General features: G+C 67.8%; 56 protein-coding genes and 1 tRNA gene (2 of these 57 cut by a window edge). 34 read left to right on the top strand and 23 right to left on the bottom strand.

All coding sequences use genetic code 11. The annotated features are described in order from the left end of the window. The 8 genes from mdcA to acs form a co-directional block, all read left to right on the top strand. Positions 1–542, top strand: partial view of a malonate decarboxylase subunit alpha gene (mdcA, locus tag INR38_RS11775; protein ID WP_207443587.1) — the end only. Its footprint begins 1,141 nt before the window's first position; the window shows 542 of its 1,683 coding nt (coding positions 1,142–1,683); the start codon falls outside the window, past its left edge; it ends in the stop codon at positions 540–542. A gap of 10 nt (positions 543–552) precedes the next feature. After that, positions 553–885: a malonate decarboxylase acyl carrier protein gene (gene mdcC / locus INR38_RS11770; protein WP_207443588.1), complete on the top strand. Its 333-nt coding sequence runs from the start codon at positions 553–555 to the stop codon at positions 883–885. Further along, positions 882–1,799 carry a biotin-independent malonate decarboxylase subunit beta gene (locus tag INR38_RS11765; protein WP_207443589.1) on the top strand — a complete coding sequence of 306 codons (918 nt, stop codon included), beginning with the start codon at positions 882–884 and terminating at the stop codon, positions 1,797–1,799. The genes mdcC and INR38_RS11765 overlap by 4 nt, the downstream gene beginning before the upstream one ends. 5 nt (positions 1,800–1,804) lie before the next feature. Beyond that, on the top strand, positions 1,805–2,506 hold the full coding sequence (locus tag INR38_RS11760; RefSeq protein ID WP_097203377.1) for a biotin-independent malonate decarboxylase subunit gamma: 702 nt from the start codon (positions 1,805–1,807) through the stop codon (positions 2,504–2,506). A gap of 14 nt (positions 2,507–2,520) precedes the next feature. After that, complete coding sequence (mdcG, locus tag INR38_RS11755; protein ID WP_242699043.1) at positions 2,521–3,216, top strand: malonate decarboxylase holo-[acyl-carrier-protein] synthase; 696 nt, start codon at positions 2,521–2,523, stop codon at positions 3,214–3,216. Beyond that, positions 3,213–4,073 carry a triphosphoribosyl-dephospho-CoA synthase gene (locus INR38_RS11750; RefSeq protein WP_207443591.1) on the top strand — a complete coding sequence of 287 codons (861 nt, stop codon included), beginning with the start codon at positions 3,213–3,215 and terminating at the stop codon, positions 4,071–4,073. Before mdcG ends, INR38_RS11750 begins: the two co-directional genes overlap by 4 nt. Then, a complete protein-coding gene (locus INR38_RS11745) occupies positions 4,070–4,981 on the top strand; it encodes an acyltransferase domain-containing protein (RefSeq protein WP_207443592.1) in 912 nt (303 codons plus the stop codon). Before INR38_RS11750 ends, INR38_RS11745 begins: the two co-directional genes overlap by 4 nt. Positions 4,982–5,058: 77 nt before the next feature. Beyond that, the gene (acs, locus tag INR38_RS11740; RefSeq protein WP_207443593.1) at positions 5,059–7,029 is read left to right on the top strand and encodes an acetate--CoA ligase; all 1,971 of its coding nucleotides are present in this window, start codon (positions 5,059–5,061) and stop codon (positions 7,027–7,029) included. A gap of 35 nt (positions 7,030–7,064) precedes the next feature. Here the strand turns inward: acs and INR38_RS11735 are convergent, their stop codons facing one another. The 4 genes from INR38_RS11735 to INR38_RS11720 all read right to left on the bottom strand — a co-directional run bounded on the left by INR38_RS11735 (position 7,065) and on the right by INR38_RS11720 (position 12,383). Continuing rightward, on the bottom strand, positions 7,065–8,402 hold the full coding sequence (locus INR38_RS11735; protein WP_207443594.1) for an MmgE/PrpD family protein: 1,338 nt from the start codon (positions 8,400–8,402) through the stop codon (positions 7,065–7,067). 71 nt (positions 8,403–8,473) lie between these two features. Further along, entirely contained in the window at positions 8,474–10,576 is a 2,103-nt protein-coding gene (locus INR38_RS11730; protein WP_207443595.1) for an acetate--CoA ligase family protein, read from the bottom strand. Positions 10,577–10,580: 4 nt separating this feature from the next. Beyond that, positions 10,581–11,372: an enoyl-CoA hydratase/isomerase family protein gene (locus INR38_RS11725; protein ID WP_207443596.1), complete on the bottom strand. Its 792-nt coding sequence runs from the start codon at positions 11,370–11,372 to the stop codon at positions 10,581–10,583. 33 nt (positions 11,373–11,405) lie between these two features. Next, a complete protein-coding gene (locus INR38_RS11720) occupies positions 11,406–12,383 on the bottom strand; it encodes a tripartite tricarboxylate transporter substrate binding protein (protein WP_207443597.1) in 978 nt (325 codons plus the stop codon). 276 nt (positions 12,384–12,659) lie between these two features. On the opposite strand from INR38_RS11720, the gene INR38_RS11715 reads away from it, so the two are divergent. From INR38_RS11715 to INR38_RS11670, 10 genes are all read left to right on the top strand, one after another. Further along, entirely contained in the window at positions 12,660–13,448 is a 789-nt protein-coding gene (locus tag INR38_RS11715) for an IclR family transcriptional regulator (protein ID WP_034390686.1), read from the top strand. A gap of 186 nt (positions 13,449–13,634) precedes the next feature. After that, positions 13,635–14,579, top strand: coding sequence for an RNA polymerase sigma factor RpoH (rpoH, locus tag INR38_RS11710; protein WP_012203622.1), 945 nt, complete (start codon positions 13,635–13,637; stop codon positions 14,577–14,579). Between the two features lie 97 nt (positions 14,580–14,676). After that, a complete protein-coding gene (locus tag INR38_RS11705) occupies positions 14,677–15,669 on the top strand; it encodes a tripartite tricarboxylate transporter substrate binding protein (RefSeq protein WP_207443598.1) in 993 nt (330 codons plus the stop codon). A gap of 19 nt (positions 15,670–15,688) precedes the next feature. Next, a complete protein-coding gene (locus INR38_RS11700) occupies positions 15,689–16,435 on the top strand; it encodes a sterol desaturase family protein (RefSeq protein ID WP_012203620.1) in 747 nt (248 codons plus the stop codon). After that, positions 16,432–17,367: a fatty acid desaturase gene (locus tag INR38_RS11695; RefSeq protein ID WP_207443599.1), complete on the top strand. Its 936-nt coding sequence runs from the start codon at positions 16,432–16,434 to the stop codon at positions 17,365–17,367. Before INR38_RS11700 ends, INR38_RS11695 begins: the two co-directional genes overlap by 4 nt. A 15-nt stretch (positions 17,368–17,382) precedes the next feature. Continuing rightward, positions 17,383–19,335, top strand: coding sequence for a 3-oxoacyl-[acyl-carrier-protein] synthase III C-terminal domain-containing protein (locus INR38_RS11690; RefSeq protein ID WP_207443600.1), 1,953 nt, complete (start codon positions 17,383–17,385; stop codon positions 19,333–19,335). Further along, positions 19,335–20,312, top strand: a complete 978-nt coding sequence (locus tag INR38_RS11685; protein WP_043824665.1) for a hypothetical protein — start codon at positions 19,335–19,337, stop codon at positions 20,310–20,312. Before INR38_RS11690 ends, INR38_RS11685 begins: the two co-directional genes overlap by 1 nt. Positions 20,313–20,547: 235 nt before the next feature. Further along, on the top strand, positions 20,548–21,231 hold the full coding sequence (locus tag INR38_RS11680) for a Crp/Fnr family transcriptional regulator (RefSeq protein WP_207443601.1): 684 nt from the start codon (positions 20,548–20,550) through the stop codon (positions 21,229–21,231). A gap of 47 nt (positions 21,232–21,278) precedes the next feature. After that, complete coding sequence (locus tag INR38_RS11675; protein ID WP_192367136.1) at positions 21,279–21,575, top strand: type II toxin-antitoxin system RelE/ParE family toxin; 297 nt, start codon at positions 21,279–21,281, stop codon at positions 21,573–21,575. Further along, the gene (locus INR38_RS11670; protein WP_063327131.1) at positions 21,572–21,880 is read left to right on the top strand and encodes an addiction module antidote protein; all 309 of its coding nucleotides are present in this window, start codon (positions 21,572–21,574) and stop codon (positions 21,878–21,880) included. Before INR38_RS11675 ends, INR38_RS11670 begins: the two co-directional genes overlap by 4 nt. Before the next feature lie 16 nt (positions 21,881–21,896). Here the strand turns inward: INR38_RS11670 and INR38_RS11665 are convergent, their stop codons facing one another. The 5 genes from INR38_RS11665 to INR38_RS11645 form a co-directional block, all read right to left on the bottom strand. After that, on the bottom strand, positions 21,897–23,633 hold the full coding sequence (locus tag INR38_RS11665; RefSeq protein WP_242699042.1) for a GGDEF domain-containing phosphodiesterase: 1,737 nt from the start codon (positions 23,631–23,633) through the stop codon (positions 21,897–21,899). A 17-nt stretch (positions 23,634–23,650) separates the two neighbouring features. Further along, a complete protein-coding gene (locus INR38_RS11660; protein WP_207443603.1) occupies positions 23,651–25,228 on the bottom strand; it encodes a PAS domain-containing methyl-accepting chemotaxis protein in 1,578 nt (525 codons plus the stop codon). 161 nt (positions 25,229–25,389) lie between these two features. Continuing rightward, positions 25,390–26,004, bottom strand: coding sequence for an SCO family protein (locus INR38_RS11655; protein ID WP_034390671.1), 615 nt, complete (start codon positions 26,002–26,004; stop codon positions 25,390–25,392). 210 nt (positions 26,005–26,214) lie between these two features. Next, the gene (locus INR38_RS11650; RefSeq protein ID WP_207443604.1) at positions 26,215–26,904 is read right to left on the bottom strand and encodes a hypothetical protein; all 690 of its coding nucleotides are present in this window, start codon (positions 26,902–26,904) and stop codon (positions 26,215–26,217) included. After that, complete coding sequence (locus tag INR38_RS11645) at positions 26,891–27,664, bottom strand: SURF1 family protein (RefSeq protein ID WP_012203609.1); 774 nt, start codon at positions 27,662–27,664, stop codon at positions 26,891–26,893. The genes INR38_RS11650 and INR38_RS11645 overlap by 14 nt, the downstream gene beginning before the upstream one ends. Positions 27,665–27,693: 29 nt before the next feature. Between INR38_RS11645 and INR38_RS11640 the strand changes: the two genes are divergently transcribed. After that, positions 27,694–27,936: a twin transmembrane helix small protein gene (locus INR38_RS11640; RefSeq protein ID WP_012203608.1), complete on the top strand. Its 243-nt coding sequence runs from the start codon at positions 27,694–27,696 to the stop codon at positions 27,934–27,936. A 70-nt stretch (positions 27,937–28,006) separates the two neighbouring features. Here the strand turns inward: INR38_RS11640 and INR38_RS11635 are convergent, their stop codons facing one another. The 7 genes from INR38_RS11635 to INR38_RS11610 form a co-directional block, all read right to left on the bottom strand. Then, positions 28,007–28,888: a cytochrome c oxidase subunit 3 gene (locus tag INR38_RS11635; protein ID WP_012203607.1), complete on the bottom strand. Its 882-nt coding sequence runs from the start codon at positions 28,886–28,888 to the stop codon at positions 28,007–28,009. A gap of 70 nt (positions 28,889–28,958) precedes the next feature. Then, positions 28,959–29,171, bottom strand: a complete 213-nt coding sequence (locus tag INR38_RS11630; protein WP_013803984.1) for a DUF2970 domain-containing protein — start codon at positions 29,169–29,171, stop codon at positions 28,959–28,961. Beyond that, on the bottom strand, positions 29,168–29,788 hold the full coding sequence (locus INR38_RS11625) for a cytochrome c oxidase assembly protein (protein ID WP_013803985.1): 621 nt from the start codon (positions 29,786–29,788) through the stop codon (positions 29,168–29,170). Before INR38_RS11625 ends, INR38_RS11630 begins: the two co-directional genes overlap by 4 nt. Before the next feature lie 24 nt (positions 29,789–29,812). Continuing rightward, positions 29,813–29,920, bottom strand: a complete 108-nt coding sequence (locus tag INR38_RS28700; protein WP_012203604.1) for a cytochrome oxidase small assembly protein — start codon at positions 29,918–29,920, stop codon at positions 29,813–29,815. A gap of 23 nt (positions 29,921–29,943) precedes the next feature. Continuing rightward, positions 29,944–31,614 carry a cytochrome c oxidase subunit I gene (ctaD, locus tag INR38_RS11620; RefSeq protein ID WP_012203603.1) on the bottom strand — a complete coding sequence of 557 codons (1,671 nt, stop codon included), beginning with the start codon at positions 31,612–31,614 and terminating at the stop codon, positions 29,944–29,946. A gap of 35 nt (positions 31,615–31,649) precedes the next feature. Then, complete coding sequence (gene coxB / locus INR38_RS11615) at positions 31,650–32,831, bottom strand: cytochrome c oxidase subunit II (RefSeq protein WP_013803986.1); 1,182 nt, start codon at positions 32,829–32,831, stop codon at positions 31,650–31,652. Positions 32,832–33,495: 664 nt separating this feature from the next. Further along, a complete protein-coding gene (locus INR38_RS11610; RefSeq protein WP_012203600.1) occupies positions 33,496–34,398 on the bottom strand; it encodes a hypothetical protein in 903 nt (300 codons plus the stop codon). A gap of 89 nt (positions 34,399–34,487) precedes the next feature. Here INR38_RS11610 and INR38_RS11605 point away from each other — a divergent pair, with 89 nt between their 5' ends. The 3 genes from INR38_RS11605 to INR38_RS11595 all read left to right on the top strand — a co-directional run bounded on the left by INR38_RS11605 (position 34,488) and on the right by INR38_RS11595 (position 36,261). After that, complete coding sequence (locus tag INR38_RS11605) at positions 34,488–35,222, top strand: phosphoribosyltransferase family protein (RefSeq protein WP_207443605.1); 735 nt, start codon at positions 34,488–34,490, stop codon at positions 35,220–35,222. A 52-nt stretch (positions 35,223–35,274) separates the two neighbouring features. After that, complete coding sequence (trmL, locus tag INR38_RS11600; protein WP_207443606.1) at positions 35,275–35,772, top strand: tRNA (uridine(34)/cytosine(34)/5-carboxymethylaminomethyluridine(34)-2'-O)-methyltransferase TrmL; 498 nt, start codon at positions 35,275–35,277, stop codon at positions 35,770–35,772. Positions 35,773–35,955: 183 nt separating this feature from the next. Then, a complete protein-coding gene (locus INR38_RS11595) occupies positions 35,956–36,261 on the top strand; it encodes a DUF4148 domain-containing protein (protein ID WP_013803990.1) in 306 nt (101 codons plus the stop codon). A gap of 154 nt (positions 36,262–36,415) precedes the next feature. Here the strand turns inward: INR38_RS11595 and INR38_RS11590 are convergent, their stop codons facing one another. Together INR38_RS11590 and INR38_RS11585 are read right to left on the bottom strand one after the other, a co-directional pair. Further along, positions 36,416–36,880 carry a MaoC family dehydratase gene (locus tag INR38_RS11590; protein WP_034390662.1) on the bottom strand — a complete coding sequence of 155 codons (465 nt, stop codon included), beginning with the start codon at positions 36,878–36,880 and terminating at the stop codon, positions 36,416–36,418. 76 nt (positions 36,881–36,956) lie between these two features. Continuing rightward, a complete protein-coding gene (locus INR38_RS11585; RefSeq protein ID WP_012203595.1) occupies positions 36,957–37,586 on the bottom strand; it encodes a LysE family transporter in 630 nt (209 codons plus the stop codon). 297 nt (positions 37,587–37,883) lie between these two features. On the opposite strand from INR38_RS11585, the gene kefC reads away from it, so the two are divergent. After that, positions 37,884–39,767 carry a glutathione-regulated potassium-efflux system protein KefC gene (gene kefC / locus INR38_RS11580; RefSeq protein ID WP_043824431.1) on the top strand — a complete coding sequence of 628 codons (1,884 nt, stop codon included), beginning with the start codon at positions 37,884–37,886 and terminating at the stop codon, positions 39,765–39,767. Between the two features lie 10 nt (positions 39,768–39,777). Here the strand turns inward: kefC and INR38_RS11575 are convergent, their stop codons facing one another. Next, positions 39,778–40,668, bottom strand: coding sequence for a LysR family transcriptional regulator (locus INR38_RS11575; protein WP_099734568.1), 891 nt, complete (start codon positions 40,666–40,668; stop codon positions 39,778–39,780). 106 nt (positions 40,669–40,774) lie between these two features. On the opposite strand from INR38_RS11575, the gene INR38_RS11570 reads away from it, so the two are divergent. Beyond that, positions 40,775–41,374 (top strand): short chain dehydrogenase, encoded by a 600-nt coding sequence (locus INR38_RS11570; RefSeq protein WP_207443607.1) that lies wholly within the window; start codon positions 40,775–40,777, stop codon positions 41,372–41,374. A gap of 78 nt (positions 41,375–41,452) precedes the next feature. Continuing rightward, entirely contained in the window at positions 41,453–41,911 is a 459-nt protein-coding gene (locus tag INR38_RS11565) for a DUF1841 family protein (protein WP_012203591.1), read from the top strand. A 91-nt stretch (positions 41,912–42,002) separates the two neighbouring features. On the opposite strand, the gene INR38_RS11560 is transcribed toward INR38_RS11565, so the two are convergent. Beyond that, positions 42,003–42,677 carry a c-type cytochrome gene (locus INR38_RS11560; RefSeq protein WP_012203590.1) on the bottom strand — a complete coding sequence of 225 codons (675 nt, stop codon included), beginning with the start codon at positions 42,675–42,677 and terminating at the stop codon, positions 42,003–42,005. A gap of 116 nt (positions 42,678–42,793) precedes the next feature. Here INR38_RS11560 and INR38_RS11555 point away from each other — a divergent pair, with 116 nt between their 5' ends. From INR38_RS11555 to INR38_RS11530, 6 genes are all read left to right on the top strand, one after another. Next, positions 42,794–43,648: a MoxR family ATPase gene (locus INR38_RS11555; protein ID WP_012203589.1), complete on the top strand. Its 855-nt coding sequence runs from the start codon at positions 42,794–42,796 to the stop codon at positions 43,646–43,648. 11 nt (positions 43,649–43,659) lie between these two features. Beyond that, entirely contained in the window at positions 43,660–44,370 is a 711-nt protein-coding gene (locus INR38_RS11550; protein ID WP_013803995.1) for a GNAT family protein, read from the top strand. Between the two features lie 31 nt (positions 44,371–44,401). Then, entirely contained in the window at positions 44,402–45,589 is a 1,188-nt protein-coding gene (locus INR38_RS11545) for a VWA domain-containing protein (protein ID WP_012203587.1), read from the top strand. Positions 45,590–45,593: 4 nt separating this feature from the next. Further along, positions 45,594–47,516 carry a BamA/TamA family outer membrane protein gene (locus tag INR38_RS11540; RefSeq protein ID WP_202760167.1) on the top strand — a complete coding sequence of 641 codons (1,923 nt, stop codon included), beginning with the start codon at positions 45,594–45,596 and terminating at the stop codon, positions 47,514–47,516. A gap of 2 nt (positions 47,517–47,518) precedes the next feature. Continuing rightward, a complete protein-coding gene (locus INR38_RS11535) occupies positions 47,519–51,847 on the top strand; it encodes a translocation/assembly module TamB domain-containing protein (RefSeq protein ID WP_207443608.1) in 4,329 nt (1,442 codons plus the stop codon). 78 nt (positions 51,848–51,925) lie between these two features. Further along, positions 51,926–52,000 (top strand) — tRNA-Arg (locus INR38_RS11530). A gap of 290 nt (positions 52,001–52,290) precedes the next feature. On the opposite strand, the gene INR38_RS11525 is transcribed toward INR38_RS11530, so the two are convergent. From INR38_RS11525 to INR38_RS11515, 3 genes are all read right to left on the bottom strand, one after another. Then, positions 52,291–52,692, bottom strand: coding sequence for a type II toxin-antitoxin system VapC family toxin (locus INR38_RS11525; protein ID WP_207443609.1), 402 nt, complete (start codon positions 52,690–52,692; stop codon positions 52,291–52,293). Continuing rightward, positions 52,689–52,922: a type II toxin-antitoxin system VapB family antitoxin gene (gene vapB / locus INR38_RS11520; RefSeq protein ID WP_180318011.1), complete on the bottom strand. Its 234-nt coding sequence runs from the start codon at positions 52,920–52,922 to the stop codon at positions 52,689–52,691. Before vapB ends, INR38_RS11525 begins: the two co-directional genes overlap by 4 nt. A gap of 156 nt (positions 52,923–53,078) precedes the next feature. Further along, a complete protein-coding gene (locus INR38_RS11515; protein WP_207443610.1) occupies positions 53,079–53,621 on the bottom strand; it encodes a helix-turn-helix transcriptional regulator in 543 nt (180 codons plus the stop codon). A 132-nt stretch (positions 53,622–53,753) separates the two neighbouring features. Here INR38_RS11515 and INR38_RS11510 point away from each other — a divergent pair, with 132 nt between their 5' ends. The 3 genes from INR38_RS11510 to INR38_RS11500 all read left to right on the top strand — a co-directional run. Next, on the top strand, positions 53,754–54,434 hold the full coding sequence (locus INR38_RS11510) for a hypothetical protein (protein WP_207443611.1): 681 nt from the start codon (positions 53,754–53,756) through the stop codon (positions 54,432–54,434). 79 nt (positions 54,435–54,513) lie between these two features. After that, a complete protein-coding gene (gene yfcF / locus INR38_RS11505) occupies positions 54,514–55,137 on the top strand; it encodes a glutathione transferase (protein WP_013804002.1) in 624 nt (207 codons plus the stop codon). A gap of 21 nt (positions 55,138–55,158) precedes the next feature. Then, positions 55,159–55,338: the 5' portion of a hypothetical protein gene (locus INR38_RS11500; RefSeq protein WP_016453212.1), read on the top strand. 45 nt of this gene lie beyond the right edge of the window; 180 of the gene's 225 nt are visible here — the first part of the coding sequence; the start codon lies at positions 55,159–55,161; its stop codon lies off the right edge, out of view.

The raw sequence follows: 55,338 nt of genomic DNA, 5'->3' as shown, positions 1-55,338 counted from the left end.
GCGCCCCCAACATGGGCGCGGACGCGCGCGGACGGCGCCATGCCAGCGCCGCCTGGCTCAAGGCCGGGCGCGAGGCGCGGGCGGGCCGCAGCGGCGCGGCAGGCACGCCGCGCGGGCAAAAGCTGGTGGTGCAGATGGTGGAGACCTTCCGCGAGCACATGCAGCCCGCCTTCGTGGAGCGGCTCGATGCCTGGACGCTACAGGAGCAGGCCGGCATGGACCTGCCGCCCATCATGATCTACGGCGAGGACGTGACCCACATCCTGACGGAGGAAGGCATTGCCAACCTGCTGCTGTGCCGCTGCGACGAAGAGCGCGAGCAGGCCATCCGCGGCGTGGCCGGCTACACGGCCGTGGGCCTGGCGCGCGACCGTCGCATGGTGGAGAACCTGCGCGACCGCGGGGTGATCCGCCGTCCGCAGGACCTGGGCATCGACCCGCGCCAGGCCACGCGCAATCTGCTGGCCGCGCGCAGCATGCGCGATCTGGCCCAGGCCTCGGGCGGGCTGTACCAGCCTCCCCGCCGATTCAGGAACTGGTAGGAGAGACGATATGAGCGAGATACCCGCAGGGCTGGAGTCCCTGAGCTATTGCTTCGCAGGCGGCCGGCCGGCCGGCGCCTTTGCCCCCGTCCTGGTCGGCGTGGTCGGCTCGGGCAACCTGGAGGTGATGCTGGAGAGCACGGGCGGCGATGGCTGCGAAGTGCAGGTGCAGACCTCGGCACACGGCTTCGGCGCCATCTGGCAAGCCGTGGTGGAGGATTTCCGCGAGCGCCACCCCGTGGGCGGCGTGCGCGTGTCCATCAACGACATGGGGGCCACGCCGGCCGTGGTCAGCCTGCGGCTGGACCAGGCCCTGGCCGAACTGCAGGGAGGCCAGTCATGATCAGCTACGCGGAATGCACGGCGCGCGAGCGCCTGGCGAAGCTGCTGGATGCCGGCAGCTTCCATGAATGGCTGCCGCCCTCCGAGCGTCTGACCAGCCCCCATCTGGCACAGCTGGGCGTGCCCAGCGCCTTTGACGACGGCGTGGCCATCGGCCGGGGCCTGCTGGGCGGGCGCACGGTGTTCGTGGCCGCGCAGGAGGGCGAATTCATGGGAGGGGGCGTGGGCGAGGTGCATGGCGCCAAGCTCGTGGGCCTGCTGCGCCGCGCCCTGCTGGAGCGGCCCGCGGCCGTGCTGCTGCTGGCCGAGTCGGGCGGCGTTCGGCTGCATGAGGCCAATGCCGGGCTGATCGCGGTGTCGGAGGTCATGCGCGCCCTGCTGGACGTGCGCGCCTCGGGCATCCCTGTGGTGGTCCTCATCGGCGGGGCCAACGGCTGCTTCGGCGGCATGGGCATCGTGGCGCGCTGCGCCGACCAGGTGGTGATGAGCGACATCGGCCGCCTGGCCATGTCGGGACCGGAGGTGATCGAGGCCTCGCACGGCGTCGATGAATTCGATGCGCGCGACCGCGCCCTGGTCTGGCGCACCACGGGCGGCAAGCACCGCTGGCTGTGCGGCGACTGCGATGCGCTGGTGGCCGACGATGTCGAGGCCTTCCGCGCCGCCGCCATCGCCGCGCTGGACCACTCCCGTCCGGTGAGTCTTGAAGGGCTGCTGCAGGAGCATGCGCTGCTGCGCGCGCGGCTGGACACCCTGGATGCCCTCAAGGCGGACAGCGCCATCGGCCCGCAGGACGAGGCCATGCGCCTGTGGCAGGCCCTGGGCGTGCCCGACGCCTGGCGCGTGCCCGACCTGGACGCCGCCGCCGTGCGGGCCTTGCGCACGACGCCCGCCACGGGCATTTCACAGGAGTAGCTGCCATGCAATGGAACACACTTGCCGAGCACCTGTTCGGCCCGGGCCACCAGATTCACGCCAACGGCGATTTCCTCGAAGGCCACGCCGTGTTCGATGGCCAGCCCCTCACCATCGTCGGCACCACGGGCCACGCGCCCATCGGCGTGCGGCTGGCCCTGGCCCAAGCCCGCGTGGTGCTGGAGACGGTCGGCGCGCACCCTGGCCGCCCCATCGTGCTGCTGATCGACACGCAGGGCCAGCAGTTGCGCCGCCATGACGAGCTGCTGGGCATCAACCGTGCCATGGCCCACCTGGGCACCTGCATCGACCTGGCACGGCGCCGGGGCCACCGCGTCATCGGCCTGGTCTATGACCAGGCGCTGTCGGGCGGCTTCATCACCTCGGGCCTGATCGCCGATGCCTGCTACGCCCTGCCCGAGGCCGAGATCCGCGTGATGCGCATCCCCGCCATGTCGCGCATCACCAAGCTGCCCGAGTCCCTGCTCAATGCCTTGTCCGAGTCCAACCCGGTGTTCGCGCCCGGCGTGGGCAACTACGTGGCCATGGGCGGCGTGCGCGGCCTGTGGCAAGGCGATCTGCAGGCGGCGCTGCGCGACGCCCTGGCCCACAGCCCGCGCGAGGACATGCGCGCACTGGACGGCGCCGAGCGCGGTGGCCGCAAGCTGGCCGCCGAGGTGGTGCAGCGCGTCCTGGCCGCTGGATGAAGGCAGGCCGCAGCATGCTGGACACCCTGCACCGCCACCAGCTGGTGGACCTGGGCCCGCAGGCCTGGGCGGACCTGCTGGAACGCCCCTGGGATGCGCAGGCGCGCGAGATCCTCACGCACTGGCGCGACCATGCACTGCCACTGGTGGTCGCGCGGCAGTCGGCCGAGCATGCCGCCGCCGGCCTGATGGCGCTGGGCCTGCCTGCGCCCGGGCGCTGGCAGCGGCGGCGCATGGGCTTCGATGTGGCGCGCGGCGCGGCCATGGGCACCCGCGAATTTCCCTCGCTGGACGAGCTGATGGCCTCGCCCCTGGCGGTGTCCGGCGCCCTGCGCCAGGCGCTGGACTCCTTGCAGCAGCGATTGCACACGGCCGGGGCGACGGGCTTTGTCTTCGGCAGCCACGGGTGGCAGTGCATCACGGGCCTGCCCTATCTGCGGCCCGGCTCGGACATCGACCTCTGGGTGCCGGTCGATGGCGCCGAACAGGGCGATCGGCTGGCCAGCCTGCTGCAGGCCATGCCGCAGGAAGGCCCGCGCGTGGATGCCGAGCTGGTGTTTCCCGGCGGCTGGGCCGTGGCCTGGCGCGAATGGGCCGCCTGGCGTGCAGGCAGGGTGCGATCGGTCCTGGTCAAGGGCCTGCACGGGGTGGCACTGCGTGAAGACCATGAATGGTGTGCGTCGGCTGCGGCGCCTGGAGTTCCTGCATGAAACCTGCCCTTCTCCACCCGGCCCGGGCCTTGCCATCGACCGGGCATATCGGCCGCGCGGCCACGCTGGCCCTCTACGACGAGCTGTCGCTGACACCCAAGCCCGGCCTGGTGACCCTGGTGGACCGCGGCAGCCATGACGACATGGATGCCCACAGCTTCATGCGCAGCCTGTTCGCGCTGCGCAGCTACTTCCCCAAAATGGCCCAGGCAGGCAGCCAGGGCGCATCGTTTCCCGTGCTGGAGCGCCTGGGCATCGAGGCGGAGCGGCGCATGCTGGCCGCCACCGGCGACATCAACACCCACCGTGGCGCTGTCTTCATGCTGGGCCTGCTGTGCGCGGCCGGCGGCGCGGTGCTGGCCGAGCAGGCCTGCATTCCCGGCGCCGCATGGCTGCGCGAGGCCCTGTGCCGCCACTGGGGCGATGCGCTGCAGCAGCGCAGCCTGCGGACCTCCGCCCTGCCCGGCGGCATCGCCGCGCGCCGCCACGGCCTGCGGGGCGCATCGCAGGAGGCGGCCCTGGGTTTCCCCGTCCTGTTCGACACCGCCGTGCCGGCGCTGGCCAGAGCGCATGCCAGCGGGCTGCCCGCTCCCTTGGCGCGGCTGGAGGCCCTGTTCCACATCATGGCGGTGCTGGACGACTGCAACATGGCCCACCGCGCGGGCATGCAGGGGCTGCGCCATGGCCAGGATGCCGCGCGGCGCTTTCTCCAGGCGGGCGGATGCGCGCATCCCGACGGCCTGTCCAGGGCGCAGGCCATTTGCGACGATTTCGTGGCGCGCCGCCTTTCGCCGGGCGGCGCGGCCGATACCCTGGCGGCGGCCTGCTGGGTGCTGCGTGTCTGCGAGCGGCCATGAGCTTTGCACTGCTGTTTTCAGGCCAGGGTACGCAGCATCCCGCCATGCTCCCCTGGCTGGCGGACGATGCATGGACACAGGCAGTCTGTGAACAGCTGCAGGTTGCGCACTGGCGCGACAGGTTGGCCGATGCGCCGTGGGCCGAGTCCAACGCCGTGGCCCAGCCCCTGCTGGCGGGCCTGGCCATGGCCGCGTGGATGCAGCTGTCCCCGCAACTGCCCGCGCCTTCGGCCGTGGCGGGCTACAGCGTGGGGGAACTGCCCGCATTCGGTGCCGCGGGCGCGCTGGATGCCTGCGACATCGTCGCCCTGGCCGCGCGCCGCGCGGCGGCCATGGACCGCTGCGCCCAGCAGATGCCCGGCGGCGGGCTGCTGGCCGTCAGCGGCCTGCCGCCCGCACGCATGGCCGCCCTGCTGGAGACGACCGGGCTGGCCGTGGCCATACGCAACGGCCCAGAGAACCTCATCCTGGGCGCCCCCCATGCGGCGCTGGAGCAGGCGCAGGCGCTGGCAGTGCGCCAGGGCGCGCATGCCACCCGGCTGCGCGTGCAGGTGGCTTCCCACACCCCGTGGATGCGCCAGGCCGCCCAGGCCTTCGCACAGGACCTGGGCCAGGTGGCCGTGCACGCGCCCGCCGTGGCGCTGTTCAGCAACACGGCCCGGCGGGTGCGTGACGCCGCAGGCGCCCGTGCAGCCCTGTCCGAGCAGATAGCGGGCACGGTGCACTGGGACGACTGCATGGACAGCATTGCCGCACGCCAAGTGCGGTGCGTTCTGGAAATCGGCCCCGGCCAGGCACTGGCACGCCTGTGGAACCAGCGCCATCCGGACATTCCGGCCCGCTCCTGCGACGACTTCCGCAGCGCGGCGGCCATTGCCGGCTGGATAGGCCGGCACTGCGGGGACTGACGCCCCGGGGCCTTGCGCCTGAGCTTTTGCACCGGCTTCGTGACCCCCTTGATTTCTAGACCCTGGAGACAACCACCATGAGCCAAGACCTTGCACCGTCCTATCCCCCATCTGCAGAGCTGGCCCGCAATGCGCGCGTGAGCGGGCGCGCCGCCTATGACCGGCTCGTCGCGGAGGCGGACGCCGACCCCCAGGCGTTCTGGGGCCGGCTCGCACGCGAGTTCGTCGCGTGGAAGCGCCCGTTCACGCGAGTGCTCGATGAAAGCCGCGCCCCGTTCTACGAATGGTTCAATGACGGCACGCTCAACGCCAGCTGGAACTGCCTGGAGCGCAACATCCAGCGGGGGCTGGGCGAGCGCACGGCCCTCATCTTCGAAGCCGATGACGGCTCGGTGACGCAGGTGACCTATGCGCAGCTTCTTGTGCGGGTCAATCGCCTGGCCAACGCCCTGCGCAGCCTGGGCGTCGGCAAGGGCGACCGCGTCGTCATCTACATGGCCATGTCGATTGACGGCGTGGCCGCCATGCAGGCCTGTGCACGCATAGGCGCCATTCACTGCGTGGTGTTCGGCGGCTTCTCCGCCACGGCGCTGTGCGACCGCATCGCGGACACGGGGGCCTGCGCCGTCATCACGGCAGACCAGCAAGTGCGGGGAGGACGGCAATTGCCCCTCAAGAGCATCGTGGACGAGGCCCTGGCCCAGCCCGGCTGCGAGCAGGTCCGCCACGTGCTGGTGGCACGGCGCACGGGCGCCGCCATCGCCATGCACCAGCCCCGGGACCTGTGGCTTGAAGAAATCACCGCAGCCCAGAGCGATGTCTGCGAACCGGAATGGGTGCAGGCCGAGCATCCGCTGTTCCTGCTCTACACCTCGGGCTCCACCGGAACCCCCAAGGGCGTCCAGCACGCCACGGGAGGCTATCTGCTGCATGCCGCCGTGACCTGCGCCTGGACCTTCGACCTGCAGCCCTCCGATGTCTTCTGGTGTACGGCGGACATCGGATGGGTGACCGGCCATACCTATATCGCCTACGGCCCGCTGGCGCTGGGCGCCACGCAGGTGGTGTTCGAGGGCGTTCCCACCTACCCGGACGCGGGACGCTTCTGGAAAATGATCGAGGCCCACGGGGTGACGGTCTTCTACACGGCGCCCACGGCCATTCGCTCGCTGATCAAGGCCGCCGACGCCGATGCGCAGGTGCATCCCGCGCGCTACGACCTGGGCAGCCTGCGCATCCTGGGGTCCGTGGGCGAGCCGATCAATCCCGCCGCCTGGCACTGGTACCACGAGCAGGTGGGCGGGGGCCGCTGCCCCATCGTCGATACGTTCTGGCAGACGGAGACGGGCGGGCACATGATCACGCCGCTGCCCGGAGCCACGGACCTGGTGCCCGGCTCCTGCACGCTGGCCTTCCCGGGCATTGCCGCCGCCGTGGTGGACGAGGCCGGCAACGAGCTGCCCTGGGGCGACAGCGGCATCCTGGTGATCAAGCGCCCCTGGCCCTCCATGATCAGGAACATCTGGGGCCATCCCGAGCGGTTTGTCGCCAGCTACTTTCCCGAAGAATTCAAGGGCCGCTACTACCTGGCGGGAGACGGCGCGGTCCGCGATGCGCGCACCGGCTACTTCACCATCACCGGCCGCATCGACGATGTGCTCAACGTCAGCGGCCACCGCATGGGCACGATGGAGATCGAGTCCGCCCTGGTGGCCATGACCGACCTGGTGGCGGAGGCCGCCGTCGTGGGGCGGCCCGATGACACGACCGGAGAGGCCATATGTGCCTTCGTCGTCCTCAAGCGTTCGCGGCCCAGCGGCGCCGAGGCAGCCGACATCGCCCGGCTGCTGCGGGAGTGGGTGGCCAAGGAGATCGGGCCGATCGCCAAGCCCAGGGACATCCGGTTCGGCGACAACCTGCCCAAGACCCGCAGCGGCAAGATCATGCGGCGATTGCTGCGCAGCATTGCACGCGGCGAGCCCATCGTGCAGGACACCTCCACCCTGGAGAACCCGGCGATCCTGGAGCAGCTGTCACAGGCCTGCTGAAGGCCAGGCTGCAATCCACAAGCGATGCAGCCCTGTCAGGCCGCGAGGCCTGCAAGGCAGCCCGCCCGTTCAAGCTCCCAGATGTTGGAAAGCAGCTGCCGGGCACGTCCCTCGCCGGCAACGGGCGCGGCAAGCTCCATGAACTTGTCCTCCAGTTCCCCATCCGACAAAGGCAGCTCGGGATCGCCCTTGCGGTCCGGCTGGAACCAGCCATGGCAGCGGCCATCCCTGGTGACGATTTCCACGCGCGCCGATCTCTTGCCAGGGAAGGCCCGGTCGATTTGCGGGTCCACGGCCACCTGGACACGCCCAAGCATTGCGCGAACGGCGGGATCGGCCAGGCGCTCCGGGGTGTACGCCGAAAGCCGCACGCTGCCATGGACCAGGGCCGTGGCCACCACGAAACGAAGACTGAAGCGGGCTTCGTTTTCCGTCGCAGGATCGGTGTAGCAGGCGATATCCAGGGCCGGGCCATAGGTGGCCACGGCCACGCTGCAGATGTCGTCCGCCCGCAGGGCATGCTGGCTGCGCAAGGCCAGCGCGGCGTCGATGGCGGCGAACGTATGGCCGCAGCCGACGTGGTTCTTGAAGGTGAGCCGGGTGATGTGGAAGTCCCTGCCCAACGTCGCACCGATGTCTGACCAGTCGGGTCCGTCGCTGACTGCGCGGCCCAGGCCCAGCTCTCCATCCAGCACGTCCAGCGATCCCGTCACCCCCTGGTGCGCAAGCTGCGCGGCCAGCAGGCCAGCCTCCGCTGCGCGCCCGGCATGCAGGGGCTTGGACATCGAATCCATGCGAAATGCCTGCTGCAACCCGGCAGAGAAGGTGGCCGCCGTGGCCAGTGCATGGGCGAATTGCCCTGCATCCAGCCGCAGCGCATACCCTGCGGCTGCCGCTGCCCCGAAGACGCCCACGGTGCCGGTGTTGTGCCAGAAGCGGTAGTGGGCCCGACCCAGGGCCACGCCGATGCGGGTGGAGACCTCATAGCCCAGCACCACGGCACGCAGGAAGTCCAGGCCACTGGCCCCTGCCTGCTGGCTTGCCGCCAGCGCCGCCGCAATGGTTGCGGCCCCGGGGTGGTACATGGCATCGCGGAAGCTGTCGTCCACCTCGGCGGCATGGGCCGCCGAACCGTTGAACAGTGCCGCCGCCCGCGCCGTGGCCATGCGGCCGTTTCCAAGCCGGCAGGACCCGCGGTCCAGATCCTCGGCAAGCACCTGCTCCAACTGTGCAAGAGGGGCCGCGCCCAGCCCCGGGAACAAAGCGGCATACCAGTCGATCACGGCACGCTTGGCATGGTGGATGACGGCTTCGGGAAGCTCGGTACGGTGGTATTGAGCGGCAAACTGCCCGAACACTTCGGTCGCATGCATGCGTGGTCTCCTTGGATTGGCCCTCAATGAGGCCGTCTTTTTTTGGAAGAAATGTGCAGTACCTGGCGCCCTCAGGCCAGAACCAGCACACCATCGGCAGCGCACACGCCCTGGCCCTGCGGCAGCACGAACACCGGGTTGATCTCCGCTTCGATCACGCGGTCGCCCAGCCGGGCGGCCATTGCAGAGAACGCGACGATGGCATGGGCCAGCGCATCGACATCGGCCCTGGGCCGGCCGCGAAAGCCGTCCAGCAACGGCCAGGTCTTGAGCTCCCTGGCCATCTCCAGCGCGTCAGACAGGCTCAGTACCCCCAGCTGAGAGCCGTCGTCCGGCAGCAACCGCAGCGTGGTGTCCTGGAACAGCTCGGCCGTCACGCCTCCCATGCCCAGCATCACGGCGGTGCCCAGCGCATCCTTGTGCAGGCCAAGAATCAGCTCGGTGCCACCGGCCACCATCTGCTGCACCAGGAACCGGTCCGGGCGCACGCCCGCCCTGGCCTGCACGTCGGCCACCATCGCGCCCAACCGGGCACCTATGGTTTGCGCAGTCAGGCCGACGGCGACACCGCCGACATCGCTCTTGTGCGTGATCCGGGACGAAAGGATCTTGAGCACCACCTGGCCGCCCAGTTCGCGCGCTGCGGCTTCGGCCTCTTCGGCGGTGCGCACCACACGCTCGGCCGCGCACGGCACGCCGAAACGGCGGAAAACGGCCTTGGCCTGCGCTTCATCAAGGCAGCCAACGGGCAGGTCCTGGTCATGCACGGAGCCTTTTCCTACGACCGGCACGGAAGGCGCACCCTGGAAGCCGTTGACGCCCAGCATGCCCGCCAGCGCGGCCGTGCAGCTTTCCGCCGCAGCGAAGGCCGGCACGCCGCGTTGCGTGAGCAGCGCGCCGATCTCCGGCGCATGCGGGCTGACGTAGGCCAGCACCGGCTTGTCGGAGTGGGGCAGGCAGTCCTGGATGGCACCGGCCAGCAGCTCGGGCATGGCCAGGCTGGAGGAGCCGACGATGATCACCAGCGCGTCGTAGCTCGGGCTTGCCAGCAAGGCATGGATGGCGCCGCGCAGCAGGTCGGGACGCAGGCCCGCCAGGGTCACGTCGATGGGGTTGCGGTCCAGCACGGCCTCGCTGCCGGTCTGCAGCGCGCGCAGTGCGTCGGCTGTCGCCTGGTCAGGGGCCGGCGTGTCGAATCCGGCCACGCCCAGATCGTCCGACACCAGGGTGCCCGCACCGCCGGTGGACGTCAGGATGGCGATGCGCCTGCCGCGCAGCCTGCGGCCCGTGGCCAGCGCAGCGGGCACGTCCAGCAGGTCGGAAAAGCTTTGCGCACGAATCACGCCGACCTGCCGGAACAGCGCGTCGTACATGCGATCCGCACCGGCCATGGCGCCCGTGTGCGATACGGCGGCCTTGGCGCCGGCCTCGGAGCGGCCGATCTTGAAGGCCACCACGGGCTTGCCGGCACGCGCGGCCTTCAGGCAGGCGGCACGGAACCTGGCGGGATGGCGCACCGTCTCCACATACAGCGCGATCACCTTGGTGGCCGGGTCATCGGCCAGGTGGTCTATGAAGTCGGCCAGTTCCAGATCCACTTCGTTGCTGGTGGAGATGAGCTTGGACAGGCCGATGCCACGCGCGGCGGCACGCGACAGCAGCGAGCCCAGGATGCCGCCGCTTTGCGAGACGACGCCGATGCCTCCGACGGGGAACTCGTCCATCTCCAGCGCGCCCGAGGGCGACAGCACGATCCGGTCGGTCAGGTTGACCAGCCCGATGGTGTTGGGCCCCAGCAGGCGCATGCTGCCGGCCGCCTCGATCAGCTGCCGCTGGCGGTGCGCCCCGTCCTCGCCCGTTTCCGTATAGCCGCTGGCCAGCACGATGGCTGCCGCGCAGCCCAGCGCCGACAGCTCCCTGACGGCCTGGTGCGCACGCTCGGCGCCCAGCAGCACGACGGCCACATCGGGCACTTCAGGCAACGAGGCCACATCGGGATAGCAGGCCAGATCGCCGATGCGCTCCACGCGCGGATTGACGGGAAGAATGCGGCCGGCAAACCCGTGCTTTTGCAGGTAAGCCACCGGGCGGCCCGTGGTCTTTTTCAGGTCGGCAGAGGCGCCTATGACGGCGACACTGCGCGGCGACAGCAGCTTGGCAATGGCTTCGCTCATGGCATCACTCCTTGCCGGCCGTCTTGGCCAGGAAGGCCTCCACCGATGCACGGTGTTCACTGCTGGTGTAGCAGATGCCCTGGGCCTGGCTGCCCTGGGCGAAGACATCGTGCGAAGACAGCTCGAAGCTCTGGTTCAGGATGGTCTTGGTCAAGGCCAGCGCGGTGGAAGAAGCCGAGGAAAGCTCGCGCGCCCAGACCTGGGCGTCTGCCACCAAGGTCTCGGCACTGGCCTGGCGGTCCACGATGCCCAGGGCCAGGGCTTCCGGCAGCTTGACCTGGCGGCCCGTGAAGATCAGCTCCTTGGCCTTGGCCAGGCCCACACGGCGCGGCAGGAAGTACATGCCCCCGCCGTCCGGGATGATGCCGCGCAGCACATAGCTCCACGCGAAGCTGGCCCATTCGCTGGCGATCACGAAGTCGCAGGCCAGCGCCGTGTCTGCCCCCAGGCCCGACGCTGCGCCGTTGACGGCGGCGATCACGGGCTTGGGCATGGTGTGCAGCAGGGCCTGGACATGGTGCACGCGCTGCTGGCGTTGCCAGCCGTTGAAGCCCACCTCGCCCGCGGGAGCATTCATGCGCCTTTGCATTCCGGCGATGTCCCCGCCTGCGCAAAATCCCTTGCCCGCGCCTGTCAGCACCAGGGCCTTGATGGCCTTGTCTGCCGCCACGCGCTCCAGGGCATCGATGAACTCGGTGCGCATGTCGTCACTCATGGCGTTGCGCTTGTCGGGGCGGTTCAGGGTCAGGGTTGCCACCGCGTCGGCGACATTCAGTTGGATCAGTTCGTAGTTCATGGCGTGCTTTGAAAGCGATCGCAGCCAGTGCGATCAATCGGGATGGATGTTGTTTTGCTTGACGATCTGCGCCCAGCGCTTTTCCTCGGCCTGCACATAGGTGTCCAGTTCCGCCGCAGGTCCGGCATTGACCATCAGGCCCTCGTGCTCCAGCTTGCGAACGAAGTCCGGCGAGCGGGCCGCCTTGCGGGCCGCGGCGTTCAGGCGATCGATCACGGCGGCAGGTGTGGCTGCCGGCGCGTACAGGCCGTACCAGCTCTCGACGCGGTAGCCCGGGACGGTGACGGCGATGGGTGGCACGTTCTTGAAGGCCGCAGACGGCTCGACCGTGGTGACACCCAGCACGCGCAGCTTGCCGTTGTCGATGAAGGTGGATACCGCCGCCGCCGTGGCAAACATCATGTCCACCTGCCCGCCCATGAGATCGGTGAGCGCCGGGCCTGCGCCGCGGTAGGGCACATGGGTGAGCCTGACCTTGGCAAGGTTGGCAAACAGCTCCCCGGCCAGATGCGCCGACGTCCCGGCGCCCTGCGAGGCATAGGTCAGCTTGTCGGGACTGGCCTTGGCGGCGGCCATCACGTCCGCCACCGTCTTGTACGGGCTGGCGGCGGGCACCACCAGCACGTTGGGGCCGCGGCCGATCAGGATCACCGGAGCAAAGGCCTTGTTGCTCCCGTACGGCAGCTTGGCCTGCAACGCCGGATTGACAGCGTGCGCGAACGAAGCCACGACCACGGAATATCCGTCCGGCGCACTCTTGGCAACGTTGTCGGTGCCGATGATCGTGCCGGCACCGGGCTTGTTGTCCACGATGACGGGCTGGCCCAGGTCCTTGGCCATCTCGGCCCCCAGCGTGCGGGCGATCAGGTCCGTTCCACCGCCTGGCGCAAAGGGCACGACGAGGCGCACTGGCTTTTCCGGGAATGCTGCAGATGCTGCGCTGCAGACAGTCGCGAGCACGGCAATGAACGCAATGGCCCTTGCACAACGGCGGGCGGCGAAACTGGGCATGGTGTGTCTCCTGGTTCTATGGACAGAGGTCCGGTCACTGCGCCAGCGTTGCGATGACGCTGGCGACTGGCTTGTGAAAGCTTAGGGAAACGCACCGCACTTGTGACCCCCCATATTCCAACCAGTGAAATTCCAAACCGGGCGCGCCAGAGCCTGCGGCTGCATTTCCCTTGCATTCGGTGGAATACTTGGCTTCCATCAGGCGCCCGTACCCGGGCAGGAAGAACACAGCTTTCGACATCGGGGCAAGCGCGCCCTCCCACCAGCGGCAGCAGCATGACGAACAGGCGATCCCCCATCCTCCATGACAAGCCGGGACAGTCCCCGAGCAACCGCTCCCTGGAAAGAGGCGTCGAAATACTCCGTGCGTTCAGGCCCGGCTCGGAGCTGCTGGGCAACAGCGACCTGGCGGAACGCACCGGCCTGTCCAAGGCCACGGTCACCCGGCTGACGCAGACCCTGGTGGGCTGCGGCATGCTGCAGGCCGACCACCCAAGCCGGGCCTTTCGCCTGGCCCCGGCGGTCCTGAGCCTGGCGCACGCCATGCGCACGGGCTCGACGGTGCTCTCGATTGCGGCGCCCCTGATGCGCACCCTCGCCGAGACACGCCGGATCAACGTGGGCCTGGCATGTCCCGACCGGGACGAGATGGTCTACCTGGAATCCATCCGCTACAACCGCCGGATCGTGCTCAGGCATGTGGTCTCGGGCCAGCGCGTTCCCATGGAACTGACATCACTGGGGCGTGCCTACCTGGCAGCGGCGCCATCGGCCAGGCGCAAGGCCTTGCTCGACAGCTTCAGGCTCAAGAGGGGCGCCCAATGGCCTGCGCTGGAGCAGCAGATCCAGGCGGCGATCAAGTCCGTGAAAAGCCAAGGCTTCTGCGCCGCATCGTGGCAGCCGGAAGTGGTTGCGCTGGCCACGCCGCTGGTGACACCCGATGCCATCTATGTCCTGAACTGCAGCGTCTCCACCACGGAGCCTTTGCCGGCCATCGTGCAGGAGCTGCACCCGGCCTTGCTGCAACTGGGCCGGCAGATTGAAAGCCTGCTGGAAAAACTGTAATGCTCTCCCAGCAATATGCGCCCACCGCTGGCAAGCAGGGTTTCCAAAAATCGCTCAGACTAGGCACAAACGACTTTTGGCACTCCAAAAATGAGTGCAACCGTCTGAAAAACCCACGGAACTTTGGCTTTAGCACTCGGTCATAACGAGTGCTAATATGAAGGAATGGAAGAAAGGAACTCTGCAATGACAAACGCCTCCGGCTCCATTGCGACCACCTTGGCACCCGCTAACCCCTGGGCCCTGGTGCCGCCTCTGGGCAATTTGGATGCCTACATTTCCGCGGTCAACCGCCTGCCCATGCTCACCCTTGAGGAAGAGCAGGACTACGCCCGCAAGCTCAAAGAACACAGCGATCTGGATGCCGCAGGGCGTCTGGTGATGTCCCACCTGCGCCTGGTGGTGTCCATCTCGCGCCAGTACCTGGGCTACGGCCTGCCCCACGGTGACCTGATCCAGGAAGGCAACGTGGGCCTGATGAAGGCCGTCAAGCGCTTCGACCCCGATCAGAACGTGCGCCTGGTGAGCTACGCCATGCACTGGATCAAGGCCGAGATCCACGAGTACATCCTCAAGAACTGGCGCATGGTCAAGGTCGCCACGACCAAGGCCCAGCGCAAGCTGTTCTTCAACCTGCGTTCCATGAAGCAGGGCCTGAAGTCCGACGCCGCCATGGCCGAGGATGGCGCCATGCTGCGTGACACGCTGACCTCGGGCGAGATCGACGCCGTGGCCGAGAAGCTCAACGTCAAGCGCGAAGAAGTCATGGAGATGGAAACGCGCCTGGCCGGTGGCGACGTGCTGCTGGACCCCTCGCCCAGCGACGATGGCGAGCAGGCCTTCGGCCCCATCGCCTACCTGGCCGATGGCGCCCACGAACCCACGGCCATGATCGAGTCGCGCCAGCGCGACCACCTGGCCACCGACGGCATTGCCATGGCGCTGGATTCGCTGGACGACCGCAGCCGCCGCATCGTCGAGGAGCGCTGGCTCAAGGTCAACGACGACGGCTCGGGCGGCATGACGCTGCATGAGCTGGCCGCCGTGTACGGTGTCAGCGCCGAGCGCATCCGCCAGATCGAGGTGGCTGCCATGAAGAAGATGAAGAAGGCCCTGGCCGAGTTCGCCTGATGGCCTGACGGCCTGGGCTGACAGGCCGCTTCACGACAAACCCGGATAATCTCCGGGTTTTTTATTGCCCGCAGCCTTTGCGGCCCCTACGCACCCCATGCCCGCCAGCGCCATCTCGCCACTACGCCGCCTCTTCGCCAATGCCTTGGCCACCGCCCTGGCCTCGGCCCTGCTGCCTTGCGCTGCCGTGGCGGGCGACAGCTGGCCCAGCAAGCCGCTGCACCTGATTGTCGGCTTTCCCGCAGGATCTTCCCCGGACCTCACGGCGCGCGCACTGGCCGAGCCGCTGGAAAAGCGCCTGGGCCAGCCCGTGATCGTCGAGAACAAGGTGGGCGCAGGCGGCAACATCGCAGGCGAGCAGGTGGCCCGTGCGCGCGACGGCCATACCTTCAGCGTAATGATCAACGGCAATCTGACGATTGCCCGCCTGCTCAACCCTGCCGTGCGCTACGACCCCGTCAAGGACCTGCAGCCCGTCAGCCTGATCGGCGTGGCGCCCCTGGTGCTGGTGGCGCCGGCCGGCGCGCCCGAGGGCCGGGCCTTCCTGGAGGCCGCTGCCCAGGCCGGCAGCCGCTGGAGCTACGGCTCCCCTGGCGTGGGCACGGTGGGCCACCTGGGCATGGAGCTGCTCAAGAGCCGCTCCGCGCTCAGGCCCGAACACATTCCCTACCCCGGCTATCCGCAGGTGTTCAACGCCATCCAGGGCGGCGACCTGCAGCTGTCCATGCTGCCGCCCGCACTGGCGATGGCCCAGGTGCAGGCCGGCAAGCTGCGCGGCGTGGCCGTGACCTCGGCCGCGCGCAGCCCGCTGGCGCCGGGACTGCCCAGCCTCAAGGAGCTGGGCGTGGGGGATTTCGATCTGGAGATCTGGAACGCCGTGGCCGCGCCCAAGGCCATGCCCGCCGCCCATGTGCAGAAGCTGGCCGAAGCGGTCAGCGAGATCGTGCGCTCGCCCGAGATGCGTGCACGCCTGGCCGCCCAGGGCTGGCAGGCTGTCGGCAGCTCGCCCGAGGGCCTGGCCCTGCGCATACGCCAGGACGTGACGGCACTGGGCCGCATCATCCGCGAACAGGGAATCCACGCGCAATGACGTGCTCGATCACACTGCCATGACCGCTGCCCAAGCCTTCACCGAACTCAACGCCTGGCAGGTCATGGCCTGGGGCCTGCTCTTCTTCGGCGTGCTGTACACGGCCGGCGGCTGGGGCATGACGGCGCTCACGCGCTGGCTGCAGCGGCGCGGCGTGGGCCGCGTGCTGGACACGCGCCCGCTCAAGCCCGACCAGTTGCGCCGCGAATGGCGCCAGTCGCTGCATTCGGTGCTGATCTTCGGCATCGGCATGATCGTGCCCTGGGGCCTTCTGCAATTGGGTTGGGCGCGGCTGGAGCCCGATGCAGGCCCCTGGCGCATTGCCATCGAAATCGTGGTGCTGCTGATCTGGAACGATGTGCACTTCTGGATCAACCACCGCCTGCTGCATACGCGGCTGCTGGGGCGCTTTCATGGTGACCACCACCGCTCCATCGTCACCACGCCGTGGTCCACCTACAGCTTCCATCCCATCGAGGCGCTGATGCTGGGCAACGTCATCCTGCTGCCCATGGTGGTGCATGACTTCAGCTTTTGGTCGCTGGCCTCGGTGCCGGTACTCAGCCTGCTGCTGAACGTCATAGGCCACTCCAACTACGACTTCTTTCCCGGGGTGTCCGACACACATGCGCTGGCCGCCAGCCGGCGCCACCATCTGCACCATGCCCGGCCCAATGGCAACTACGGCTTTGCGCTGGCCTTCATGGACCGGCTGATGCGCACGCGCGTGGCACTGCCCGCCACGGCCCGGCCCAGGACGGAATGAGCCGACCGCCTGCTCGCCACGTCCAGCCACGGCTGCCCCGGCTGCGCCACTGGCGCGACCTGCAGTCGCTGGCCTATCTGGTGGCGCTGCCGCTGATCGTGTGGTGGCAGTGGCAGCACGGCTGGAACCTGTGGCTCTACGGGATCGAGCTGTTCCTCACGCTGGGCGTGGGCGTCATCCACCACAACCACACGCATTTGCGCATGTGGCGCGGGCGCTGGGCCAACCGCATCACCGACTACTGGCTGACCCTGCTGCAGGGCCACCCGACCTTTGTGTTCTGGCCCGCCCATGTGGCCAACCACCACCGCTTCCGCCACGGCCCGCGCGACATGGCACGCACCTACCGCTTCGGCGGCGACCACAACCATCTGCTGGGCTACCTGCTGCACCCGCTGCAGGCCGGCTGGGTGCTGTACCCGCTGTTCCTGCGCTGGCTGGGCCAGCTGCGGCGGCATTGGCCCGGCGCCTTTCGCTACTGCATGGGCCAGTACCTGCTGTGGCTGGGCAGCTGGGCACTGCTGCTGTCGCTGGATTGGCAAAAGGCCTTGCTGCTGGTGATCGTTCCCCAATTGCATGGCCTGCACTGGCTGCTGGCCACCAACTACCTGCAGCACGCCCATGCCGATGGCCGGCCGCTGACGCGCAGCCAGCGGATGGACAGCGCCACGCCACTGAACTACGCGCGCAATTTCGAGGGCTGGGTCAATCCGCTGCTGTTCAACATCGGCCTGCACACGGCCCACCACGAGCGGCCCCAGGCCCACTGGTCCGAGCTCACGCGCCTGCACAGCGAACACTACCGCCAGCGCGTGGCCCCTGCGCTCAACGAAGGCGGACTGCTACCCTACATGGCCCGCGTCTTCGTGCTCGGCACGGTCTGGCCGCCGGCGCGCACGCGTGCGCAAATGCCTCCCGGAACATACGACTGATACGACCCTGAACCCATGCCCGTCGCCTATTCCAACGTCTATCTGCATGCCGCAGGCATGTTCCTGCCCGGTGAACCCGTGGACAACGCAGGCATGGATGCCTACGTGGCGCCGCTCAACCGCCTGTCCGAGCGCCTCAAGCGCCGCATCCTGGCCGAGAACGGCATTGTCCAGCGCCACTACGCCATAGACGCCGAAGGCCGCACCGTCCACAGCAACACGGCCATGGCCGCCCAGGCCATCCATGACTGCCTGGCACAGGCCGGGCGTGCGCTGGGCGATGTCGGCTTCCTGGCCAGCGGCTCGTCGGGCGGCGATGCGCTCATGCCCGGCTTTGCCAACATGATCCAGGGCGAGATGGCCGCGCCGCCCATGGAGACCCTGTCCGTGCACGGCGTCTGCGCCGCCAGCGTGGGCGCGCTGCAGGCGGCGGCCCAGGCCGTGGACCGCGCGCCCGACTCGCTGGCCCTGGCCGTGGCCAGTGAAATGCCCTCGCGCCTGTTCAAGCGCTCGCGATTCGCGGCCCAGGGATACAACACGGATTTCGATGCCCACTTCCTGCGCTGGATGCTGTCCGATGGCGCAGGCGCCGTGCTGCTGGGCGGCCCTCAGGCCCTGCCCCAGGCGCCCGGCCTGCGGCTGAAGCTGCGCTGGACGCACCTGCGCAGCTTTGCGGGCGACTACCCGGTCTGCATGCAGCTGGGCCTGACGCCCGACCGCGCCACCAGCCACCTGGACTTTGCCGCCTGGGGCGATGCCGAGGCCGCAGGCGCGCTGTCGCTGCGCCAGGACATCCGCCTGCTGCCGCACCTGTTCGATGTCTGCATCCACGAATACGCCCACCTGGCGCACACGGGCTGGGTGCCCGAGCGCGGCATCGACCATTTCCTGTGCCACTACTCGTCCGAGCGCTTCATCCCCGTGGTCGATGAGCTGCTGGGCAAGGCCCAGCTCGGTATCCCGCGCGAGCGCTGGTGGAGCAACCTGGCCTGGCGTGGCAACACGGGCGCGGCCTCCATCTTCGTGATGCTGTCCGAGTTCCTGCGCACGCAATCGGCACGCCTGAAGCACGGCGACACCGTGCTGTGCTTCATTCCCGAATCGGGCCGCTTCACGGCCGGCTACATGCTGCTGGAAGTGGAGGATGCGGCCCAGGCTCCCACCGCCACCCCGGCCACGGCCGCAGCGCGCAGTGCCACCGCCGAAGCTCCCGCTGCCCCGGACCTGCTGCCCGATGTCTCCACCATCGCCCCGCCCCACGACCCGAACCAGGCCCCGGCCACGCTGGCGCCGCTGCTGACCGAACTGGCCAGCCTCTGGCAGGACTACCGCTCGCGCGTGTGGCGCACGCCGCTGCTGCAGCGCATACGCACAGGCAGGCTGCAGACCGCCGACTACGTGCGCTGGATGAGCCACTGGGTTCCCCAGGTGCGCGAGGGCAGCCTGTGGATGCGCGAGGGCGCTGCCTCGCTGACCGGAGAACACGCGGCGCTGGCCGCGCTGATCGACGTGCATGCGGGCGAGGAGCAGAACGACTTCCGCATCCTGCACGAGGACTACCTCAAGGCCGGCGGCACCGAGACCGACCTCACCCGCCTGCGCCGCAACCCCGGCGGCGAGGCGCTCAACGCCTACCTGCACGGCCTGGCCGCCACGCCCAATCCGATCGGCCTGCTGGGCGCCATCTACATCATCGAAGGCACGGGCCAGCGCATCGTGCCCAGCCTGCTGCCGCTGCTGCGCGCCAGCCTGCCGCTGCCGCCCGATGCCTTCCGCTTCCTGGAATACCACGGCGCCAACGACGAACACCACCTGGAGCGCTGGCTCATTGCCGTGCAGATGGTGATGGCGCTGGACGACACAGACGGCAGCGGGGGCACGGCGGCGCAGGCCATCGTGCGCACCGCGCGCCACACGGCGGCGCTGTACCTGATGCAGTTCGAGCATGTCCTGCCCGAGGAGCACTGATGCAACCACCAGACTTCATCGAACCGCCCCACGACGAGCGCGACCCCAGCCCCTGGCGCGCGCTGTACCTGGACCAGAGCACGCCGCTGCCCGACGACGTCAAGGCCGCCTGGCTGCGTGACTGCAGCAGCGGCTCGCGCCAGTACCTGCTGCCCTTCCTGCGGCCGCTGGCACGCACCAGCATCGTGCTCATCCAGATCCTCAAGGTGCTGCTGCCGCGCAACTGGGCGCACTCCAGGCTGCTGCACCGGCTGCTGGCCTTCAGCATGAACCGCTTCGTCTCGCCCGAGGCCAACTGGCTCATCCTGCGCCATTTCCACCTGGGCTCGCAGATCCTGGCCTTTGTCGCGGCCAACGCGCCCACGCCCGTGTCCACCACACCGCTGGAGCCGGACAGCATCGACGACATCAAGGACGACCTGTTCCTCAGGCACGACCTGAACCTGTTCAACTTCGTCATCCGCCTGAACAACGCGCTGCGCGCCGCAGGCCAGGAACTGCAGCCCGTGGCCGAGCCCGACTTCGCCATGCTGCGCAACCCGCCCCTGCGCCTGGAGGACATGCCGCGCGGCCGCCTGAACCTGCTGGACCTGCAAAGCGCCATCGAGGTCTACACGCCCGTCTACCAGCTGCTGCTGACCGACAACGACTTCTGGCGCGCCAGCAACTCGCTGCAGCTGGACGAGACCGTGGCCATCTATGCGGCCAAGATCCTCGCCTCGCCCGAGCACCTGGTCATGCTCAACAACAAGCACCCGCTGGTGCCCCTGTCCACCCTGCGCGCAGGCCACCGCCTGGTGCTGCACGGCCTGTCCACCGAAATGCTGCACTGCCTGCTGATGAAGGTCGCCAGCGGGGACATCCCGCTGCCCGCACGCGAGCTGGCACGCATGCGCGAGGCGGCCCGCGCCCACGGCAGTGGCAGCAGTGACAGCAGTGGGAGCGCCAACAACGCCGACAGCACCGCCGCCGTCTGACCCAGGTCAAGAAACAGCGGCAGATGGCCGCCATCCCGCGCGAAACGCGTTACATCGCGTTGCATTCAACGGCATAGCCCGCTAGCCTGCACGGCTTCTCCCGGGGCGCGCCGCCCGGGTCCACTGCCGGTGCCCTGGGTGGCTGTCTGCCCGCCCAGGCTGCGGCGCATCCTAGCCTGCGTGCCCCATGCCATCGTCGTCCTCCACGCCTTCAGCGGTTCGCTGCAGCGAATGCATGCGTTCGTCCCATTGCCTGCTGGGCCAATTGCCCGCGCCCGCATTCCAGCAATGGCTGCCGCACATCCGCGAACGCGGCCTGGCCAAGGGCCAGAAGCTCCAGGCGCAGGGCAGCGTCGCCCATGAATTCCAGGTGATCAAGATCGGCTTCGTCCTGGCCATCCGCCGTGGCGGCGACGGCGTGCAGCGGCCCGTGGCGCTGTTCGGCAACGGCCACGCGCTGGGCAGCCCGGGTTGGCTGCAGCAGCCCTCGGCCATGCACTTCGAGGCACTGGGCCCGGGGCGCATCTGCTGCGTGGACATCGCCACCATCACGCGCCGCGGCCTGGTCGATGCCGCCTTCGTGCGCGCGCTGGCCGCCAGCTACACCCGCAACAACGCCCTGCTGGCGGAATGGGCCCACATCGTCCGCATCCCCGGCGTGCTGCGCCAGCTGGCCGCAACCCTGATGCAACTGGCAGCTCTGCAGTCAAGCCTGCTCGTGCGCCTGCCCAGCCAGGGCGCATTGGCCGCCCTGCTGGCCACCACGCGCGAAACCATCGCGCGCAGCCTTGTGCGCCTGGTGCAACTGGGCGCGCTGGAGCGGCCCGACCGATGGCACTGCGTGCTGCAGCCTGCGGTGTTGTCGAGGATCAGTGGGGGTGGGGTGAGGGATTTGGAGTACCAGAGCATGGGAGGCTGAACACCCATACCAGGCTTCTTTTGTAGCCAACTGGCTACAATCCAACCATGTACAGCGTCATCGAAACCGAGGCGTTTGCTGATTGGGTAGACAGCATTCGTGACATGCCAACTCGTATCCGCCTGCGTCGTCGCCTGGGCAAAGCCATGCGCGGAAACCTGGGAGACGTGAAATCCGTTGGCGAGGGCCTATGGGAGATGCGCGAGTTTTTCGGGCCAGGTTGGCGCATGTACTACATCCAACGCGATCATGTTCTGATCGTGATGCTTGGCGGCGGAGACAAGTCCAGCCAGGCGCAGGACATTGCTGCGGCCAGGGCGATGGCCAGGGAGATCAAGCTATGAGCAACATCAAGATGCGGCCATTCGACATGGCCAACTACCTCGGCACCGAAGAGGAAATCGTGGAGTACCTGCGCCAGGCGCTGGAAGACAACGATCCGGCCGAACTGGCTGCGGCGCTGGGCGACATAGCACGCGCGCGCGGCATGACTCAGCTCGCTCGCGACACCGGACTTTCTCGGGAAAGCCTCTACAAAAGCCTGTCTGGCGAACGGGCGCCCAGTTCCGAGACGCTGTTCAAGGTGATTCAGGCCATGGGCTTCAGGCTCACCATCGCTCCTGCCGCATCGCAGCAGCCAGCAGCCTGACACTCGGACCACCCGCTTACTGCACCAACACCGCCTCTGCAGGCCTTTGCAACAGAGGCGGAATCTGCTCTGCCGGCATGGCGCGGGCGAAGAGCCAGCCCTGGTAGGCGTCGCAGTCCAGGATGCGCAGCAGGCGCAGCTGCTCGGCGGTTTCCACGCCTTCGGCAACCACCTGCAGGCCCAGGGTGCGGGCCAGCGCGATCACGGCCTTGACGATCTTGGCGTCGGCCGGGCTGTCGAGCATGGGGCCGATGAAGGTGCGGTCTATCTTCACGCGCGAGACGGGCAGATCGCGCAGGTGGGCCAGCGAGGAGTAGCCGGTGCCGAAGTCGTCCAGCACCACGCAGACGCCGGCCGCCAGCAGGCTGCCCAGCAGCTCGCGCGCCTGCAGCGGGTCGGTCATGGCGGCGGACTCGGTGACTTCCAGCTCCAGCAGGTGCGGCGGCACGCCATGCCGGGCCAGGCTGGCCATGAGGCGCTGCTGCAGGTCGGCCTGGCGCAGTTGCTGGGCCGAGAGGTTGACCGCCACGCGCAGCGGCATGCCTGCGCGCAGCCAGTCGCCGGCCTGCCGGCAGGCAGCATCGATCACCCATTCCCCCAGGGCCAGGATCAGGCCCGTGGATTCGGCCACGGGCACGAAGCGTTCGGGCGAGACCCAGCCCATCTGCTCGTCGTTCCAGCGCAGCAGGGCTTCCACGCCCTGGACCTGGCCGCCCAGCACCTGCACCTGGGGCTGGAAGTGCAGGCTCAGCAGACCCCGGTCCAGGGCACGCTTGAGGCGTTCGTGCAGCAGCACTTTCTCGGCCATGGCCTCGCCCATGGCGCTGGCATAGCGCGCATAGGAGGAGCGGCTGCGCTGCTTGGCGTCGTACATGGCCATGTCGGCATAGCGCATGAGGGTGGCCGCATCGCCCGCGTCCTGCGGATAGAAGGCTGCGCCCACGCTGGCACCGAAGTTCAGCGCGTAGTGGCCTATGGTGCAGGGCCGGCACAGCTCGTGCAGCAGCGCGTCGATGCGCTGGCGCAGATCGGTCTCGTTGCAGGGCTGCAGCAGGGCGGTGAACTCGTCACCGCCCATGCGCGCCAGCGTGGCCGAGCCGCCCAGCGCGACCTGCAGGCGGCGCGCCACCTCCTTGAGGACCTGGTCGCCCACGTCGTGGCCGTAACCGTCGTTGATGGCCTTGAAGTTGTCGAGGTCGAGCAGCAGCAGCGCAAAGGACGCGGGGCCGGCGCCCGATTCAGACTGCGCCCGCGCCTGCGAGATCGCCTGTTCCACCTGCAGCCCGAACTGCCAGCGGTTGAGCAGGCCCGTCAGCGTGTCGTGGGTGGCGTGGTAGTGCATGCAGGCTTCCATCTGGCGCAGCTGCGACAGGTCGCGCACAAAGGCCACGGCCACGCCGCTGCCGTGCGGCGAGTGGCCCAGGGCGATGTCCACCGACAGGCGCTTGCCGTCCTTGCGCAGCAGCCACAGGTCCCGCCCCTGGCCCATGGGCCGGCGCGCGGGCTGGGCGAAGTAGGACTGCAGTTGCGGCCCGTGGGCCGCCTGCGCCTCGGCCGGCAGCAGCATGTGCAGCGAGTGGCCCAACAATTCAGCGGCGCCATAGCCGCTCATGGCCTGCATGGCGGGATTGGCCAGCAGGATGCGGCCGCTGCGGTCCACAAGCAGGATACCGTCGGGCGCGGCCTCCATGGCCACGCGCTTGAGGTCTTCGTCCAGCGCCTCGCCCGGTGCGGCGGGATCACAGGCAACCATGCCCCAGCCCGGCGCCATCATGCGGACGCCCCGTTGCCGTGAAAGACCGATGCCGCCGCCTCCAGCGCCTGCGCCTGTCCGGCCAGCAGCTGTGCGTGCCCGATGGTGTCGCGCGCCAGGGCGGCATTGTGCTGGGTCATCTGTTCGAGCTGCTGCACGGCGGCCTGCACCTGCTGCACGCCGCCGGCCTGGGCCTGGCTGGCGGCCTGCATGCCTTCGGCCAGCACCAGTTGCTCGCGCATATCGGCCTGCACGGCCAGCATGGCCTCGCCCACTTCACGCGCCATGGCGCAGCTTTGCGCCACCTGCTGCTGCGATGCCTCGATCAACGCCTTGATCTGGCGCGCGGCGTGGGCGCTGCGCTGGGACAGGCCCCGCACCTCGTCGGCCACCACGGCAAAGCCCTTGCCGTGGTCCCCCGCGCGTGCCGCCTCCACGGCGGCGTTGAGCGCCAGCAGGTTGGTCTGGAAGGCGATGCCGTCGATGAGCGAGCTGATCTGCCCCACCTGGTCGCTGGTCTGGGCCACGCCGCGCATGCCCTGGTCCAGTTGCACGACCATGCGGCTGCTCTGCCCTGCCATGTCCACGCCGTGCCGCGCGCGGGCGGCGGCCTCGCCGGCCTGGGCGCTGCTGCGCTCGATGGCGCTGGCCAGGGCCTGCATGGCCTGGGCCGATTGCTCCAGGCTGGCGGCCGCGGCTTCGGTGCGGTCGCTCAGTTCGGTGCTGCCCTGCTGCACGGCCAGCGCGCAGCGGCGCACCTGGTCGCTCTTGCCCTGGATGTCGCCGACCAGGGAGACCAGGTTGAGCCCGGTCTGCCGCACGGCGCTGCCGATGGCACCGATCTCGTCCGTGCGCTGCAGGAACCGTGCATCGGTCTGCTGCCCGCTGGCCACGGCCTGTGCCTGGCCGCGCAGCGCCGCCAGGGGCATGAGCAGCCGGCGGCGCAGCCACTGCCCGGACGCCGCGCAGGCCAGGCTCCAGATCAGCCAGGCCGGCCAGACCTGGGCCAGCGGCACGGCCGATGCCTGCAGCGCGGGTGACCACAGTCCGGCCGACCCCAGCAGCCACAGGCCGGCCACCACGGCCTGCACGCGCCAGGCCAGTGGCCGAAAGCGCCACCACCGCTGCAGCGCGCCCACGGCGCCGCGCCCCACGGGAAAGCCCCGGTGCAGGCCAAGCGAGCGCACGCCGGCATTGATCTGTTCATAGAGCGCCGCATGCTGCTGCACCTCGCGCGGCTCGGGCCGGGTGCGCACGGACAGGTAGCCGACCACGGCGCCCGCATGGCGTATGGGACTGGCGTTGGCGCGCACCCAGTAGTGGTCGCCGTTCTTGCGCCGGTTCTTGACCAGGGCGCTCCAGGGCAGCCCGCGCTGGATGGTGGACCACATGTCGGCAAAGGCGGCGGCCGGCATGTCGGGATGGCGCACGATGCTGTGGGCCTTGCCGTAGAGCTCGGCGGCCTCGAAGCCGCTGACGCGGATGAAGGCATCGTTGGCATAGACGATGCGCCCCTTCAGGTCGGTGACGGAAAGAAGCGTCTCTCCTTCGCTCAGAGGGTACTCACGCTGGGTGACGTACACGTTTCGCCGCATGGATCAGGTCTCTCGGAGATGGGCGGGGCGTCGGCATGACACCCCCAGGCGGGGCCCACTCTAAGCAGTCCTGAGGCGATGCACATCAGGGATGGTGTGCTGCAGCGCACCTAAACGCAGTCAATGTGACGGGGGTCACATTGGCTGCGGCGCGCGCAGGATCAGGAACGCTTTTCCTGCAGCAGGGCCTTGACGTCGGCGCCCAGCACCTGCGGGCCGCCGCCGTATCGCTCATACACGCGCAGGCGGCCGGCCGTGTCATAGACATAGCTGCCGGCCGAATGGTCCAGCGTGTAGGTGCCTTCGGTCTTGCCGGGCACTTTCTTGTAGAAGAGCTTGAAGTCCTTGGCCACGGCCGCCGTCTCGTCCGGCGTGCCGTGCAGGCCGACGAAGCCGGGGTCGAAATTGCCCAGGTAGGCCTTGAGCACCTCGGGCGTGTCGCGCTCGGGATCCAGGGTGACGAAGACGCCCTGCAGCCTGTCGCCATCGGCGCCCAGTTGCTGCTTGACCTCGACCAGCTCCTGCAGGGTGGTGGGGCAGACATCGGGGCATTGCGTGTAGCCGAAGAAGACCACGACGACCTTGCCCGCAAAGTCCTTGATGCTGCGCTGCTTGCCGTCCACATCGCGCAGGGGAATGTCCTTGGCGTACTCGGCGCCCGTGACATCGACACCCTGGAAACTGGTCTTTGCCTCGCGCGAGCATCCGCTCAGCGCCAGGGCGCCCCATGCCATGGCAGTCAAGCCCAGAACGCGCAGCGCTGTCCGTTTGTTCATGCTTCCTCAACAAGGTAGTTGCCGCAGGCTGCGTGGCCGCAAAGGCTGCGCGCCGGCCCGGGCTGGAAAGGGAAAAGGCGAAAGCGTCCGCTGAAGGCGCTTTCGCACAGCCGCAAACCATAACCCATAACCGCAAGACCCCGGCGCCGCGGGGCCTGCCTGCCGGCCTACCGGGGCCTGCCAGGACCTACCAAGACCTACTGGCCAGCCTTACTCGCCGTCGCCCGGACGCCCTGCCGTGTCCCAGGAAGCCGATGCACGCAGCAGCCGGTCCAGGTCGCGCTTGGCCTTGCCGGCATCGGCCATGCCCAGGCCTGCGGGCATGCGCATCATCCAGTGGCCCTGCGGGTCCACCACGTACAGGTGGTCCTGCAGCGCATGGCCGGGCGCGGGCTGCAGCCAGCCGCGCAGCACGGCCTCAGGCACGCGCAGCACCGTGGCCTGGGCCAGCGCGGGGCGCAGGTACGCGGGCACGGGTGCGTCGTCGGAGATGAGCCAGACCCGGTCCAGCCGGTCCTTTTCGCGGCCCAGTGTCTCGCGCAGCTGGCGCTGCAGATAGAGATGGCTTTCGCAGGCGCTGCCGCAGGCACCGCCCGCCACGCTGAGCAGCAGCCACTGGCCCTTGAGCGACTGCAGCGGCAGCGGCGTGCCGTCCAGCGTGGTGGCCGTGGCCGAAGGCAGGGCCGGCTGGGCCGCGATCAGCTCGCCAAAGCTGCGCTGCTGGCCAGGCCGCAGCACGTAGTAGGTGAAATAGGAGGCCACCACGGGCGCGGCACAGACCGCGAACACGGCCAGCATCTTCCAGCGGCCGCTGCGCGTGCGCTGCGCGCCGGCAAGGCCCGGCTGCAAGGGTGGCAGGCCATGGACGGTCATCTCCAGGGGAGTCTCAGGAGCGGGCATGGCGCGGGCGGACAAAGCGTCGGACGATTTGGAACCAGACATACAAAAGCGTGATCAGGGCCGCAAGTCCAAACCATTGGAACGCATAGCCATGGTGTTTCTCGACACCGGCCGTCACAACGGGCCAGTCGCGCCGCAGGCCTTCGCTGGCTTCGCCGGTCTGCAGCAGGCTCCATTCGCGCAGCGGCAGCCCGGAGGCCACGGCCCATTCGGCAATGTCCACATTCTGTCGGATGCGCGACTTTTGCCCATCAGGGTCTGCCCCTGCACGGCCGAATTCGTAGAGCCGGGACGGCGCGGCCTCCATGCGCCCCTCAACGGTCACCAGGCCTTCGGGCGTCTGCACCTCGGGCAAGGCCGTGCGGTCCAGGAAGTTGCGCGGCACCCAGCCGCGCTGCACGGCAATCACCACATCCTCATGCGGCGCGGCCAGCCGCAGCGGCGTGAGCACAAAGAAGCCCGGCTGGCCCTGCATCTGGCGGTTGTCCAGGTACAGCGATTGCCCGGCAATCCAGTGGCCCTGCAGTCGCACGGGCCGGTGCAGCCAGGGCGCCGCCTCGGTGTTCAGGGCAGCACCGGGCTGCATGGGCGCCAGCTGCGCGTTGTCCAACGGCGGCAGGCCCTGCTGGCGCTGCACGGCATCGAACAATTGCTGCTTGTAGGCCGCGCGCTGCAGTTGCCAGCGGCCCAGGGACAGTGTGATGGCCACGCCGATCAGCGCGGCCAAGGTGATCAGTACAAACCGCCAGCGGTCTGGCATTCTGGAAACACGCACCGGATAATCCACCCATGAAATTCGTGATCGTTCTCGCCCTGCTGGCCATTGTCGCCAGTCTGGGCAGCGCCTTGTTCTTCATGATGCGCCGCAATCCCGAAGACCAGGAGGGTGCGGGCGACGACAGGCGCCGCAGCCGCGCCATGTTCCGCGCACTGGCGCTGCGCGTGGGCCTGTCCATCACGCTGTTCCTGTGCGTGCTGCTGGCGGCCAAGCTGGGCTACATCCATCCCACCGGCTGGACCGCCGGGCAATAGACAAGCCCCCTGCCCCCGCAAACAAAAAGAAGCGCCCAGGCGCTTCTTTTTGCATGGGGCGGGCAGACCCTCACATCCAGTACACAAGAACGTAGAGGAACAGCCAGACCACGTCCACGAAGTGCCAGTACCAGGCCGCGCCCTCGAAGCCGAAATGCCGCTCGGACGTGAAGTGCCCGGCATGCAGGCGCATGGTGATGAAGAACAGCATCAGCATGCCCACGAAGACGTGGAAGCCGTGGAATCCCGTGAGAAGGAAGAAAGTCGAGCCGAACACGCCCGAGGACAGCTTGAGGTTCAGCTCGGTGTACAGGTGGTAGTACTCGTAGCCCTGCACGCACAGGAAGACGAAGCCCAGGACCACCGTCATCCACATGAAGGCGATGGTGCGGGCGCGGTGGCCGGCCTGCAGCGCATGGTGTGCGATGGTCAGCGTCACGCCCGAGGTCAGCAGCAGCGCCGTGTTGATGGTGGGCAGCCAGAACGGACCCACGGTCTGGAAGGGCTCGACGCTGTTGGCCGGCGAGGCCGTGGCACCGGCCGCCATGCTGGGCCAGACGGCCTTGAAGTCGGGCCAGAGCAAAGCGTTGTCCAGGCTGCCCAGCGCGGGCACCGAATGCGAGCGCGCCCACCACAGGGCGGTGAAGAAGGCGCCGAAGAACATCACCTCGGAGAAGATGAACCAGCTCATGCTCCAGCGGAAGGACAGGTCGATCTTGCGCCCGTACTTGCCCGACTCGCTCTCGTGCGCGGCTTCCCGGAACCAGAAAAAGAGCACGGCCAGCCACCAGACCAGGCCAAGGCCCAGGCTGTACATGCCCCATTCATGCCCATTGATCCAGTTGCCCGCGCCCAGGATCACGAAGAACAGCCCCGCCGCCGCCATGACGGGGTGGCTGGACTCGGCCGGCACGTAGTAGTAAGGCGTTTTGCCGTGGGTGGTTGCACTCATTGCTCAGCTCCTGAAATTCTTGGTTCTCGGTTTCCCGTCTATCACTCTCTGTCCCCGATGGCCGCGCCGCTCAGACCACGAGCTTGACCAGCGCGATCAATCCCAGCACCAGCACGAAGATGGCCGCCAGCCCCACCGCAATCACATGCAGCGGCGTGATGCGCTCCCCGTCCTGCTGGTACTCGCTTCCCCTGCGCACGCCGAAGAGCGACCAGGCCACGGCGCGCACCGTGCGCCACACGCTGGGCGGGCGGCGCGGCTCCCGTGGCTGCGGCGCATTCATGAGGCGGGCTCCTGCTTCGGCCCTGCCGCCACCGGCGCCTCGCCTGTGGGTGCGGCCGGCGTCCTGCCACCCACCTCGAAGAAGGTATAGGACAGCGTGATCGTGGTCACATCCTTGGAGATGCGCGGATCGATCACGAAGGCCACCGGCCATTCGCGCTTTTCCCCGGGCTCCAGCGTGTACTGCGAAAAGCAAAAGCACTCCAGCTTGTTGAAATGCGCGGCCGCCTGGCGTGGCGCATAGCTCGGTATCGCCTGGGCCGCCATGCGGCGGTCCTGCACATTCTGGAACTCGTACATGACCGTGGCCAGCTCGCCCGGATGGACCTGGATGGAGCGCTGCGCCGGCTTGAAGTCCCAGGGCCCGCGCGCATTGGCGTCGAACTCCACGGTGATGGTGCGGCTCTTGTCCACCTGCGAGTTGGCGGGCAGCTTCACATCGCGCCCGGCCGTGCCGTTGCCCGGCACCTGGCGCTCGGACAGCGACAGGATGTTGATGCCCGTGAGCTCGCAGATGTGCTTGTAGATGGGAATCAGCACGTAGCCGAAGGCAAACATGCCCAGCGCCACCACGGCCAGCTTGCCCACCATCTTCGCGTTTTCACTGCGCACGCTCACGGACGTCCCTCCTGTTGCCTGCCCTCAATGGAGCACGGTGATCTTGATCACGAAGCCGGCCAGAAAGACCAGCGCCACCGATACCAGGATCAGCGCCAGCCGCAGGTTGGCTTTTCGTTGCTGTGCGTCCATGTGCATCTCCCTTGGGGCTTGCATCAACCGATGATGCGGGTGGCGGTGGCATCGAGCTTGGGCGGCGTCTCGAAGGTATGGAACGGCGCCGGCGAAGGCACTTCCCACTCCAGGCCTTCGGCGGCCTCCCAGGGCTTTTGCGGCGCTTTCTCGCCCTTGCCGCGCATGGCGGGCACGACGACGAAGAGGAAGAAATACACCTGCATCAGGCCGAAGCCCAGCGCGCCCAGCGAGGCCACCATGTTGAAGTCGGCGAACTGCATGGGGTAGTCGGCATAGCGGCGCGGCATGCCGGCCAGGCCCAGGAAGTGCATGGGGAAGAAGGTGACGTTGAAGAAGATCAGCGAGCCCCAGAAGTGGATCTGGCCGCGCGTCTCCGAATACATCACGCCGGTCCACTTGGGGGCCCAGTAGTAGTAGGCCGCGAACATGGAGAACAGCGATCCGGCCACCAGCACGTAGTGGAAGTGGGCCACCACGTAGTAGGTGTCCTGCAGCTGGATGTCGATGGGCGCCATCGACAGGATCAGGCCCGTGAAGCCGCCCATGGTGAACACGAAGATGAAGCCCACCGAGAACAGCATGGGCGTCTCGAAGGTCATGGAGCCGCGCCACATGGTGGCCACCCAGTTGAAGATCTTCACGGCCGTGGGCACCGAGATCAGCATAGTGGCGTACATGAAGAACAGCTGGCCCGTGACGGGCATGCCGGTCGTGAACATGTGGTGCGCCCACACGATGAAGGACAGGATGGCGATGGACGAGGTCGCATACACCATGGAGGCATAGCCGAACAGCTTCTTGCGGCTGAAGGCCGGCACGATCTGGCTGATGATGCCGAAGGCCGGCAAGATCATGATGTAGACCTCGGGGTGGCCGAAGAACCAGAAGATGTGCTGGTACATCACCGGGTCGCCGCCGCCTGCGGGGTTGAAGAAGCTGGTGCCGAAATGGCGGTCCGTCAGCGTCATGGTGATGGCGCCGGCCAGCACGGGCATGACGGCGATCAGCAGGTAGGCGGTGATCAGCCAGGTCCAGGCGAACATGGGCATCTTCATCAGCGTCATGCCGGGCGCGCGCATGTTGAGCACGGTGACGATGATGTTGATGGCGCCCATGATGGAGCTGGCGCCCATGATGTGCATGGCCAGGATGGAGGTGTCCATGGACGGGCCCATCTGCAGCGTCAGCGGCGCATACAGCGTCCAGCCTGCGGCGGGGGCGCCGCCGGGCATGAAGAACGAGCCCACCAGCATCAGGCCGGCCGGGATCAGCAGCCAGAAGCTGAAGTTGTTCATGCGCGCGAAGGCCATGTCGGAGGCGCCGATCTGCAGCGGCAGCATCCAGTTCGCAAAGCCCACGAAGGCCGGCATGATGGCGCCGAACACCATGATCAGGCCGTGCATGGTGGTCAGCTGGTTGAACAGCTCGGGGTTGACGATCTGCAGCCCGGGCTGGAACAGCTCGGCGCGGATCAGCAGCGCCAGCACCCCGCCCACCATCAGCATGGTGAACGAGAACAGCAGGTACAGCGTGCCGATGTCCTTGTGGTTGGTGGCGAACATCCAGCGGCGCCAGCCCGTGGGCGTGGCGTGGTGGTGATGGTCGTCATGCCCGTGTCCATGCTCGTGCTCATGCGCATGTTCGTGGCCCTCGCCCGCAGGGCTGTGGATGGGGGGAAGTACGGCGCTCATGCTGTTATCTCCAATCGCTCATCTGTCTTGCGGGCTCACTGGCCGGGAAACTTGCCGGTGCGGGCGGCCACGAACTCGGCCGGCTGCACCAGCTGGCCGGTCTTGTTGGACCAGTGGTTCTTGGCAAAGGTGACCACGGCGGCCAGCTCGGTATCGCTCAGCTGTTTCCAGGCGGGCATGGCGCCGTTGGCACGGCCTTCCAGCACCACATGCATCATCTCGGCCGTGGGACCCAGGACGATGGGGCTGCCGTCCAGCGGCTTGATGGGACCGGCGCCCTTGCCGTTGGCCTGGTGGCAGGCCGCGCAGTTGGCGGCATAGACCTTCTCGCCGCGTGCCATCAGGTCGGGCAGGCTCCAGACCTTGCTGGGGTCGTCCTTCTTGGCGGCGGCGATCTTCTTTTGCTCGTCCACCCAGGCCTTGTAGCCGTCGCTCGACAGCACCTTCACGTGGATGGGCATGTAGGCATGCTCCTTGCCGCACAGCTCGGCACACTGGCCGTAGTAGTCGCCGGTCTTTTCGGCACGGAACCAGGTGTCGCGCACAAAGCCCGGGATCGCATCCTGCTTGATGCCGAAGGAAGGCACCATGAAGGAGTGGATCACGTCATTGGCCGTGGTGATGATGCGCACCTTGCGGTCCACGGGCACGACCAGCGGGTTGTCCACCTTGAGCAGGTAGTCGTTGGGTGCCTTGGAGACATCGCCGCTGTCGGACAGCGCGCGGTGGCTGCTGTCCAGCGTGGAGATGAAGCTCAGGCCCTCGCCTTCGCCGTTGATGTAGTCGTAGCCCCATTTCCACTGGTAGCCCGTGGCCTTGATGGTGACATCGGCATTGGTGGTGTCCTTCTGCGCCACCAGCACCTTGGTGGCCGGCAGCGCCATGAGCACGACGATGATGAAGGGCACGATGGTCCATACCACCTCGACCGTGGCCGATTCGTGGAAGTTCGCCGCCTTGGCGCCGCGCGATTTGCGGTGCTTCCAGATCGAATAGAACATCACGGCGAACACGCCGATGAAGATCACCGTGCAGATGATCAGCATCATCCAGTGCAGGTAATGCTGCTCATGCGCGATGCGCGTGACCGCCGGATGAAGGTTGAGCTGATTGACGGCCGGGCCGCCTGGCAGATCTGTCGTCGCATGCGCAAGGGAGCCTCCCCCTGCCACACTCATCAAGCCCCAGAGAACCAGCTTGGTGGAAATGCTTTTCATAGTTTTCACTTACATCTAAGCCTCGGGTTATCCACTCGCTCCGCTGCGCCGGCGTGGGGGCCGCGCAGCCAGACCGTTCAACGCCTGCCCAAAGGGCAACTCCCGGCCTCAACTGTCCGAGCATGCATGAAAGCGCCGCAGATGTGCCTGCGCGCAATCACCAATAGCGTGCCAGCCGGCATCAACGGCAGCTCGGACGTGGGACCAGGATTCGGGCGTACAGCCATCCCCGCCTGCGCCTGCAGGCGCATGAATTCGGAGGACAGCAGCAAGGTGGACGGAAGAATGCGCGCACGCCGGCCATTCAGGGCATGTGTGCCATGGGGGCCGGGAGCGGATTGGAAAAGGGGGCGCATGCGGCCCGGCATGCGGCACAGAAGAGGGGACAGCAGGGACAGAAAGACCAGTGCCCGCTCCCAGAGGAACAGGCACTGCTGCAGCCGGTGATGATCAAACTCGTGGGCAGGCCGCTCCTGGATGGGTCGGCCCGTTCTCGTTCCCGTGGCAAAACGAAACACCAAATCGTCTCCCCTTTCGGCCTGCGGACCGCTGGTCTTTTCCCGGCCCGGGAAAGCGAGCCCAGGGAAAAGCTGTTGTCTCTGTCAGCTCGGGAAAAGTGTAGACGTTTTTGTTTTCGATCAATGACCGGAAAGCGACATTGGGGCTATCGCAAACCCGTGTTGCGCGGCTGGCGCAGCATGCTGCGCATGTCCTCCAGCGATACGGCGCTGCTGGACTCCAGGCGCACGCGCGGCTGCGGCTTGTAGGCGTGGCCGTAGACGATCTCGAAGGTCAGCGCCAGCTGCCCGTCGGGGCCGGCCAGGCGCTCGCGCAGGGCATCGTGCAGGCGCTGCTGCCAGCGGCGGCCGCGCAGGGCGGCAAAGCGCTGCGGATGGAAGTTGCGGCCCAGCTCGCGCAGCTCCTGCAGCAGCCGCTCGGGCGTGGCAAAGGTCAGCGTGATGTGCTCCATGTCCATCACCGGCTCGCTGAAGCCTGCGTGCACCAGCATGTCGCCCCAGTCATGCATGTCGGTGAAGGCCTGGCCGGCGGGCGGCCAGCCGAGCTGGGCGTAGATGGCGTGCAGCTCGCGCAACGTATCGGGCCCCAGGCAGGAGAACATCACATAGCCGTCCACGGACAGCGCCTGGTGCCAGCGCGTGATCAGCGCCTGCGGGTCGGCCTGCTGGTGCAGGGCCATGTTGGCCCACAGCATGTCCACGCCGGCAGGCTCGGGTTCGCCGAAGCGCGTGGCGCCCCCGGTCCAGCGCGCGGGCTGCCACCAGCGCGCGCCCAGCTGCTCGCGGGCTGCGGCCTCATGCAGCGGCGAGGCTTCATAGACCAGGCATTCGGACTGCGCATAGCGCTGGCGCAGCAGCGCATGGGCCTGCAGGCCGCCGCGCACGGGCTGCCAGTGGCACCAGCGCTGGGGCGGCTTGACGATCCAGTCCAGCCGCTCCTGCATGCGGCGCGCCACCTCCTCATGCAGCCACGGCGAGGCCGCAGGCGCGGCCTGCTGCCAGCGCAATGCGGCGGCCGGATCGATGGTGGGGGGCAATTCGTGGGACATGGCTGGGCGGGGAATCCGGGCTCCTCGAAAGACAGGCGCCCGGCCCCGGAGCAAAGGGGTGGCGGACGCGGCGCGAGTATATTGACTCCATGCCCAACCTGCCTGCGTCATGGCTTTCGCACTGGCATGCCGGCCTGCCCAGCCAGTGCGCCGTCTGCCGCCGCTGGCCGGCGCAGCGCCTGTGCCAGGACTGCCGCTTGCGCTGGGCCAGGCCGCTGCTGCGCTGCGGGCTTTGTGCCATGCCGCTGCCAGCGGGGCACGGCGCCAGCGGCGGCCAGCAGGTCTGCGGCGCCTGCTTGGTCAAGCCTCCGCCACTGACGCACTGCCTTGCCGCGCTGGACTACGCCTATCCCTGGCACACGGTGATCGGCGACTTCAAATTCCGGGGAGACACCGGCCTGGCACGCAGCCTGGCCGCCCTGCTGCTGGAGCAGCACGGGGCGCGCGAGCAGCTGGAGCAATGCGATCTGCTGCTGCCCATGCCCCTGTCTGCCCAGCGCCTGCGCGAACGCGGCTTTCACCAGGCCCTGGTGCTGGCCCGTGCGCTGTCCGGCCCATCCACCCGCGGCAAGCTGCGGCACCAGGCCGTGCAGCGCGCCCACACGGCACAGGCCCAGCATGACCTGCCGCGCGCCCTGCGCCTGCGCCAGCTGCGCGGGGTCTTCGCGGTGCCGCCGGCGCAACTGCCCCATGTGCGCGGCCGCAGGGTCCTGCTGATCGACGATGTGATGACCACAGGTGCCAGCCTGCATGCGCTGGCCACCTGCCTGCGGCGTGCAGGCGCGGCCGAGGTCAGCGCCCTGGTGCTGGCGCGCACGCCCTGATCGTGGGGGTTCGGAGCCCGGGGGCATAGGCCGCCGCGAGACAATACGGGCCATGTTCCATATCGTTCTCGTCGCGCCGGAGATCCCGCCCAATACCGGCAATGTGATCCGTCTGGCCGCCAACACCGGCTGCAGCCTGCACCTGATCGAGCCGCTGGGCTTTTCCATGGAAGACCGCCTGATGCGCCGCGCCGGCCTCGACTACCACGAGTACGCGCCCGTGCGCCGCCATGCCGACTGGCAGGCCTTCCTGCAGGACTGCCAGCCGGACCGCCAGCGCATGTTCGCCATGACCACGCACAGCAGCAGCCCCGCCCACGCCATCGGTTTCCAGCCCGGCGACTGGCTGGTGTTCGGTTCCGAAAGCAAGGGCCTGCCCGCCGAGGTGCGCGAGCAGTTCCCGCCGCAGCAGCGCCTGCGCCTGCCCATGCTGCCGCAGCAGCGCAGCCTGAACCTGTCCAATGCCGTGGCCGTGACCGTGTTCGAAGCCTGGCGCCAGCAGCAATTCGTAGGCGCTGCCCTGGCCGAGAGAGCAGCCGGCGCGGCCTGAGCGATCGGTCGGATCGGGCGGAAAGTTCCCGGCCGATTGTTTCAACAGCTGAAAAAGCGCATTGCCAATCCAAGGGTTTTTCCCGATTCCAAGCCGTCCTACATTTGAGTCATGGGCTCTACGTTACCAAGCGATTTCCGCGAAGAACGCCCTGTCCCAGAAACAAAACAAAGGACTTGAATCATGAAGAACACCCGCCGTTTTGCCGTCCTGGCCGCCCTCTCCATCTCCGCCATCGCCGCCCAGGCTGCCGGCTTCGACTATGCCGACAACAGCAGCTACCCGCCCGAAGTGAAGACCCAAAGCACGCTGACACGTGCCCAGGTCATGGCCGACCTCAAGGCCGCCCAGGCCAATGGCACCATGCCCTCCGTCGCAGAAGGCTACCTGCCCATCCAGAACACTGCCACCGCCACCGTGAGCCGCGATGAAGTGCGCCGCGAAGCCGCCGCCGCCGAGCGTTCGGGCCAGCTGAACTTCGGTGCCTGAGCCTCAGCCCCCCGCAACCGCTGCCACCACGCAGCCAGCCCGCAGGTGCCCCCTGCGGGCTTTTTTCATCGCCGGGCCGCCCCAAGATGAAAAGCGCCCCCTTGGGGGGCAGCGGACCTTGCGTAGCAAGGGTAGCGTGGGGGTCAGTTTTGATTCAGGCCTTGGCGCCGTAGTTGCGGGCCACGGACTCGGCCACGCAGGCGGGCTTGTCGGCGCCTTCGCGCTCCACGGTCACCAGCCAGGTCATCTGCAGGCCACCGGGCTCGATGGGCTCGGCGGCCTGCAGCGTCAGGCGCGCACGCAGGCGGCTGCCCACGGGCACGGGAGAGGTGAAGCGCACGCGGTTGAGGCCGTAGTTCACGCCCATTTGCGCGCCTTCGATGTGAAAGCAGTTCTGGAAAAACTGGGGGATCAGCGACAGCGTCAGAAAGCCGTGCGCAATCGGCGCGCCGAAGGGGCCCTTGGACGCGCGCTCGGGGTCCACATGGATCCATTGCTGGTCGCCCGTGGCATCGGCGAACAGCTGCACCTGCTGCTGGGTGATGGTGATCCAGTCGCTGACGGCGACTTCCTGCCCCACGCAGGCACGCACTTCGGAATAGGAATGGAAGGTTTTCATGCCCCAAATGGTAGGGGCCGGTGCCGCGCGCTCCATGTCGGGCGCGCGACAGGCTAGGGTTAGTCCAGGGTGGATGTCACCTGGACGCGCGCTGAACAAAGAACAGGCCTGTGCCCACGGCCATCAGCAGTGCGCCGAAGACCCGGTTCTGGCTGCGCACCGCACGCGCGCTGCGCATGAAGCCGCGCAGGGCGCTGGCGCTGGCCGCATAGCCGTGCATGACCATGGTGTCCACGGCCAGCATGGTGGCGGCCAGGATCAGCAACTGCAGCCACAGCGGGCGGCTGGTGGTCATGAACTGGGGCAGCACGGCCACCATGAAGATGATGCCCTTGGGATTGGTGGCGTTGGTCAGGAAGCCCGTGAGCACGCGGCGGCGCACACTGAGCTCGGGCATGGATTCCTGGGTGGCCAGGGGTGCGGCACCCGAGCGCCATTGGCTGATGCCCAGGTAGATCAGATAGCAGGCGCCGACGATCTTCACGGCGTTGAACGCCCATTCGGAGGCCAGCAGCAGCGAGCCCACGCCCGCACCGGCGATCAGCAAGATGGTCAGCAGCCCCAGCTGCAGCCCGAAGATGGTGGCGCTGCTCTTGCGCACGCCATACGACAGTCCATGGCTCATGGACAGCACGGCGCCCGAGCCCGGGGAGACCGCAATGATCCAGCAGGCCACAAAGTAAGCGATCCAAGTGTGCCAATCCATGCCAAACACCTTAAAAATACGGAGCAGGCCGGCATCTTAAAACCGTGCAGCCGATGTGGCGCACTGCCGCAGCAAAGCCGGATGGGGCGGTGAAGCATTCGGTGGCATTTTTCATCGCCGGGCCGCCCCAAGATGAAAACGGCCCCCTCGGGGGGCGCCCGGCCAGGGGCAGCGGACCTTGCGCAGCAAGGGGAGCGTGGGGGGCATTTTCAACCCTGTCAGGAAGCTGACCCGGCTGTGAGAGTGACACAATCAATTGCCCCAGGGTAAACACCAACTCCAAGATCCCGAGCTCCCATGGAACACAGCGCCCCCATCTGGCTGACCTACGGCTTTCTCTATCTCACCGCCGCCGTGCTGGCCGTGCCCATTGCGCGTGCCCTGGGCCTGGGCGCCATCATTGGCTACCTGGGTGCCGGCATTGCCATGGGCCCCTGGGGACTGTCGCTTGTCAGCAATGTGGATGACATTCTTCACTTTGCCGAGTTCGGCGTGGTGCTGATGCTCTTCGTGATCGGGCTGGAGCTGCAGCCCAGCCGCCTGTGGGAGCTGCGCCGGCCCATCCTGGGATGGGGGCTGGCGCAGATGCTGGCCTGCACGGGCGTGCTGTTCCTGGCGGCCTGGGCCTTCGGCTTTTCCTGGCGCGTGAGCCTGATCGCGGGCATGGGCCTGGCCCTGTCGTCCACGGCCATCTGCCTGCAGGTCATGGCCGAGCGCAACCTCATGCGCACGCCCAGCGGCCAGGCCGGCTTTTCCATCCTGCTGTTCCAGGACGTGGCCGCCATTCCCATCCTGGCGCTGATCCCCATCCTGGGCGCGGTCAAGGCCGCCAATGCCACGCACACCGACAGCCACCTGTGGCTGCAGGTGCTCAAGACCGTGGGCACCATCGCCGCCGTGGTGGTGGGCGGCCGCCTGCTGCTGCGCCCCCTGCTGCGCTGGATCGCGCGCAGCCGCACGCCCGAGATCTTCACGGCCACCTCGCTGCTGCTGGTGGTGGGCATTGCCATGCTGATGGTGCAGGTGGGCCTGTCCATGGCGCTGGGCGCCTTCCTGGCCGGCGTGCTGCTGGCCGACAGCGAGTACCGCAGCGAGCTGGAGACCAACATCGAGCCCTTCAAGGGCCTGCTGCTGGGCCTGTTCTTCATGGCCGTGGGCATGAGCATCGACTTCGGCGTGCTGCTGCGCGCGCCCTGGGCCATGGCGGCCATGGTGCTGGGCTTTCTGGCGCTCAAGGGCGCCGTGCTCTACACCCTGGCCCGCGTGCTGAAGCTGCCCTGGCGCGAGCGCCCGGTGTTCGCCCTGCTGCTGGCCCAGGGCGGGGAGTTCGCCTTCGTGGTGTTCCAGACGGCGGCGCAGTACAAGGTGTTCCACCACAGCATCTCGTCCATGCTGGTGGCCGCCGTGGCCCTGTCCATGCTGATCGGCCCGCTGGTGCTGGTGCTGATGGACAAGCTGCTGCTCAAGCGCTTTGCCGACATGAAGGATTGCCAGGTCGACGGCGCGGGCCAGACTGCCAGGCCCCATGAAATATCGGAGCCGCAGGACGCGCAAATCATCATTGCGGGCTTTGGCCGCTACGGCCAGATCGTGGCACGCGTGCTGCTGACCCAGGGCGTGCCGGCCACCATCCTCGACCACAGCGTGGAGATGCTGGAAGTGGCCCACACCTTCGGCTACCGCGTGTTCTTCGGCGATGCCACGCGCATGGACCTGCTGCGCATTGCCGGCGCGGACAAGGCGCGGGTGCTGGTCATTGCGGTGGACTCTTCCGAGCAATCACTGAAGATCGCTGCCCGCGTGCGCAAGCGCTTTCCGCACCTGGAGATCGTGGCCCGCGCGCGCGACATGGCCCACTGGTACCAGTTGCGCGACCTGGGCGTACACCATGTCGAGCGCGAAGTCTTCGAGTCCAGCCTGGTCTCGGCGCGCACCGTGCTGGAACTCGCCGGCCACAGCCCTGCCGAGGCCCAGCGCACCACCACGCGCTTTCGGGAGCACAACCTGGAGCTGATCGAGCGCATGTACCCCCACCACAAGGACCAGGCCCAGCTCATTGCCGTGGCCAAGCAGGGCCGCCAGCAGCTGGTCGAGCAGATGGCCAAGGAGCGGCAGGAGGCCCAGGCGCAGCAGGAGAAGGACCAGGCGCCGCAGGAAGCCCCGCCGCCGCCCGGCCCCTGAAAACCGGGCCTCAGGCCGCGCCCAGCGCCCGCACCATGTGGTCCACGAACTGCGCCAGCTTGGGCAGCTGGCGGCGGTCCGGCAGATAGACCAGGTGCACTGGGCGCGGCAGTGGCACGCAGTCCTGCAGCACGGGCACCAGCCGGCCCGCGGCCATGTCGGCGGCCAGCAGCACCTCGGGCTGCAGGATCAGGCCCAGGCCGCGCAGCGCCGCATGGCGCAGCCCGTCACCGCTGTTGCAGCGCAGGCGGGCGTCGTCGGGCCACTGCACCGAACCCGAGCCGTCGCCGCGCAGAATCCATTCCGAGCGGCGCTGCCAGACCGCGTAGCTCAGGCAGTCATGGCGCGCCAGATCGTCCACGCCACGCGGATGACCGCGCCGCCGCAGGTACGAGGGCGCCGCCGCAATCACCATGCGATAGGGCTGCAGCGGCCGCGCCACCAGGCCTTCGCCGCCCACGGGGCCGATGCGCACGGCCACGTCAATGTTCTCGCCCACCAGGTCGGCCATGCTGTCGCTCAGCTGCAGGTCCACGCGCACCAGCGGATTGGCCAGCTGGTAGTCGGCCACCAGCGGCGCGATCACATGGTTGCCCAGCGTGGTCGGCGCGCTGATGCGCAGCAGGCCCTGCGGGGCACTGCGGCTGCGCTCCACGGCAGACTCGGCCCAGCGCAACTGTTCGAAGACCTGGCGGCTGTCCTCGTAGAAGCTGCGGCCCACCTCGGTCAGGCTGTGGCGCCGCGTGGTGCGCTGCAGCAGGCGCGCGCCCAGGTGGGCTTCCAGTTGCTGCACATGCTTGCCCACCATCACGGCCGAGATATCCAGGCGCCGCGCGGCCTGGGCAAAGCTGCCGTCCTCGACCACGGCCATGAAGACCTCCATATTGCGCAGCTTGTCCATGGATTGCTAACCAATGCTTAGTAGTACAAAAAGATTTCGCTACTTTATGGCATAGGCAATTTGCAAAACACTGGAGGCCTGTTCACTCCTTCCGAAAGAAAACCGCATGAAGATCCTGCTCATCGGTGCCACCGGCACCATTGGCCGCGCTGTCCACGCCCTGCTGGCCCCGCGCCATGAGATCGTCACCGTGGGCCGCAACAGCGGCGACCTGCGCGCCGACTTCACGCAGCCCGAGACGCTGCAGAAAATGTTCGAAGCCGCCGGCCAGTTGGACGCCATCGTCAGCACGGCCGGCAAGCTGCACTTCGGCCCGCTGTCCGAGATGACGGCCGAGCAGTTCAACTCCGGCCTGCAGGACAAGCTGCTGGGCCAGGTGCGGCTCGCCCTGCTGGGCCAGCGCTGGCTGCGCGACGGCGGCTCCATCACGCTGACCAGCGGCGTCGCCGCCACCGAGCCCATCCGCCACGGCGCCAATGCATCGACGGTGAATGCCGCCCTCCACGGCTTCGTCACCGGCGCTGCGGTCGAATTGCAGCGCGGCCTGCGCATCAATGCCGTGAGCCCCACGCTGCTGACCGAATCGGCCCAGGCCTATGGATCTGTTTTCCCCGGCTTCGAGACCGTGCCCGCCGCGCGCGTGGCCCTGGCCTACCAGCGCAGCGTGGAAGGCGCCCAGACCGGCAGGGTCTTCGAGGTGCTCTGATCCATGTCTTGCGGCGGGCCCTCGGCAAAGTCCTTGCGTGCCCGCCCAAAAGGGCTGCGTGCTACGCTGCGCGCCACCATGTTCAACCCCACCCAAGCCGATGTGCGGCGCTTTTTCTGCGGCGTGCGCACCAAGATGCTGAACGGCGCGCCGATGGAGGCCATAGAGACGCTGGCCAGCCTCTGGATTGCCGAGCATCCCGAGTATTTCGATGACCTCGCCGACGTGGACGCCGCCCTGCTGCGTGACTACGACGCCACGCCCGGCGTGACCAATCCTTTCCTGCACCTGTCCATGCACCTGTCCATCAGCGAGCAGTGCAGCATCGACCAGCCGCGCGGCATACGCCAGGCCGTGGAGCTGCTCAGCCGCCGCCTGGACTCGCTGCACGACGCCCACCACGCAACCATGGAATGCCTGGGGCAGATGCTCTGGGAAAGCCAGCGCTCGGGCCGCCCACCGGATGGCGAGGCCTACATTGCCGCCGTGCAGCGCCGCGCCACCAGCGACGGCGCCAAGGCCACGGGCGGCGCATAGTCCGGGCCGTTCAGCGCCTCAAGACAACGCCCGAAACAAAGCCCGAAAAAAGCCCGCAATTGCGGGCTTTTGCTTTGGAGGAAAGGACGACCTACTGCGATTTCTGGCCCAGGCGGAAATGGGGCTGGGGCAGGGTCTGCAGCTCGCCATCGAGGCTGCCGATGTAGTTGGCCAGCGCCTTGAGTTCGCTGTTGGTGAACTGCTTGGCAATGCCGGCCATCACGCCGTTGCTGCGGCCGATATGGGGGTTGCCTTCGGTCTTGTAGGACTTGAGGGCTGAGTACAGATAGTCCGCATACTGGCCCGCCACCTTCGGATAGCTGGGGTCGATGGGCTTGGAAAAACCCTGGCCATGGCAGGAGACGCAGGCCCCTTTTTGCAGCAGCGCGGCAACCTGGGTGCTGGGCTCGCGGACCTTGGCGTCGGCGGCCTTGGCCACGCCATGCTCGGCGTAGTAGGCGGCCACGTCGGCCATGTCCTGCTCGGTCAGCGGATCGGCGATGCCGCGCATGGTGGGGTGCTTGCGCTCGCCCTTCTGGTAGGCCTGCAGCGCGGCCACGATGTAGGGTGCGCCCTGTCCTGAAATCTTGGGGACCTTGTACACCTCGGGGAAGCTGGCCTGGTAGCCCTGGATGCCATGGCAGCCAATGCACATGGCGATCTTCCCCTCCCCTGCCTTTGCGTCACCTTTGCTTTGCTGGGCCTGTGCCACAGGGGTCACAGATGCGACAGTCAGCGCCAATACCGTGGTCAAAGTTTTTATCATTTTGCGCGCACAATCCTTCAAGAGTTCTGACGGATGCCTACTGCTGAGCGGGTAGCGCGAACGATTATGGCAGTCACCGTCAAGCGTCCCCATCAATACTTACGCTGATACCGCCCATGAAATTTCAAGGTTCCGAGAACTACGTCGCCACCCAGGATTTGATGCTCGCGGTGAATGCCGCAGCCACCTTGCAGCGCCCGCTGCTGGTCAAGGGAGAGCCCGGCACGGGCAAGACCATGCTGGCCGAGGAAGTGGCCGCAGCGCTGGACATGCCGCTGCTGCAGTGGCACATCAAGTCCACCACCAAGGCGCAGCAGGGGCTGTACGAATACGACGCCGTCAGCCGCCTGCGCGACTCGCAACTGTCCGACATCGACGGCGGCGAGCGCGTCAAGGACATCCACAACTACATCATCAAGGGCGTGCTGTGGCAGGCCTTCACGGCAGACCGGCCCGTGGCCCTGCTGATCGACGAGATCGACAAGGCCGACATCGAATTCCCGAACGACCTGCTGCGCGAGATCGACCGCATGGAGTTCTACTGCTACGAGACGCGCGAGATGATCCGCGCCAAGCACCGGCCGCTGGTGTTCATCACCTCCAACAACGAAAAGGAGCTGCCCGACGCCTTCCTGCGCCGCTGCTTCTTCCACTACATCAAGTTCCCCGACGCCGACACCATGCGCCAGATCGTGGCCGTGCACTTCCCCAAGCTGCAGGGCGAGCTGCTGACCGCCGCGATGAAGGTGTTCTACGACGTGCGCAACCTGCCCGGCCTCAAGAAGAAGCCCTCCACCAGCGAGCTGATCGACTGGCTCAAGCTGCTGGTGGCCGAGGACATTCCCGTGGAATCGCTGCAGACCGCCGAGGGCAAGGTCGCCGTGCCGCCGCTGGTAGGCGCCCTGCTCAAGAACGAGCAGGATGTGAGCCTGTTCGAGAAGCTGGTCTTCATGAACCAGCGCAACCGCTGAGGCCTGCGCCCATGCCCCATCCCGAACACACCAACGACACGGGCGTGCCGGCCCTCACCGGCCAGGTGACGACCATTCCCGTGGCCGGCGCGGTGGCGCACCAGGGCTTTGTGCGACCCGTGGTCATGCGCTTCAACGGCGTGCGGCTGGAGCCCCTGGCCCTGGCCCATGAAGCCGGGCTGCGCGAGGCCGTGCAGGACGGCCAGCTGTGGCGCATCCGCGTGACCTCGGCGCCCGAGCCCGGTGATGTGCGCGCCTATATCGAGGCCGCGCTGGAGCAGCGCAGCCTGGGCAAGCGCTTCGCCTTTGCCGTGCTGGACGACGACAGCGGCAAGGTGCTGGGCACCAGCAGCTACCACGACATCCTGCCCGAGGTGCGCCGCGTGGAGATTGGCTACACCTGGTACGCGCGCAGCGTGCAGCGCACCCATGTCAACACCTCGGCCAAGCTCATGCTCATGGGCCATGCGTTCGACACGCTGTCCTGCCATGTGGTGGGCTGGCGCACGGACTGCTTCAACTTCGCCAGCCAGCGCGCCATCGAGCGCCTGGGCGCGAAGAAGGACGGCGTGATCCGCGGCCACGCGCTGCGCCGCGACGGCACCATCCGCGACACCGTGATGTACAGCCTGCGCAGCGGCGAATGGCCCGAGTCGCGTGCCCAGCTGCTGGACCAGTTGCAGCGCCATTCGGACGGCAGCACCGCCGTGGCGCGCACATGAGGGCGCGTACGCCGGGCCTTCGGGAGATGCCATGCTGATCGACTTCTTCTACACCATGCGCGCGGCCAAGCTGCCCGTCTCGGTCAAGGAGTTCCTGACCCTGCTGGAGGCACTGCAGGCCGGCGTGGTCGGCCCCAAGAGCGACGACGCCTGGAGCCTGGACGACTTCTACCACCTGGGCCGCACCGTGCTGGTCAAGGACGAGAAGCACTACGACAAGTACGACCGCGCCTTCGCCGCCTACTTCAAGGGCGTGGAGATGGTGGCCGACCTCACGCGCGAAATTCCCCAGGACTGGCTGAAGAAGCTGCTGGAGCGCGAGCTCTCGCCCGAGGAAAAGGCCGCCATCGAGGCCATGGGCTGGGACGAGCTGATGGAGACGCTCAAGAAGCGGCTCGAAGAGCAAAAGGAGCGGCACGAAGGCGGCAACAAATGGATAGGCACGGGCGGCACCAGCCCCTTCGGCCACGGCGGCTACAACCCGGCCGGCGTGCGCATCGGCGGGCCGGGCCGCAACAAGAGCGCCGTCAAGGTCTGGGAGCAGCGCGCCTACCGCGACTACGACGACACGCAGGAGCTGGGCACGCGCAACATCAAGGTCGCGCTGCGCCGGCTGCGCAAGTTCGCCCGCGAAGGCGGCGAGCTGGAGCTGGACCTGCCCGACACCATCCGCAGCACGGCCGCCAATGCGGGCTACCTGGACATCAAGATGATCCCGGAGCGCCACAACAACGTGAAGGTGCTGCTGCTCATGGACGTGGGCGGCACCATGGACGAGCATGTGCAGCGCGTGGAAGAGCTGTTCTCGGCCGTCAAGAGCGAGTTCAAGCACCTGGAGTTCTACTACTTCCACAACTGCGTCTACGACTTCATGTGGAAGAACAACCGCCGCCGCTTCGCCGAGAAGTTTCCGACCTGGGACATCATCCGCAAGTACAACAAGGACTACAAGCTGATCTTCGTGGGCGACGCCACCATGAGCCCCTACGAGATCCTGCAGCCAGGCGGCAGCGTGGAGTACATGAACGAGGAGCCCGGTGCCGAATGGCTGCAGCGCCTGACGCATGCCTTCCCGCGCTTTGCCTGGATCAACCCCGAGCCGCCTGGCGTCTGGCAGTACCGCCAGAGCATCAGCATCATCCAGCAGCTCACGGGCAACCGCATGTACCCTTTGACACTCAAAGGTCTGGAAGACGCCATGCGCCTGCTGTCAAAATAGGCTGATGCCCAAGCTCCCCCCCGCAACAGCGCCGGCCCGAGGGCCGGCGTTTTTGTTTCTGTTGAGTGCAGCCCTGATGCTCGGTGGCTGCAGCCTCCTGCCGTCCAAGAATGATGACAAGGACACGGACCCGTCGCTGATTGCAGCGACCGGCGACCCGGCCTTCTCGCTCGTCGTCGATGCGCCCAAGGAAGTGCGCGAACTGCTGGAAAAGCACCTCGAACTGCGCCGCTACCGCTACCAGAGCGATCTGCAGCGGCGCGAACTCACGCGGCTGCTGGGCGCCACCGACGCCAACGTGCGCGACCTGATCGGCACGCTGGGCTACTTCAGCCCCACGGTCACGGTGGAGATCAAGGAAACGCCCGAATCCGAAGAGGCCCCGCTGCAGGTCACCGTGAAGGTGGACCCGGGCGAGCCCGCCACCATTGCGCGCAGCCAGGTGCGCTTTGCGGGCGTGAATGCCGATGATCCCGACGGCGCCTCCCAGCGCGCCACCATCGAAGAGGACTGGCCGCTGCAGCCCGGCCAGCGCTTCAGCCAGTCCAGCTGGAGCCAGGCCAAGAGCCAGGGACTGCGCACGCTGCAGTCGCGCCGCTACCCGCTGGCGCGCATCGACTCCAGCCTGGCCGACATCGACGCCGACACGCATGAGGCCGATGTCAGCGTGGCCTACGCGCCCGGCCCGGCCTACACCTTCGGCCCGCTGCGCATCGAAGGCGCCCAGCGCTACGACCCCGTGGGCACGGCCCGCATCGCACGGCTGCCCGAGGGCGAGGAATACGACCAGACCGCCCTGGTCGACGCCCAGCTGCGCCTGGCCAGCAGCGGCTACTACGACTCCGTCTTCCTCACGCTGGCCAACGTGCCCCAGCAGGGAGAAAGCGCCGCCGAGGACGAGGAGGCCCTCAAGCGCAAGGGCGCCCAGGTCACCACGCCCGTCATCGCCCAGGTGCGCGAGGCCCAGATGCAGAAATGGGTCTTCGGCGTGGGCATGAGCACCGACACCGGCCCGCGCCTGAGCGTGGACCACATCCACAACCGCCTGCCCTGGCTGGGCTGGCGTGCTGTCACGCGCATGCGCTTCGACCGCAAGAACCCGCTGATCTCCACGCAGTGGACCGCCCTGCCCGATGAAACCCTGTGGCGCTGGTTCACCACGGCCAAGGCCGAGCGCGCGCCCTCGGGCGACTTCGATGTCAACAGCCTGCAGCTGCGCGCCGGCCGCACCAAGTCCGAAGACCACATCGACCGCAACTACTACCTGCAGTACGACTACGCCAAGACCCAGGGTGAGGGCGCGCCGCCCTCCAGCTCATCGGTCACGGCCAACTACGGCTGGACCGGGCGCTACTTCGACAGCACGCTGGCGCCCTCCTCGGGCTTCGGCTTTGCCTGGGAAGTCGGCGCGGGCACCACGCTCACGCCACAGCGCACGCCGTTCGGCCGCGTCTCCGGACGCTGGCTCAGCCTGATTCCCATCGGCGAGGTCGATCCCGAGACCAAGCGCCGCAGCCGCCTGGCGCTGCGCGCCTCCGGCGGCGCCCTGCTGGCCCGCAAGGATGCCGACCTGCCCGTCACCCAGCTGTTCATCACCGGCGGCGACAACACCGTGCGCGGCTACGGCTACCAAAGCATCGGTGCGCGCACCGACAGCGGCAAGGTCATCGGCGGGCGCTACATGGCCGTGGGCAGCATCGAGTGGCAGCGGCCCATCGTCATCAAGGGCAACACGCAGGACTGGGAACATGCCGTCTTCCTGGACGCCGGCACCGTGGGCGATGCGCCCGACTCCATGTACATGCGCGTGGGCGTGGGCACCGGCCTGCGCTGGCGCAGCCCCGTGGGCCCCGTGCAGGCCGACATCGCCTGGGGCGCCCAGGAAAAGCAGCTGCGCCTGCACCTGCGCCTGGGCTTCAACTTCTGACCATGGTGGATTCCCGTTTGAATACCCCTGCCTCCTCCGCCGCGCCAGATCAAAGCCCCCAGGCGTCCCCTCCACAGCCGGCGCCCGCGCCCCGCCGCCGCCGCTGGCTGCGCGCCCTGCTCTGGTTCTTCCTGGTCCTGGTCCTTCTGCTGGTCGCCCTGCTGGGCTCCGCCTGGTGGTGGGCCGGCCGTGCCGATTCGCTGGCCTACACCCTGCAGCGCGTGGCCGGCTGGCTGCCCGCAGGCCAGAGCCTGCAGGCCAAGGAAGTCACCGGCACCGTGCGCCAGGGCGGGCGCATCGGCTGGCTGCAATGGCAAAGCCCCACCATGAAAGTGGAGCTGCGCGACGCCACCATCGGCTGGCAATTGCGCCCCCTGCTGTCGCGCACCGTGCGCCTGGGCGAAGTGCGCATCGCCGAGCTGAACATTGCCAGCACGCCCGACCCCGAGGACAAGAAACCCGTCGAACCGCTGCAGCAGCTCGTGCTGCCCGTGAAGATCGACGTGCCCTTCCATGTGGAGCGCATCGTCTGGCAAGGCCCGCCCCAGGCCGAGGTGCTGGGCCTGCAAGGCCACTACGTCTATGACGGCAGCGAGCACCAGCTGGACGTGCGCGACCTGCAATGGGCCGATGGCAACTACCAGGCCAAGCTGCGCCTGCAGGCCCGCGCGCCCATGGCCATCCAGGCCCAGCTGCAGGGCGACCTGCAGGCGCCTGCCCTGGCTTCGGACGACGAGGCCTCCGCAGCCAAGGCCCCCAAACCTGCACCGCTGGCCGTGCAGGCCAAGGCACAGATCGACGGCACCCTGGCCACCGCCGCTGCGCAACTGGGCATCAAGCTCCAGGTTGATGCCAAGCCCGGGACGGTGTCCGAGGAAGCATCTACCCCTGCCGCCGTACAGAAATCCGCCAAGGCCGATGGCAAGAACGGCAAGGCCAGGGAACGCAAGGAAGCCGCCCCGGTGTCCGAACCCATGCATGCGGACATCGAGGCCAGCATCCAGCCCTGGCAGCCCCAGCCGCTGCAGACCGCGCGCGCCCAGCTCAGCCAGATCGACATCGCCGCCTTCTGGCCCCAGGGACCGCGCACCCGCATCAGCGGCGAATTGCAGGCCGGGCCGGATGGCAAGGCAGCTGATACAGCCCAGGCACCCGCCACGGAACAGTCATCGGACCAGGCACCAGGCTCGGCCATCGCCACTACCGCCTGGCAGCTGACGACACGCCTGAACAACGCCATGCCCGGCCCCTGGGACCGCCAGCGCCTGCCGCTGGACCAGATAGAGGCCGCGGTGCGCTATGACGGCCAGCAGTGGCTGCTGGAGCAGGCGCAGATCGCCATAGGCTCGGGCAGCATCGACGCCCAGGGCCGCTTCGAGCCCGCCACCAAGGTCTTCGAAGGCCAGGCCAAGGTCCAGCGCCTGGATCCCGCCGCGCTCTACAGCATCCTGGAAGCCGCACCGCTGCAGGGCGAGCTGCGCGCCAGCACCACGGCCGAGCAGCAGGTGGACTTCAGCGTGGACATCCAGGCCGCAGCTGCGCCCGCGGGCGGCAAGCGCCAGCCCCTGCGCATCGAGAAACTCGCCACCAAGGGCCGCTGGGCCCAGCCCGTGCTCTCGCTGGAGAACCTGCAGCTTGATGCGCTGCAGGCCTCAGTGCGCAGCCGCAGCCTGCAGTTCGACACCGAACAGCAAAAACTGCAGACCGTGCTGAAGGCCGAGCTGCCCGGCGCCGAGCTCTCGCTGGACGGCCACATCAGCCCCGCCGCAGGCCAGGGCAGCAGCCAGCTCAAGCTGTCGTCACTCACCGCCCTCACGCAGTGGCTGCGCAAGCTGCCCGGCATGAAGGACCCGCTGGCCGGCGCCCTGATCGAAGGCCAGGCCCAGCTGGACGCCAGCTGGCGCGGCGGATGGGGCGCACTGCAAAAGCGCATGAAGGCCGCCGTGGGCGACCCGCTGCCCGCCAGCGGCCTGCAACTGCAGGCCGACCTGCAGGCCGCCAAGCTGCGCTACCTGCCCGCCAACACGCCGCCCGAGCAGGCGCTGGAGCTGCCCGAGCTGCGCCTGGCCCTCAAGGGCTCGCCCGAGCAGGCCAGCCTGACCCTCACCGGCCAGGCGAAGCGCGGCACGCAGACCGCGCAGATCGACACGGCCCTGCAGGCAGGCCTTGCCACGGCGCGCGGTGCCGCGCCCCTGGACTGGCAGGCCAGCATCGACAGACTGCAGGCACGGCTGAATCCGGGCCAGGACCTGCCCGGCCCCTGGCAGTTGCAACTGGCGGGCAAGCAGCCCGTGCAGATTGCCCAGCGCACCACGGGCCGTACCGTCCTGTCCACCACGTTCACGGCGTCGGCCGGCAGCCTGCAGGTCACGCCGCCCACGCTGGCCCAGCGCCGCGCCAATGCCGAGGCGCCGCAGCCCGTGCTGCTGGCCTGGGACGACACCCGCGCCACCCAGGGCGGCGACGGCCGCTGGGCCCTGCGCAGCACCGGCCGCGCCCAGGCCCTGCCGCTGGCTTGGGTCGATACCCTGTCCATGGCCGAGGAGCCTCCGCTGGCCGCCATGGGCCTGAGCGGCGACCTGAGCTTCAACGCCCGCTGGGACCTGGACACCACCGGCCCAGCGCTCAAGGCCGAACTGCTGGTCGAGCGTGCCGCCGGCGACCTGCGCCTGGCCGTGGAAGACGGCTCGGGCACCACCGTCATCCACACCACCGGCCCGCGCTCCAGCAAACCCGGCGAAGTGCGCACGCATACCGTGCGCGGCGCCGGCATGCGCGCCCACATCAAGCAGGCCCGCCTGAGCGTGCGCGCCCAGGGCGACGACGTGCGGGCCAAGCTCGACTGGGACAGCGAACGCGCCGGCACCCTGACCGCCCAGCTGGGCACGCGCCTGGCCCAGCAGGACGGCACCTGGACCTGGCCCGAGAAGGCCCCGCTGTCCGGCCAGATCGACGCCCGCATGCCCGACATCGGTATCTGGGCGCTGTTCGCCCCGCCCGGCTGGCGCGTCACCGGATCGCTGCAGGCCAAGGCCGAGATCAGCGGCGACCGCCAGAACCCGCAGTGGCAGGGCAATCTCTCGGCCGACGGCCTGAGCATCCTGTCCGCACTGGACGGCATCGACCTGCAAAACGGCGTGCTGCGCGCCCGCCTGCAAGGCAACCGGCTGGACCTGACCGAACTGCGCATGCAGGGCGGGCGCGGCAGCAATGCGCGCATCCTGGGCTACAGCGGCAACCTCACCACGGCCCCGCGCGAAGGCGGCGAACTCACGGGCTCGGGCTTCGTGCGCTGGGACCCGCCCAATGCCGATGGCAGCAACTCCGGCCTGAGCATGGACCTGCGCGCGCAGGCCACCAGGCTGCAGGTGCTGGTGCGCGCGGACCGCCAGGTCAGCATCTCCGGCGGCCTGCAGGCCAAGCTGGAGCAAGGCCAGTTCACGCTGCGCGGCGACCTCACCACCGACCGCGCCACCATCATCCTGCCCGAGGAATCCGCCCCCTCGCTGGACTCCGACGTGGTCGTGCACTCGGCCGCCTCGCGCAAGGCCGAGCAGGAAGCGGCGCGCAAACAGCAGCAGGCCGACCGCAAGGCCCAGGCCCGCGCGGAAACCATCAAGCTGCCCGACATCCTCGTCAAGCTCGACCTGGGCCGCGACTTCGCGCTGCAGGGCTACGGCATCACCACCCGCCTGGAAGGCGCGCTGGAAGTGCAAGGCCCCACCGTGGCGGGCGGCCCGCCGCGCATCACGGGCGAGATCCGCACCGTGCAGGGCCGCTATCGCGCCTGGGGCCAGTCGCTGGACGTGGAGACCGGCCTCATCCGCTTCAACGGCCCCTACGCCAACCCCTCGCTGGACATCCTGGCGCTGCGCCCCAACATCGCCGTGCGCGCAGGCGTGCAGGTGCAGGGCACGGCCAACGCCCCGCGCGTGCGCCTGTACTCCGACCCCGAAGTGCCCGATGCCGAAAAGCTCTCCTGGGTGGTCATGGGCCGTGACCCCGCCACGGGCGGCGCCGAAAGCGCCCTGCTCCAGCAGGCCGCGCTGTCCCTGCTCAGCGGCGGGCGCAACAACAGCGGCAAGATCGCCAGCAACCTGGGCCTGGACGAAATCGGCTTCAAGGGACCGGGCGGCGAAGGCTCCACCGGCGCCGCCCTCACCCTGGGCAAGCGCCTGTCCAGCGACCTCTATGTCACCTACGAGCAAAGCCTCTCGGGGGCCATGGGCACGCTGTACATCTTCTACGACCTCTCGCGCCGCCTCACCCTGCGCGGCCAGACCGGGGAAACCAGCGCGCTGGACCTGATCTACACCGTGCGCAAGGACTGACGCCCCAACGCCCCGCATGCCGCCCTCCCGGCGGTGCGCGGGGCGGGTCCGGCGTGGGTTTACAATCGCCGTTTGCTCCTCTCCGTAGTTCAATGGATAGAACGGGCGCCTCCTAAGCGCCAGATACAGGTTCGATTCCTGTCGGAGGGACCATTGAATTGCTTCTGTATCAATGGCTTGCGAATTGCACTTGGCCCCCGGGGACATGCCGGGGACACAGGTGGCGTAGAAACAAGAAAAGCCCCTCGGCACCAGAAAGGTGCCGAGGGGCTTTTTGCGTTCGGTCCAGGGTCAGTGCGAGCCGGCCAGCCAGCATGCATGCTGGCTCTGTCCAGAGGCGCGAACTGGGTAGCCGGATTTCGATGAAAAGATATCGATTACTTCACATTTGATAGCCGCTTGCGCTCATACAGCAAGCACTAGGATCGGATTTACCCAGCGAATCAGGTAGCGACAGCCCAGTTGTCCAACTGCAGGCCGGGCACCTTGGCAAATTCGCGGGTGTTGTTGGTCACCAGCAGCGCCCTCTGGCTCAGGGCGTGGGCGGCGATCATGGTGTCAAGCGCGCCTATGGGTCTGCCTCGACGCTCCAGATCGGCACGCAGGTCGCCATAGGCCCACACGGCCGCCTCGTCAAACGGGAGGATGGCGAGCGGGGCAAGAAACATCTCCAGGGCCTGGCGGTTACGGGCCGAGCCGCTTTTGGCCACGCCAAAGGCCAGTTCGGCAGCCACCACGCTGCACAATCCCACCTCGCCCATGCGGTACTGCTGAAAGCGCGCCAGCACCTCCGGGGGCTTGGCATTGATGATGTAGATGCAGATGTTGGTGTCGAGCAGGATCATGGGCTGATCTCGTCCCGCTGCTGGGCCTCAGGCTGCTCGCGCTCGAGCACAAAGCCCGGTTCAAACTCAGCCAGCCCGGCTTGCAGTGTTTGCCAAGGGTCGTCTGCGGGCAGCAGCAACACGCCGTTGCCGAAGTGCTTCACCACGACTTCAGTGCCCGTGAAACGGTATTCCTTGGGCAGCCGCACGGCTTGACTGCGGCCGGATTGGAAAAGGCGTGCGGTGTCCATGGCGGGCTCCTTGATTGGTAGCCACCAATGGTAGCTACCGCTTTTCGCTCTGTCCAGCACGGCTTGTGTGCGCTGCAATTTTGCTATTCATTCAGTAGCTATTGACGCTTTTCAGATATGTGCCGCGCAGGCCGGGAGCGTTGAAGGCCTCCAGCCTCACCCCCGCCCAGCCAGCTCCGCCACCCCTCGCACCAGCGCACGCCCAGCGTCCGTCGCCTTGCCGTAATGCGCCAGCAGTGCCTGCACATCGGCGTCGGGCGGGGTGGAGCGCAGAGAGAGCAGCACGTAGCCGATATCGACGCCGGCAAGGTGCAGTTGCTTCAGCGCTGTGGCGTCGGGGACAAGGTCGCCGGACTCGAAGTGCTTCAGGGTCTGTTTGTCCAGCCCGACCTTGTGGGCCAGTTCGGCTTCGCTGAGGTTCAGGCGCTGGCGTTCCTGCTGCAGGCGGGCGGCGAGGGTCGGTTCGGAGCGCTCGTGCTGGATGGCGTTCGGGTCAAACAAACGTTGACCTGTTAGCAGGTAGGCAACGTCAACCCCTTGCTCCGCCACAGCCATGAGGTAACCCACATCAGGCTTTCTGACGCCCTTCTCATAGTTGAGTTGGGACATCTTTGACACTCCCGCGATAGCGCCAAACGCCTCTTGGCTAAGGCCCAGCCTATTTCTTTCCTCCGTCAGGCGCGCAGAGAAGTCAAACATTTTTTATATAAACTATTGACGATCAAATTTTCGTTTGATAGCCTATGGAGCGTTGTCACTACAAGCGCCAAATACTACCTGACCCCTCAGGCGACTCCTTTGCTGCGCCTGTACGTTGCTCGAAGGAGGTCCATGAAGCACGCTGCCGCGAAACCATCGCGCAAGAAGATCGCCAAGGCGGACCGCGCGCTGTTCCTGCAGGCCGCTGAAGCACTCAAGCAGGCCGCGATGACCGATGAGACGCACCGGCACAGCGGGGAATCCGACCGCCTGCTGCGCATTGCCAGCGATGTGGCACGCCACGCAGCCAAGCCCGGCTCGACGTGCGATCTGCAGAACACGGCGTTTGATGTGGCCGCCTGCATCAATTCGGCGCGGCTGGTGCCCGGCGATGCGGAGTCCGGCCCACGCACTCGCCTGCTGGCAGAAGCGGCCCAGGCGCTGGCGCAGATATCAGAGACGCCGGTGGACGGGATCGTGTTTCCGCGCACCACGCTGTATGAATTGCAAGCCAGGCTGGACACCGGCGCAACGCCATCGCAGTGGCGCGAACTGGCCCGCGAGGCCAACTACGAGGTCCAGCAGTTGGCGCAGGTGCTGATGCAAATGGGCCACCACCAGAACACGGAGAGCCATATCGTGGCGCACGGCATGGCGGCACGCATCTCGCAGTTGTCGGAGATCGTTTACGTGGCGGCCGCCCTGCATGGCGAGCACCGTGATGAATGGGGTTCGCAGACCCTTCGTGACGTGCGCGATGTCTTTGAAGGCGGCATGGGCCGCATCTGCGGCGATCCGCCGGACGGCGCATGACCGATCATGGCCGATGCGCCCGGGCTGCTCGGCTACCATCAGTGCCCCAATCACTGATGCAGTCTCCCGAAAGGCCTCCATGCTGCTGTACGCCGATTCGCAATTCGCCTCTCCCTATGCCATGTCCGTGTTCGTTGCGCTGAAGGTCAAGGGGATTGACTTCGAGTTGCGCACGCTGGACCTTTCGGCGGGACAGAACACCGGGGCGGACTATGTGGCCGCGTCACTGACGGCACGGGTGCCCACGCTGGTGGACGGCGATTTCAGTCTGTCGGAGTCTTCGGCGATTTGCGAGTACCTGCAGGACCGCTTTGGCGGCGCCCCGCTCTACCCCCAGGATGCGCAGGCGCGCGCCCGCGTGCGCCAGGTCCAGGCCTGGCTGCGCAGCGATCTGATGGCCTTGCGCTCGGAGCGCAGCACCGAAGTGGTGTTCTACCGCCCCACGCCCACGCCGCTGTCGGATGCGGGCCAGGCGGCGGCGCGCAAGCTGTTTTCGGTGGCCGGTGCCTTCATCCGCTCGGAGGATGACCACATCGCCGGCCCGTGGTCGATTGCCGATGTGGACCTGGCGCTGATGCTCAACCGCCTGGTGCTCAACGGCGATGCCGTGCCTGCGCCGCTGGCCGCCTATGCGCGCCGGCAGTGGCAGCACCCCGCCGTCCAGCAGTGGCTGGCCCTGCCCCGCCCGCCCCTGGCAGGCTGATCCGAACGGATACGGCAGGCCATGGACAGCCTTCTCTACATGGGCGTGCGGATCACGCCCGCATCACTGCCCAGCGATGCCTCGCCAGGCGCCTGGCTGCCGCGCGCCACCTTGCTGGAGGTGGCCAGCGGCAAGGCCCTGGAGGCCATCACCGATGACCAGCCCTGCGATACGCAGCCAGAGGCCGATGCCCGCGCACTG

It is taken from the genome of Delftia sp. SD018, assembly GCF_017355445.1.
In the GTDB taxonomy this organism is placed as follows: Bacteria; Pseudomonadota; Gammaproteobacteria; order Burkholderiales; family Burkholderiaceae_C; genus Comamonas; species Comamonas acidovorans.
Note: the sequence above shows the minus strand (reverse complement) of the source record. Positions and strands in the feature narration are given on the sequence as shown.

Excerpts from the sequence above, each read along its gene's own strand:
- INR38_RS11540 (WP_202760167.1), top strand. The coding sequence starts at position 45,594 with ATGCCCAAGCTCCCCCCCGCAACAGCGCCGGCCCGAGGGCCGGCGTTT.
- INR38_RS11640 (WP_012203608.1), top strand. The coding sequence starts at position 27,694 with ATGAAATTCGTGATCGTTCTCGCCCTGCTGGCCATTGTCGCCAGTCTG.
- acs (WP_207443593.1), top strand. The coding sequence starts at position 5,059 with ATGAGCCAAGACCTTGCACCGTCCTATCCCCCATCTGCAGAGCTGGCC.
- INR38_RS11670 (WP_063327131.1), top strand. The coding sequence starts at position 21,572 with ATGAGCAACATCAAGATGCGGCCATTCGACATGGCCAACTACCTCGGC.
- INR38_RS11745 (WP_207443592.1), top strand. The coding sequence starts at position 4,070 with ATGAGCTTTGCACTGCTGTTTTCAGGCCAGGGTACGCAGCATCCCGCC.
- INR38_RS11515 (WP_207443610.1), bottom strand. The coding sequence starts at position 53,621 with ATGTTTGACTTCTCTGCGCGCCTGACGGAGGAAAGAAATAGGCTGGGC.
- INR38_RS11650 (WP_207443604.1), bottom strand. The coding sequence starts at position 26,904 with ATGCCCGCTCCTGAGACTCCCCTGGAGATGACCGTCCATGGCCTGCCA.
- INR38_RS11690 (WP_207443600.1), top strand. The coding sequence starts at position 17,383 with ATGCCCGTCGCCTATTCCAACGTCTATCTGCATGCCGCAGGCATGTTC.
- INR38_RS11535 (WP_207443608.1), top strand. The coding sequence starts at position 47,519 with ATGGTGGATTCCCGTTTGAATACCCCTGCCTCCTCCGCCGCGCCAGAT.
- INR38_RS11665 (WP_242699042.1), bottom strand. The coding sequence starts at position 23,633 with ATGGTTGCCTGTGATCCCGCCGCACCGGGCGAGGCGCTGGACGAAGAC.
- INR38_RS11550 (WP_013803995.1), top strand. The coding sequence starts at position 43,660 with ATGCCCCATCCCGAACACACCAACGACACGGGCGTGCCGGCCCTCACC.
- yfcF (WP_013804002.1), top strand. The coding sequence starts at position 54,514 with ATGCTGCTGTACGCCGATTCGCAATTCGCCTCTCCCTATGCCATGTCC.
- INR38_RS11720 (WP_207443597.1), bottom strand. The coding sequence starts at position 12,383 with ATGCCCAGTTTCGCCGCCCGCCGTTGTGCAAGGGCCATTGCGTTCATT.
- INR38_RS11765 (WP_207443589.1), top strand. The coding sequence starts at position 882 with ATGATCAGCTACGCGGAATGCACGGCGCGCGAGCGCCTGGCGAAGCTG.
- INR38_RS11555 (WP_012203589.1), top strand. The coding sequence starts at position 42,794 with ATGAAATTTCAAGGTTCCGAGAACTACGTCGCCACCCAGGATTTGATG.
- INR38_RS11705 (WP_207443598.1), top strand. The coding sequence starts at position 14,677 with ATGCCCGCCAGCGCCATCTCGCCACTACGCCGCCTCTTCGCCAATGCC.
- INR38_RS11645 (WP_012203609.1), bottom strand. The coding sequence starts at position 27,664 with ATGCCAGACCGCTGGCGGTTTGTACTGATCACCTTGGCCGCGCTGATC.
- vapB (WP_180318011.1), bottom strand. The coding sequence starts at position 52,922 with ATGGACACCGCACGCCTTTTCCAATCCGGCCGCAGTCAAGCCGTGCGG.
- INR38_RS11545 (WP_012203587.1), top strand. The coding sequence starts at position 44,402 with ATGCTGATCGACTTCTTCTACACCATGCGCGCGGCCAAGCTGCCCGTC.
- INR38_RS11655 (WP_034390671.1), bottom strand. The coding sequence starts at position 26,004 with ATGAACAAACGGACAGCGCTGCGCGTTCTGGGCTTGACTGCCATGGCA.
- INR38_RS11680 (WP_207443601.1), top strand. The coding sequence starts at position 20,548 with ATGCGTTCGTCCCATTGCCTGCTGGGCCAATTGCCCGCGCCCGCATTC.
- INR38_RS11560 (WP_012203590.1), bottom strand. The coding sequence starts at position 42,677 with ATGATAAAAACTTTGACCACGGTATTGGCGCTGACTGTCGCATCTGTG.
- INR38_RS11750 (WP_207443591.1), top strand. The coding sequence starts at position 3,213 with ATGAAACCTGCCCTTCTCCACCCGGCCCGGGCCTTGCCATCGACCGGG.
- INR38_RS11510 (WP_207443611.1), top strand. The coding sequence starts at position 53,754 with ATGAAGCACGCTGCCGCGAAACCATCGCGCAAGAAGATCGCCAAGGCG.
- INR38_RS11730 (WP_207443595.1), bottom strand. The coding sequence starts at position 10,576 with ATGAGCGAAGCCATTGCCAAGCTGCTGTCGCCGCGCAGTGTCGCCGTC.
- rpoH (WP_012203622.1), top strand. The coding sequence starts at position 13,635 with ATGACAAACGCCTCCGGCTCCATTGCGACCACCTTGGCACCCGCTAAC.
- INR38_RS11760 (WP_097203377.1), top strand. The coding sequence starts at position 1,805 with ATGCAATGGAACACACTTGCCGAGCACCTGTTCGGCCCGGGCCACCAG.
- INR38_RS11525 (WP_207443609.1), bottom strand. The coding sequence starts at position 52,692 with ATGATCCTGCTCGACACCAACATCTGCATCTACATCATCAATGCCAAG.
- INR38_RS28700 (WP_012203604.1), bottom strand. The coding sequence starts at position 29,920 with ATGGACGCACAGCAACGAAAAGCCAACCTGCGGCTGGCGCTGATCCTG.
- mdcC (WP_207443588.1), top strand. The coding sequence starts at position 553 with ATGAGCGAGATACCCGCAGGGCTGGAGTCCCTGAGCTATTGCTTCGCA.
- coxB (WP_013803986.1), bottom strand. The coding sequence starts at position 32,831 with ATGAAAAGCATTTCCACCAAGCTGGTTCTCTGGGGCTTGATGAGTGTG.
- INR38_RS11660 (WP_207443603.1), bottom strand. The coding sequence starts at position 25,228 with ATGCGGCGAAACGTGTACGTCACCCAGCGTGAGTACCCTCTGAGCGAA.
- INR38_RS11715 (WP_034390686.1), top strand. The coding sequence starts at position 12,660 with ATGACGAACAGGCGATCCCCCATCCTCCATGACAAGCCGGGACAGTCC.
- INR38_RS11735 (WP_207443594.1), bottom strand. The coding sequence starts at position 8,402 with ATGCATGCGACCGAAGTGTTCGGGCAGTTTGCCGCTCAATACCACCGT.
- INR38_RS11610 (WP_012203600.1), bottom strand. The coding sequence starts at position 34,398 with ATGTCCCACGAATTGCCCCCCACCATCGATCCGGCCGCCGCATTGCGC.
- INR38_RS11725 (WP_207443596.1), bottom strand. The coding sequence starts at position 11,372 with ATGAACTACGAACTGATCCAACTGAATGTCGCCGACGCGGTGGCAACC.
- INR38_RS11570 (WP_207443607.1), top strand. The coding sequence starts at position 40,775 with ATGAAGATCCTGCTCATCGGTGCCACCGGCACCATTGGCCGCGCTGTC.
- INR38_RS11565 (WP_012203591.1), top strand. The coding sequence starts at position 41,453 with ATGTTCAACCCCACCCAAGCCGATGTGCGGCGCTTTTTCTGCGGCGTG.
- INR38_RS11635 (WP_012203607.1), bottom strand. The coding sequence starts at position 28,888 with ATGAGTGCAACCACCCACGGCAAAACGCCTTACTACTACGTGCCGGCC.
- INR38_RS11595 (WP_013803990.1), top strand. The coding sequence starts at position 35,956 with ATGAAGAACACCCGCCGTTTTGCCGTCCTGGCCGCCCTCTCCATCTCC.
- INR38_RS11590 (WP_034390662.1), bottom strand. The coding sequence starts at position 36,880 with ATGAAAACCTTCCATTCCTATTCCGAAGTGCGTGCCTGCGTGGGGCAG.
- INR38_RS11675 (WP_192367136.1), top strand. The coding sequence starts at position 21,279 with ATGTACAGCGTCATCGAAACCGAGGCGTTTGCTGATTGGGTAGACAGC.
- INR38_RS11700 (WP_012203620.1), top strand. The coding sequence starts at position 15,689 with ATGACCGCTGCCCAAGCCTTCACCGAACTCAACGCCTGGCAGGTCATG.
- trmL (WP_207443606.1), top strand. The coding sequence starts at position 35,275 with ATGTTCCATATCGTTCTCGTCGCGCCGGAGATCCCGCCCAATACCGGC.
- INR38_RS11630 (WP_013803984.1), bottom strand. The coding sequence starts at position 29,171 with ATGAATGCGCCGCAGCCACGGGAGCCGCGCCGCCCGCCCAGCGTGTGG.
- INR38_RS11685 (WP_043824665.1), top strand. The coding sequence starts at position 19,335 with ATGCAACCACCAGACTTCATCGAACCGCCCCACGACGAGCGCGACCCC.
- INR38_RS11695 (WP_207443599.1), top strand. The coding sequence starts at position 16,432 with ATGAGCCGACCGCCTGCTCGCCACGTCCAGCCACGGCTGCCCCGGCTG.
- kefC (WP_043824431.1), top strand. The coding sequence starts at position 37,884 with ATGGAACACAGCGCCCCCATCTGGCTGACCTACGGCTTTCTCTATCTC.
- INR38_RS11605 (WP_207443605.1), top strand. The coding sequence starts at position 34,488 with ATGCCCAACCTGCCTGCGTCATGGCTTTCGCACTGGCATGCCGGCCTG.
- ctaD (WP_012203603.1), bottom strand. The coding sequence starts at position 31,614 with ATGAGCGCCGTACTTCCCCCCATCCACAGCCCTGCGGGCGAGGGCCAC.
- mdcG (WP_242699043.1), top strand. The coding sequence starts at position 2,521 with ATGCTGGACACCCTGCACCGCCACCAGCTGGTGGACCTGGGCCCGCAG.
- INR38_RS11575 (WP_099734568.1), bottom strand. The coding sequence starts at position 40,668 with ATGGACAAGCTGCGCAATATGGAGGTCTTCATGGCCGTGGTCGAGGAC.
- INR38_RS11585 (WP_012203595.1), bottom strand. The coding sequence starts at position 37,586 with ATGGATTGGCACACTTGGATCGCTTACTTTGTGGCCTGCTGGATCATT.